Raw genomic sequence first — 57,671 nt, 5'->3', positions numbered from 1 at the left:
CTGCCTGGAAACATTTGCTGTCAGGTGAATATGCAGACGTATTTGTACCATCGATGGAAGAGACGACTGACAAGTCCATGGAGTTGAGTCTCGCTGCGAGATTGGGGATTTGGACCAGTGGTGCGGTAAACAGTTGGGGAGGTCGTTGCGCAAGAGACAATGCCAGCTATGATCGTGCACGGCAGCACTCGCACCAAATGTTGCCCAATCATTTTCTTCGTATGATGGTTTACGATATATCGCATGGGACGCAGTACCTCGACAATTTTTCCGTCGATCAGCAATACATGAGCCTACTGTGGGAACTGATTGCAAAAGGCGCGTTGTACGTGCCAAAGCGAGAAGAAATCGTTAGCTTTTCACCAGTTCATATCAGCATGAAAAAGCCTGACGAGACCTACATCGAACGAGGTAGTAACACCAAATGGTGTACGTTCTTTGATCAAGATTTTGAGGACAAAAACCCGATGGTGTTCGGGCGACTTAACGGATCATGGCCCGGTGCACCAAACACTCCCTGGGATTTTTCTCGCTATGCAGCAGGTGTCAAAGACCGTCGTCTGAATTTTTTGCCACCGTACGATCGAGGGTTGGTTCTGATCACGCCTCCGCAACAAGGTGTGTTTGCCGATTCCGATGCTCCGCGGGGACAGTTGAAGGACCATCTTCACCCGCTCTACAAAAACATTTTGAAAGAGTTCATCACCGATGGACGGCAATACTTTTCACCGAACGGAAAGAAACATTATGCGGCAAACGCTGTCTATCAAACGGTGGAAAGCGAAATTCGCAATCGATCGAAACTGCTTCCGCTGACGGTCACGGGTGACGTCGCTTGGGTCGTGGCGCAGTCCTCGCCGACTCATTTGCGTTTGACGCTCGTTGATAGCGGATACATTAATCCCAGTGGGAAGACCGCTTCCGTGAGTTTTCACAGCGTCAAACCGATGAAAATGACGGACGTGGTTTCAGGAGCTTCGATTGATATTTCCGACCCTTCATCGGTGAATGTAGATGTTCCTTGTGGGTTGTTTCGGTTCGTTGATGTCGAGTTGGTCGAGTCGCTCTGATGCAAGTGTTGGTTGTTTTTGGTCTTTTGCGGGCAACCGTATTCGGTTGAAAACCGGCTTGGGTTATGAATCCCCGTTTTTCGTTTGGAGTAAATGGATAGTGCATAGAACCATATGGGTAATCGTCGCAACGGCCTTCGTCCTGCATTTTTCTTCACGCGCCGGTTCGGCAGCCGAATTCTACGATGCGTCCGTGGAGACGAGAGCGGTTGTCAAGGACCTGGAATCGGATTACGGAGCTAGTGGGCTAGGGAAACAGGACGATAGCGCCAAGCTACAACAAGCCATTGACTTCGTATCGTCGCACGGTGGCGGCGTGGTGACCATTCCCAAGGGAAGATACCTCCTTGCCGATGTTCATGTGAAATCGAATGTGCATGTTGAGATCGACAAAGACGTGGTTATCACTCCGATGATCGTTCGCCTGAATAAGAGCGTGGCGATCTTTAAGCTAGGATCCGAGGACGAAGCGGTCAGGAATGTGAGCGTCAAAGGCGTCGGCGGAAAGTACACGGTCAATATGCCAAAACACGAACCGGGGGTAATGCTTGTTAGTTTTTCTAACGTTCGCAACTTCATGGTTTCCAATTGTCACGTCAACGATCAATTGACAAAGTTTGCTTCATTGCAATTCGGGCCGAGCGGTTTAAAGCGTGGCCAAAGAGCCGTTCCGACATCGGGTACCGTTCAAAATGTCAGCGTCGCGGGCGCCCACTATGGGTACGGTGTTGTTCAGGTTCAGGCTGCCAAGTCAGTTTTGTTTGAAAACCTGTCCGGCGTAGGCGGTGTGTCGTTGCGTCTCGAAAGCGGATACAGCTTAATGAACGATGTTCAATACGGTGGTATCGACAACATCGTCGGCCGAAACATTCAATGCACCGATGGAAACGCTGCGGTGATGATTTCACCACACTCCATGGAAAACGGTGTTTTTCACATGGATGGGATCACATCGAAGGGGTGCGGCATCGGGGTCCGCATCGAAGGTGGTTTTATCTCGAAAAAGCAAAAAGTGGATGGTTTGCCAATTGGGACATTTGCGAAGGGCTCGTCGGTAAAGAATGTATTCGCAACCTTTGGAACCAATGGACAATTGAAATCGAAGCACTTCAAGTACATGCCTGTTGAGTTGCTAGGTCAAGTCCAGCCACGGGAACAATCCGAGGATGGCGAAAGTGTCCGAGGCCCATCGATCGCCGCGGTTGTGTATGCTGCCAATTATGAAGTGCACATCGAAAACGTCACAGCGAAAGGGTTTCAACATGTGCCATCGGTTATGACTGAAAAGGACGCTCGGGAAGTCAGTGCTTCCAAGAAGCCAAAGAAAGGTGCTGCGAATAGGGGTAATGCGAACTAACGCAAGGCTGCAGCGAATTAGGCGATCCATGTCAGCATCAAAGCACTTAGAAAACTCAGGATTAGTTTCAATGAAATCAACGGTTCCCTTTTCGCTTCATTCGCGATGCGTTTCCTTTATCTTTACATGTCTCACATTGGTCTCTTTTGCATCCGCAGAAACACCCAATATCGTCTATATTTTGGCGGACGACTTGGGGTATGGAGATTTGAGTTGCTATGGGCAAACAAAGTATGAAACTCCCAATATCGACAAATTGGCTGAACGAGGCATGCGGTTTACGCAGCACTATTCGGGAAGCACCGTTTGCGCACCGTCGCGGTGTTCGTTGATGACCGGTTTGCACACTGGGCATACCGCAGTTCGAGGCAACGCAGAATATGCACCCGAGGGTCAAATGCCGATGCCGGCGGATACTTACACCATCGCCAAGCATTTGCAAACCGCAGGATACCAAACGGGTGTCTTCGGCAAATGGGGTTTAGGGTATCCCGGCAGCGATAGCGATCCTTTGAAAATGGGTTTTGATCGCTTCTATGGGTACAACTGCCAACGACTTGCACATTGTTACTATCCGGCGTGGCTTTGGAGTGATGACCAGCGAGAGTTTTTGTGGGGCAATGTTTCTTCGTTCTCAAAGGATTACGCTCCCGATTTTATTCACGCTCAAGCATTGGATTTTATCCGAAGCAACAAAGACCAGCCATTCTTCTGCTACTACGCGGCCGTGCAGCCTCATGCTGATATGATCGCACCGGAAGAGTACATGAACAAGTTTCGAGGCAAGTTTTTGCCTGAGTTGAACTATCCCGAGGACTACTACATCGGGCAGCCCGAAGGGCATGCGGCTTTCGCGGCGATGGTCAATGTGTTGGATGATTATGTTGGGGAAGTGGTGGCGGAATTGGAGTCGCTAGGCATCGCCGACAAAACATTGGTGATCTTTTCTTCTGACAATGGCCCCCATCTCGAAGGTGGTCACGACCCGGAGTATTTTAATTCGAACGGTCAATGTCGCGGCTACAAGCGTGACCTTTACGAAGGTGGCGTTCGCGTTCCGATGATCGCCGCATGGCCGCATCGGATCCAAGCAGGATCCGTTTCCGATCACATTTCGGCGTTCTGGGATATCATGCCGACGTTCGCTGATTTGGTGGGTAAACCGTTGCCTAGCGAAGGAGACGGTGTCTCGATGTTGCCAACGTTGTTGGGAAGTGACAATCAACAAAAGCATGACTTTCTCTATTGGGAATTCCCCGCAAAGAAAGGCCGTGTTGCGGTTCGGAAGGGCAATTGGAAAGCAGTCCGTTACAATACCTCCTCATCACGGTCGCTGCTGGAATTGTACGATTTGTCTACGGATCCGGGCGAAGAACACAATGTTGCTGACAAGCATCCTGAGTTGCAAACCGAAATCGAAGCCCTGATCCAACTGCAACATGCTCCTTGATTGCGTGTTCATCGCGTTGCACCCCCGTCCCTAAGAGAGACTCATAAGAGAAGCAAATATGAAACGATTCTTGGCAATGTTTTTGACGATGACGTTCGTGCTGTTGTTTACAGCGGAGGTTTTTGCGGAACGACCGAATATCCTTTGGATTGCGATTGAAGATTGGTCCCCCGATCTTTCTTGCTACGGAACCAAAGGGATTCATACGCCTCATGTGGACAAGCTTGCAGCCGAGGGCATTCGCTACACTGCGGCGTTCACGACTTCGCCCGTTTGCTCGACCTCACGCTCCGCCATGATGACCGGTTTTCACCAAAACTACATCGGTGCAAACCAGCATCGCGAATACAACAAGAAGCCGTTGCCACACGGGATCAAACCTATCCCGCATCTTTTTCAAGAGGCCGGGTATTATACCGCGTTGATGAGTTGGAAAACCGATTGTAACTTCACTCCTAACTCGAAATCGGATTTGTTTATGGGCGAAGATTGGAGCGGGCGAGAACCGGGACAACCCTTCTTTGCTCGGATCACCTTCGGCGGTACGCATCGTTCGTGGAATCGCGATCCGCTACGTCCCATTGATCCCAAGGATGTAGAGTTGCCGCCATACTATCCGGATACACCGTTTTGTCGACGCGATTGGGCAAACGGTCTCGAACAAATGCAATTGGTTGATCGCGAAGTCGGTCAGTTGCTGAAGCGTTTGGATGACGAGGGGCTCGCTGAGAACACGATTGTCTTCTTTATTGGAGATCATGGGCGTTGTCACATTCGAGGGAAACAGTTTCTCTACGATGGCGGACTACACATACCAATGATCATGCGTTGGCCAGGTCAAGTTGCCCCAGGGCAAGTCAATGGCGACATGGTAATGGCGATCGATATTTGTGCGACCGTTCTCGAGGCTGCCGAGATCACGCCTCCGGTTCCTTTGCATGGAAAGAGTTTGTTCAGCGACGATGTGAAGGACCGCCAGTATGTGTTCGCAGCACGCGATAAGATGGATGAAACACACGATTCGATGCGAGCGATTCGTTCGAAGAATTATAAGTTGATCTTGAATTTGATGCCGGAGCGTCCATGGTGCCAATACAATAATTACAAGGAAGGTGCGTATCCGGTGCTCGCAGAGATGAACGTCCTGAAGATGAAAGGCGAACTGACGCCCACGCAGGCTCGTTTCTTTGCCCCGTCTAAACCAAAGGTCGAGCTATTTGATTTGCGTCATGATCCGCACGAGGTAAATAACGTTGCGGACGATCCTAACTATGCGGATGTCAAAGCAGAGTTGCTTGCGGAGTTGGATCATTGGCGCAAAGGTGTGATTGATGATCAAGGCGTGTCGGATGAATTTCGTGCGAGCGATGCTTACCCCGCCGTTTGTCCTACGTCGACGGTCGATCAATGGGTGCATGAAAACGCTGACAACTATGACTACAACGTTCATGGCTGGCCCGCATGGTATCCGACGCGAACCTTAGAGGAATGGGAAGCAGCGGTTGCTCTTTGGGAGCCCTATGTTTTTCGAGGGCCAAGTGAAAGCGTTGCTCGCCCAGCGATGACTCTCTCAGCCAAATTGAAAATGAATAAGAAAAAGAAGAAACGCTAAATGGTTGGCAATTTCAGTGGATCCTACCAACGCAATCGATCGATTCGAACGAAAATCGTATTGATGACGATCTTGCTTTGTGTAGTGGCGAGCTTGGGGCAGGCCCAAGATGTCGTGAGTGCCCCGTGTGACCTAGTTACCCCCGTGATGACCACTGGCGATCCAAAACCGGGAAAACGTGTGCGCCAGGTTGCCCCGGAGTATGTCGGTACCAAGGTTCATCATGCATTGTACCTGCCTGTTGACTGGACACCGGGCGGTAAGTTTCCGGTCATCATTGAGTACACGGGGAATTATTGGCCTCCTAGCCATTCGACCGGAAAGGTGGAAGATGCCAATTTAGGATATGGTATGAGTGGAGGTCGTGGTTTTATTTGGGTAACGATGCCCTGTGTCGAAAAGAACCTGACAGAGAATGCCCTTACCAAATGGGGTGACCGCCAGGCAACGATCGATTATTGCAAGATCAATGTACCAAGGATTTGTGAACAATTCGGGGGCGACCCAGGCAATGTCCTTGTTTGCGGTTTCTCACGGGGTTCTATCGCGATTAGCTACATTGGACTTGCTGACAACGAGATTGCCGCACTTTGGAAAGGCTTTTTTACCCATGATCATTTCGACGGGGAAAGAGAATGGAACTATCCAGACTGTGATCGCGAATCCGCTCTGATCCGTCTGGCACGACTTGAGGGAAGACCCGTGTTGGTGTGCAGCACGCGCGCGTCCCAGTTGAGAGATCAGTACCTCGGCGACCATAGTGAGTTAGCCCGGTTTACGTTTCTCGATGTGCCGACAACGTGTATCTTTGACATTCCCGAGGGGAAGGTTATGCATCCCCACACGGATCTTTGGATGCACAAAGAAAGTGAGTACCGCAAACAAGCGAGGGATTGGATCGATAACGTGATCAACGGAGATGGCGACCAATAACGAAGGATTTGCTTGCGACCTGGTTTGCTGGCCAATGCAACCGAAACGGCAATACACTTTTTAGCATCGAAAACCGTTTTTCTGAGACAATGATCGTTCGATGATTGACGGCCCTTTATCCTTCCGGTCACTCGATCAGGTTGTTATGAACCAAAGTTTGAATGTGATCGGTAAGAGCGTCGAGTGAACGAAAGAGGTCCAATTGAGGACTTCCGCCGAGCGGACTTTTTGAATGGAAACTATTTATGATACTTCGAAATCAATTTCTAAGACTGTTTGCATTTTGTCTTCCGATGGTCTTTGCCTCGCTGCTAGCGTTTGTGTCAGAGGTCCAGGCTCGCCAAGTGATTGAGATCAAACCGGTTGCCGACGACATGACCCCGGTCGTGCGTGGGGCGATCGACGGTGTTTCCGGCCGTGATGTCAAGTTGGTCTTTTCCAAAGGCACCTATCGTTTTCGTCCAGACTATGCCACGGATAAGTACTGCACGATTACCAACCATGGAAATGGTCTCAAGAAGATTGCGTTCCTTTTTGAGGACTTCGACTCCGTTGAAATCGAGGGGAATGGCGCGGAGTTCATCTTTCATGGCCGAATGGCTCCGTTCCAATTCGAAAACTGTGACAAAGTGACGGTGAAGAACCTGACATTGGATTGGGACATCCCCTTCACTTTTCTGGGGACCGTCGTGGAGTGCAATTCTGATGAAGGGTGGCGAGACATTAAGCCGTTTACGGACGGTTTTTCATGGCGTCTGCATCAGCATCGATTGGAATTCCCTAACGTGGACGGGTTTAATTACTCCGAACTAGGAAGTACCCTCGCCTTCGAACCTGTGCTCAAGCGAGTGGTTCATGGTGCGTGGGATTTGCATAGTCAACCTCGGTGGGTCGAGCAAAGAGACGATGGCATCCTGCGGTTTCATGAACCACTTAGGCAATACCCGCCGGTTGGTTCGTTGCTCAGTTCCAAAGGGGATCGTGAGCATGATCGTTACGCGCCGGCGTTCCAAGTCAAGTTATGTGAGAATATTCGCTTTGAATCGGTGGTGATTCACCACGCATTGGGGATGGGGTTTTTGTTCGAAAGGTCCGAGCATGCGACGCTCGCAAATTGTGGGATCTATTTGCGAGAGGGGACCAACCGAGTTGTCTCCACAACAGCCGACGCCACCCACTTTTGCAATTGCCGAGGCGATTTGCTGATAGAAAAGTGTCGTTTCGAGAACATGCTTGACGATGGCACCAATGTGCATGGAACTTATGCCGAAGTGGATGAGGTGATCGATACCCACACCGTCCGCGTGCAGTTGAAGCACTTTGAACAGATGGGATTTGAGTTTGCTGGGGTAGGCGATGCGATTTGGTTCATTCACTGCCCAAGCCCTGCTCGAGCTGCGGCGAATGAAGTCATCTCGGTTGAGGTGGTTAACGAGCGTTTCGTCCAATTGCAATTCAAGAGCCCGTTGCCCGCTGATTTGGATGTTGGCGATCTACTTGAAAACAAGACGTGGAACCCTTCGTTTACGATGCGCGGTTGTACAATTCAAAATCATCGTGCACGCAACGTGGTGCTAAAGACGCCACAAAAAATTGTCATCGAGGACAACGACTTCTCATCGATGATGTCGTCGATCTTCTTTCGTGGCGAGTCGTTTTTCTGGTTCGAATCTGGCTCTGTTGAGGACGTTGTCATTCGAAACAATCGCTTCAAGCATTGTGCTTATAGCGGGATGGAGCATGCTATACTCTGGATCACTCCAAGGCTTGGGAAAGCATTCCATCAAGACGAGTTGTACGATCGTAATATCCGGTTCGAAAACAACGCCATTGAAACCTTCGACAACCGTATTGTGTGGGCGGACCGAGTAGATGGTTTGGTTATTGCGGGGAACACGATCAAACAGACCACTGATGCCCAGCCACTGCACCCCGATGCGCACCGCTTCGATTTGATAAACTGCCGCAATGTTGAGATCACGAATAACCAATACGAAGGCACAAGCACGAAGTCGGTCCAAGCGGATGAGGCGACACGCAGAACCCTTCGAGTCGAAGGTAATCATGGCTTTTGATCATTCAATTTAGTTTTACCTTTTGCTGTGCGAAGTTGAATGACTTGGTTTTTTCGCTAAGCGAAGGACGACGATCATCCTTTTAACGATTCCAAACAAATAAGGCACTCCTATGAGAAGAGCATCCTCGCTAACTGTTGTTGTCGCTGTGACTCTGCTTTCGTTGCTTTTGGCGAAAGGGGGCGAAGCGGCGGAGCGACCGAACATTATCATCATCTATGGCGATGACATTGGCTTTGGCGATTTCAGTTGCTACGGCGGAGTCGGTGTTGACACGGCAAATATTGACTCGCTTGCCAAAAGTGGTGTTCGTTTTCTGTCAGCGTATTGTAGTGCCGCAACATGTACGCCATCGCGTTATTCGCTGCTGACCGGCGAATATGCGTTTCGCAACCAATCCGCTCAGATCCTGCCGGGCAACGCTCCATTGATTATTGATCCATCACGCCCCACTATCGCAACTTTTCTTCGAGATAACGGCTACTCCACTGCGCTCGTTGGGAAATGGCACTTAGGGCTTGGGTCGGCTGAGGAACCGCTTGATTGGAACGCTCAAATTGAGCCTGGTCCGAAAGAAGTGGGTTTCGATTATTCGTTCAATATGGCTGCAACTGCCGACCGTGTTCCCTCGGTCTATATCGAGAATGGACGGATCGTCAACTTGGATCCGAACGATCCAGTGCAAGTCAACTATGAGGAAATGGTCGGTAACGAACCAACGGGTATATCCCATCCTGAACTCTTAAAGGTTCAAGCGGATGAGCAGCACTCCGGGACGATCGTCAACGGTGTTAGCCGTATCGGATTCATGACCGGTGGAAAGAAGGCTCGCTTTACTGATGAGAACATGGCTGACGACTATCTTGGCAAAGCCATCGAGTTCGTTGACCAGAAAAGGGAACAACCGTTCTTCCTCTACTATGCACCGAATGAGAACCATGTTCCTCGCGTCGTGCATCGTCGGTTTCAAGGTTCAACCAGTCTTGGTCCTCGCGGTGATGCGTTGGCGCTGTTTGATTGGTGTATTGGACGCCTTGTAGAGTCGCTTAAAGCGAACGGGCAATACGATAACACGCTGATCATTATTTCATCTGATAACGGCCCCGTTCAATTCGATGGCTATTGGGAAGGCGCGATTGAGAACCAGGGCGAGCACAAAGCGGCCGGTCCTTGGCGAGGCGGGAAATACAGTCGTTGGGAAGGAGGCACGCGGATGCCGTTGATCGTGTCGTGGCCCGGCAATGTTACCCCCGGCATTTCAGATGCGCTTGTTAGTCAAGTCGATATCTATGCGTCGGTCGCGGCGTTGATTGGGCAACCGATGCTGGAAGGTGCGGGTGCCGATGGCGAGAATCTTCTACCCGCGTTGTTGGGCAAATCACAACAGGGACGCGACTTTGTGATCCAAGAAGCGCTTACTCAAATCGCGGTGCGCAAAGGAAACTGGAAATACATTCCGCCGGGCAATATCACCGAGCGTGGAGGTATTGGCGAGTGGATCCGAACGACGGTCGATGAACCTGGACTGCTCTTCCACCTTTCCGAAGACCCAGGCGAAACCAAAGACCTTGCGGCAGATTATCCGCAGCAGGTTGCTGAATTCCAAGCGATCATTCATCGTGTTGCTCCTGAAAAAGCAAGCGGAGAGACAACGGTCGATAAGAAACAACTTGGTTTTTAGTTGACTGCCGCCAACGATTTGATGCTCAATGACAAATGCGGAAACGAAAGCTTGTCAGGAGGATTCGTTGATTGCAGTACTCGCTTTCCGAGTGGGCTACATCAGAAAGGGTTGGTGCTCCACCGGAAACCGGATTGTGCCGGATAGTTGTTATTTCAAATTCAGCACGGGGTCGATCACAACAACGTGATCGAAACCGTTGAAAGTATCAAAGTCAGTAGAGACGAAGGTCAGAAAGCGGTCCTCGTCGGTTAGCTTGACCGATATCGTCATCTCGCCATCAGCGCGGGAAAAATCGAGTCGACTGGCTCGAAGCTCTCCATCTACAAACACTCGAAAATCGGCACTGAAATGTTTCTTCTTGAGCCAATTGGGATCGGGGGTGGCACGCCTAAGCTCGGAGTTGTCAAGATTGCTGAGGATACCAGAGAACTCCGTTGGTGAACCAGCGTGGCGTCGTACAGCATCGAGGTCAAATGTGACTCCGGCGTTGGAGTGAATGCCGATCATCCCGGTGTTGCAATGATCCAGCCGTTTGATGACGTGTTCGAGAGTCTCCGTGCCCCAGTAGTCATCTAGCACTACCATTGCGGACGGTCCGTTGATTTTCCGACGCGACCATATTGGCCCCCACGTTTGCCCCGAGGAATTTGGCAAATTCACTTGATGGTTCAACGAGTCCAGCTGCGTGTTAGTGCCGCTTTCCGTTGGGATGAACACACCATCGACATAGGGGTGCCAGAAAGTCCGTTGATAATCCCGGCTCAAACTGTTTCCGGGCCCGTCGTTCTTCAGCCAAGGGTTTTGGTCCGGGGCACCCGTGTCGGCTGCGATGACCCCAGCCAATCGAAAGTGATTTTCCGACGTGGCGCTCAAGAGATCCACAAGGCTAATTTGGCTAGCGTCCCTCGAAAGCGTCCCTGGAAACTCACGGGTGAACTGTTTCGTATCGACGGCCAAAGCTTGGTTGATGTCTCCTTCGTGGTCAACTCTTGCTGACATGCCTTCGGTCAAAGAGACCGGGCGTCGCGACTCACTTCCCGCGAGATCCGAAAGGACTTCCACCTCGCCATCAAACACACAAACGTCGGTCCCGTTGGCGTCGTTCACAGCCACGCCGAATTCCGTCCCTAAGTCGAGGACTCTTGCCGAAGGAGTGGTTAGTAAAAAATCACCGCCTTCCACCTTGCCCGTTACTTGGCCTCGTTCAAGTCTTCCCGAGTGTATGCCGGTGGTGACGAAGGTCGAAGGGCCGTTAATGATCAGCTTTGCACCGGAGAAGTATTCCACATGAACCAAGCCGGTTTCGATCTCCAAACGATCGCCTCTGCGGACCCGCAATAGAAAGTCGGCGGCGGCCGTGCCTTTTCCCCATACGACGTCGGTTGTCACGCTTGTGATTTGGGCGACATACAAGGGTTCTGAGTCTACAGCATCGTCCGTCGTCGGGGCGTTTTTGACAGCAGGCACAATCTCCGTCACTGACTTGTTCTCTGCGGTCGTCTGCATTAGCGGTAACCAATACCAACCAAGTGTGACTCCGATGAGCAGTGTTGCTGCAACAACCGAAAGCCAAGTAATGGAAGAGAACGGACGCGTTCGTGAGGCGGAGTCGGATGCTGAATTCAACAATCTCTTTGGCTGCGTCATCTTTGGCAGCGTCGGTGCGTCGTCTATGGCTCGGTTGTGTGCAATTTCCTCCAAGCTTTCACTCAAATTCACCACTCGAAGATACTCAACACATACTTCTTGGTCGTTCTCGATTGCATCCTGAAGACGTTCAAAGTCATCGGCCGAGATTTTCTCGTCAATTGCTTGAAATATCAGATCCCCAATATCCTGGTTCATCTCAGCATCCTTTCGTCATTGTTTGTTTTATGCATTCGAGCAATCGCGTTCCAAGGAAGTTGAGTCTGCTTTTGCCAATTCAGTGCAGGGCAAGCTCCAGATTCGATTTTGTGCAGTCAGAGGAGAGTCATTCAACGGACCGATTAAACCACGCCTTTCGAGGGATGTGTTATTTGTGCCACAGGTGAACTCTCACCACTTTGTCATTCCACGAAATTCGAGTCTTACCCATCTTTTTCCGTGGATACGGACAATATGACAGGTTTTCCAAGGCGGATGTTCAACGGTACTTATGCACTACCGGTTGCCCTCTTCTTAATCGAATCGGTCTCTAGTCGGGCGACGGATCAGGGAGAGGTGTTCGGAAAAACACCTTTGGCGGTCTTTAGGTCCGCTATCTATCCCAAAATAAGCCAGAGAAGGGAAGGTTTCGAGAATTATTCTGAAATCGCTGGGTTTTTCTCGTAATTCCGGATGGATGTGGAATTTCAGGCATTAGAGGGGGGCTTTCACCATCACCCAATTTTTTTCAGGTGGTGGTTGAGAGATATCCCGATGGTATTCACCAAACTTTTCTTGTTTTTTTGGAGATGACGAAAATGCGTTCACATTTCAAAAGCCGTCTTGGCTTTACCCTCGTCGAACTTTTGGTGGTGATTGCCATCATCGGGGTATTGGTTGGCTTGCTACTGCCCGCCGTTCAAGCTGCTCGTGAGGCAGCTCGCCGCATGAGCTGCAGCAATAATTTCAAACAGATTGGACTTGGGATTCACAACTATCACTCAGCGTACAACCAGTTGCCCAAGCATGGTGGTGGTTCGTCGGCGCTGAATGACAACCTCGCTCACAATCGGAACTGCTCTTATTCCAACCGAGATTCGTTGAGCATGCTTGTGGGGATTCTTCCGTTCATTGAGCAACAGGCTATCTGGGAAGTCATTTCCAACCCGTTCGAGCATGACGGAGCGCCGGGATTGACTTACTTGATCCCTGGTCATGCTTGGAATTCACAAGTCGCAGATTACCCGCCGATGGGACCGGCACCGCGTCACGTCGAGTACGACCCATGGGTGACGACCCTCCCAACGCTGCGCTGCCCAAGTGACCCCGGGCAGGGTTTGCCCGCGATGGGCCGAACCAACTATGTCGCGTGTTTGGGCGATAGCCTGTACGCGGTCAACCACGGCGTGTTTGATGCAAAAAACAATGATGTTGGCAGCAGTGGCGGCAACTGGCAGGGTTCACGTGAAGACGCTCGGGCTGGTAACCGTGGTTTCTTCGTGACCCACGCAAAGATGAGGTTCCGCGACATGCTTGATGGTTTGTCCAATACGATCGCGATGGGAGAGATCGCTACCGATCTTGGTGACAACGACAATCGCACGGTTGCAGCGAATGGTGGCACTCCAAGCAACAACCAGATGCGTAATAATCCGAGCTATTGCCGAGACCAAGCTGGATGGATCGATCCTTTACGTCCGCAATTCTGGACCGGCACACCAGCCCAAATCACTTATGGCCGTGGGTATCGTTGGGCAGATTACCATGACTTTTATGGCATTATGCAGACGGTCTTACCACCAAACAGTGAAGTCTGTTTTGCAGGCATCTCTACTGGTAATTATCCGGCTTCAAGCCGTCATCAAGGTGGTTGCCATGTCTTGATGGGCGATGGTGCGGTGAAGTTCATCACTGACTCGATCGAAGCAGGAAACTCACGTGCCGGTGCCGTTTGGTTGAAGGGGACCGGATCTCGGGCACCTGGAAGTATCAGTCCGTATGGATTGTGGGGAGCCTTGGGTAGCCGCGCTAGCAAGGAAACGATTGACGATCAGTTCTAGGCGAAACCGTTCCAGGTGAAGTTTGGAAAGAATGTTTGGTGGCGCGGACACGCGATTCCGTACGATCGCGCCACCATTTTTTGTTTCAGGCGAAGTAACTCGATCGTAGTACGATGGTGGTTCACGAGGGTTCTCTAATGACAATCACCGTGCCACCAAATGGTCGAACAAAATAAAAATGTTGAATCCCCCCTCGAAGGAAAATATAACGATGAGAAAAGCAATTTTTGTTGGCATGTTGTTTGTTGCTGCTGGCTTAACAGGTTGTGGTGGTAGCTCCGAACCAACGGTACTCGAACCGGACGAACGTCAATCGTTAGGGGAACTGATGGCTAAGGAGTCGGCTGCCATGGCGGAACTCGAAGAGGAAAACCCAGAGTGACGCTTTGATGCTTGCGATGTCCTGAAAGCCATCGATTTCAGAGGATGTGATTGCAATCAGCGGCAACTGTCGTTGGCAACCGATCCTCGTCGGAATCCGCTATACGATCAAGCATCGACGGCAAAACAATGGAAGGCTTACGCTGCGCGTTCCTATAAAGGGGCGCCATTGCAAAGGGCGGATGACCTAGCCACTGCCTTTGCGCCGCTGCCACTGCGCCGATGATTCCAAGGCAACCGCTCGATATCGAAATTACCGATGCTGATGGAGCGAAGGCCTATGGAGTCTTCATGAGCCTATCCGCTGACCTGAAAACCGGGGTTTGGACTTTGGGGGTTGATGCTCAACAACCTCAGAAAAGACCAGCGGGCGATTCATTTCTAGTTGCGTCCGGGGCAGCGCGATGAGTTTTTGGGCTGATCACACCACAGCCAGAGCAAACACCGTTTATGATGGCACCATGCAAGGTGCGACTAATCACAGGTGCGATCAATCACAAATGTCAAATAGGAATCGAAGCCAACGATGAAACTACTCTACCTAGCGGTCTTTTTTTCGCTGTTCCTCACCGTCGTGTCTGCTCAAGACCCGTCTTCCCCATCCGCAACGAAACCGAACATTGTCCTGTTCTTTGTGGATGATCTTGGTTGGTCCGACTTGGGATACCGTAATCCCGTGTTCGAGTCGCCAAACATTGACTCGCTTGTCGCCGAAGGCATGGATTTCCAACAGGCTTACATTGCCTGTCCGACCTGCAGCCCCAGCCGCGCGACACTGCTGACCGGAAAGCATCCAGCCCGGCTAAGCTTGGTACGGCATATTCCAAACGATATCGCGCATGGTTTTGATAAGTACGGTCGGACGGATGAAAAGTACAATTTGTGGAAAACGGACCCTGCGCAATTTCCCTGTGTCAACTGGTTGGATCTCGAGTACACCACTTATGCCGAGGTGCTAAAAGATCTTGGTTACTACAATCTGTTTGTGGGGAAATGGCACCTCGGGCATGAAGATTATCATCCGATCCACCAGGGATTTGATCAGCAGATAGGTACCTCGAACGCTGGGCACCCTCGCTCTTATCACCCACCGTATTTCAAAAACTCGGAGGTTCTAGCGGATGAGAAAGAACGCTATCTGACTGACAAGCTGACTGACGGGGCCGTCGACTTCATTGACCAGTACGATGGTGAAAAACCGTTGATGCTCTCGATGTGGTACTACTCGGTGCATGGCCCCCATGACGGTCGAGAAGATTTGGTGAAGCACTTTGAGGAAAAGGGGCTAACGGGCAAGTACGCCCATTACGCCGCGATGGTCAAGGCCGTTGATGAATCGGTGGGCCGTGTCCGAGCTTCGATCAAGAAAAAGGGGATGGACCGAGATACGATCGTCATCTTTCTTTCCGACCAAGGTGGTGCATTTGAGAATGCTCCGTTCCACGGTGGCAAGAAACTAGACACGCTTTATGAAGGGGGGGCACGCGTTCCGTTGATCGTTCATTGGCCAGGAGTGACAAAGCCCGGTGCGAAGAACAACAGCGTCGTCCAATCAACGGACCTCTTTCCCACGATCGTGGAGATCGCCGGCGGTGATGCGTCGCAGTACGGGAAACTCGACGGTATTTCGCTGGTTCCCACGATCAAGGACAACAAAACAATGACGCGGAGCGATCCGATCTATGGCTATCGGGCATATGAAGATCTCTATGCCTCGGTGCGCAGGGGCGATTGGAAATTGCTTGCTTACCGAAGCGGCACAGTGAAGCTTTACAACATTGCCAAAGACATCAAGGAAGCAAACGATATCGCCGAAGCTAACCCCGAGAAACAAAAGGAACTTCTTACGAAGCTCGTTGAATGGGAAAAGGAAATGGGCGTCGAGAAGTTCTCCGGCGTGCAATAGGCCCGTATGCAATAGGCCCGTATGCGGTGCGGTTGACTCAACGCCCATTTCCAGCCGAGCACGAAGTATAATGCAGCGCTAGGGGTGTCCCCGCGCAGCGGAAAATGATTGTTTATCCTGTAATTGATAAGACAATGCTAACTCAAATGAAATCACTACTAATTGTCACTATTGTTGTCGCCTTGGCAGGCAATGCGTTTTGCGAGGATCAACCTGCGAATGTTTTGATCATTCAAACCGATGAGCATAACTTTCGTACGCTAGGTTGCTACCGTGAAACGCTGGCACCAGAGCAGGCATTTGCATGGGGGAATGATGCGTTTGTTGAAACATCTGCAATCGATTCGCTTGCCAAACGTGGAGCGATTTGCACGTCTTTTTATGCGACTTCGCCCGTTTGCACGCCATCACGTGCCGCCTTCTTTTCAGGCAAGTATCCACACCACACCGGCAGCCATACCAATGATCAACCGCTAAACAATGACATCGTTACATTTGCGGAAGTGTTGCGTCGTGACGGGTATGCGACAGGTTACGCGGGGAAATGGCATCTTGATGGCCCCGGCAAACCGCAGTGGGAACCGAAACGAAAATTTGGTTTTACAGACAACCGATTCATGTTCAATCGTGGTCATTGGAAGAACTTTCAGCTTTCTGAGGACGGGCCAAGAGTTGGTTCCACCGACAAAAAGGGGCAACCCAGTTATTCCGTCGGTGACGCGGACGAGAAGACGTTTTCAACGGATTGGCTCGCGGATCGGGCGATCGACTTTATCCGGCAACATGCTGACGAGCCGTTCTGTTATCACCTCAGTATTCCTGACCCTCATGGTCCCAATACGGTTCGCGCTCCCTACGACACGATGTTTGCTGGCATGGTGATTCGGCCACCCATGACGTTTTCGATGACAAAAGAGAATCCTAAATGGGCATCGGCGAGCGGTAGGAATAGCGTGGGCAAATTCAATCCGTCTTTGATGGCGATGTATTTCGGAATGGTGCGTTGTATTGACGACAATGTTGCCAAGATATTGAATGTGCTTGACGAGCTTGATTTGACGGAAAATACGATCGTTGTTTTTACTTCGGATCACGGTGACCTTTGTTTCGAGCACGGTCGGTTAAATAAAGGCAATCCTTACGAGGGGAGCGCAAAAATACCAATGATTATTGCCGCACCCGGTAGCATTCCTTCTGGAACGCAAGTCGACGAAGCCCTCAGCACTGTTGATTTTGCGCCAACGCTTTTGTCGATGCTTGGTAAGGAAGCGCCGGTCGAGACAGAAGGACGAGATGCATCGGCGTTGCTTACCGGGAAAGGGGATGCTCAGTGGAAGGATGTAGCAATCATCCAGTCCTCCGGGTTGAAGCCGTCTTGGGTTGCCGCTGTCAGTGATCGCTTCAAGCTTGTGCTTTCAACTTCCGAGCGTCCGTGGTTTTTTGATCTTCAGCAAGATCCCAACGAACTCAAAAATCTGATCAATAATCCAGAGAGCCGGTCGACCGTCCGCACCCTGGCTCGTGAATTGATTGACCACGTCGGTAAGGCGGAAGACCCGCAGTGCATCAACACGAAGTTGGCAGAACAATTGGCCGAATTGTCAGCGGATTGATTTCTTCGGCATGCATTGTATCCGTTTTTTTGTTTTCGCCTTCGCTCTCTCACCCCCACCAATTTCATGCACCGCTTACTTTTGCTCGCTTCGATTGTTTGCATTAACGGAATTTTGTCAGCCGCCGAGCGGCCGAACATTTTGTTTATCATCGCGGACGATGCCTCACGCGACAGTTTTGGTGTTTACGGAAGCAGCTATGTGAAGACTCCCGGTTTTGACCGGATCGCCCGAGAAGGTGTGCTCTTTACTCAGGCCTACAACTGCAATCCTAAATGTGCACCAGCGCGAGCTTGTCTTCTAACCGGTCGCTATTCTTGGCAACTCGAAGAAGCATGTAACCATAATCCGTTTCTGTCAGAAAAATGGAAGTTCTACCCCTACTTGCTTGAAGAGCAGGGCTATCAGATCGGTTACACCGGTAAAGGTTGGGGACCAGGGATTTGGAAGAATACCGACGCCAGTCGTGATGCGAAATCGGATAATCCGGCGGGGCACCAATACAACGATTTGAAGTCGAAGCCTCCGTATGCAGGTATCAGTAACATCGATTATGCGGCGAATTTTGAGGCGTTTCTTCAAGCGACCGCTGGTGGTGATGCTCCCTTTTGTTTTTGGTTTGGTACGAAAGAACCTCACCGAGGCTACGGGCTCGACAATTGGAAGCTCGACGGGCGTGATCTTGCCGACGTGAAGGTGCCAGCATACTTTCCTGATAACGCTACGATCCGTGGTGATTTGGCTGATTACGCGATCGAAGTTGAATGGTTCGACGAGCATATTCAGCGAGCTATCGGTCATCTTGCCGATAGTGGCAAGCTCGATAACACACTGATCATTGCCACCTCGGACCACGGGATGCCATTTCCTAGAGTGAAAGGCCAAATCTATGACGACGGATTTCACATTCCCTTGGTAGTACGTTGGGGCGATAAGATCAAACCCGGTCGAAACGTGACCGACTTTATTACGTTTCCAGACCTAGCACCGACGTTGATGGAAGTGGCTGGTGTCGAAAGCCATCCACAGATGACTGGTAAGAGCTTCCTACCACAATTGTTGTCCGAAAAATCGGGTCGCCTCGACGCAACCCGCAATCACACGTTGCTTGGCAAAGAACGCCACGACATCGGTCGCACCGACGGAGAGTTGCTTTCGGTCGCGTATCCGGCTCGCGCGATCCGCACCGACCGGTTTCTTTATGTGCGAAATTTTAAACCAGACCGTTGGCCCGTTGGCAATCCCGAACTGGGCCTACTAAATTGTGACGGCTCTCCGACCAAGAGTTATCTCACGAAACTCGCCTCCGACTCGGTTGAGTATGTCTATTACGAAATGAGTTTCGGCAAACGACCTGCGGAGGAGCTTTACGACATCGAGGCGGACCCCGATTGTGTGAAGAATCTTGCAACTGCCCCCGAATACGCTGTTGTCATGGCCAAGCTGTGGACACAGCTTCAAACGGAGCTTGAAGAACAGGGCGACCCACGCATCCTCGGTCAAGGTGACATCTTTGACTTTTATCCCTACAGTAAAATCGACCGGCAACAAAAACTCTACGAAAAGCCAGATTACGATCCTGTTCGCATTTTCGAGAGTAAATTCGCAGAGTAGTTAACACGATCATTCGCATGTGAGTTTTGGGAGCGAAATGGCGTGGTCCTGCTATCGGTTCCCGTTCGGCAAATTAGTGCCTCACTAGTGCCTCAATCGTCATCGCATTCACTTTCAATCCTATTGGCATCTCAACCTCGATGCCGATGCATTGAGGTTGCCCGTTGCCAAAGCCAAGTGAATCAGAAGACGCCTCGGCTTCGCTTCTCGGATTCTCAAGGGGGAGTCCCGAGAGCTTTGCGGTTATCGGCGTTAATTCGTGCACGCTGTTTTTTGTTCAAACCCTGTTTGAAATAGACTTCTGGCCGATGCCAAACACCTGTGTTTTTAAACGTTGGGTCGTCTACATCGAGACTCAGGTCGCAATCGAACCTCGCCATGATTGAGTGTTGTTTGTCTCGCGTCCCGGCATTGGTGAAATGACAGAGCCCCCAAGTGATTCCTCGTCCATTACCGCTATTGGTAAAAGCATCTGGAGCAAATGGGGCCGCTGCTATCGGTGTTAGCTCAACCACTGATGCGATCTCGAAATTCACACCGTCTTTCGCGTACTGTATGGTGCAGCGTTCATTACCGTCCTTGATGGCCAACGTTGCAATGCCCTCTTTGAAAGGGAAGTAGGTTGTCTCGTGACCCGAGTTCAGTACCGGGTTAAGTGAGTGCTTTAGAAACGGGCCAAGTGGATCGTCCGCAATGGCCAAGCCATGAGCAACTGCGTATTTATCACGAATGTCCGGCCACTTGTTGTAGGCTGCTTTGTAGTACGTATAGATCTTTCCTTTGTAGACAACCGGATGTGGATCGTGAATGGCATCCTGATCCCAATCTCCCTTTTTGCCTGTATGAATAATCGTCTTGTTGGTCGATGTCCACGGTCCATCCGGCGAATTAGCGTAGGATGCAGAAACAGGACACCAATCGCCTTTTAATCCGCTTGCTTCAACGAACGCCTGATAATAGAGGTAGTATTTGCCCTTCCACACAAGAATGTCTGGCGTAGCGACCGACCTCCATCCGGGAATCGGCTTTGCTGGGCGCGGTACGGCGATCCCTTGCTCTTCCCATGTAAATCCATCTTGGCTCGTCGCATACCAAATCTCACACAGATCCCAATCGGTGGATGGGATTACATCGGTTGCTTCGTTTGCATGCGCGCTTCCGATCGGAGGCACCGGTGTATGACGCCGGGTATACCAAACATAGTATTTTCCATCGACTAAAATTGGCCTCGAAGGATCACGGCGAGAAATTGTCCCGTCACCGCCGTTGTAGTCGAAACCTTCTAATGGGGTGTACTTAAACTGCGAGAAGAGTTCATTGTCCTGGGCACGTGGCGCCGGGTATCGAAACATCCGCTCCATCGCGGAACTCATCTCAATATCGGGTTTGCTCTCGGGCATCTTGTGCGGAAACACTCCATCCTCGCCCTGGCAAGAGCCCGAAACGGCAACCACGAAAACTGCGTATGAAAGTAAGCTTGCTTTCGTTCTCATATTAAGTCCTATTGGTAATGACTCATTTGGCCCTGTGCAAGAAACAACAGCCATTTCTCGCTCGATACTTGGTGGTGTTCTATCTTTATTCGTCCTGGCTGCTGAAAGGATTGCAAGCATCATCCATGCAAACGCGATTTTCCAATGCAACTCTTCCAATCCTATTCGTCCTCTATTTCACGCTATCTATAAATTTCACGTTACTATCCCTTGGGATTGAGATTGGGAAGTTCTAGTATTCCATCATCTGCGCCGGGTGCAAAGTTGCTCACAAACACTGGGTCGCCTCCGGCCTTGCTCCACGGCACTTCCACCCGGCCGTCACCGAGCACGATGCTTTGCAGTTTTGTTCGCATGGCGTTGATGACATTGATGTAGTAAGGATCAAAAGCGAGGTTGTTGCGCTCGGACGGATCCGAACGCAAATCAAAGAACACCGGTTCGATATCTTTTAAGTTGGCCTGGAGTGCCCAATCCATCTCTTTGCCCGGCTTGTTTGAAGGGCGGACCTTCATCGAAAATTTGTAATCCCTTGTGCGGATAACCGCGCGCGGGCCGGTTACATGTGTTGGCTCTGCGATAATGTAATCGCGTGGCGGAACCTTCCCGTTGGCCACCTTTGCCAAATCGCGGCCATCAAGGTATTGGTAGTCCGGTTGATCAAGATTGATCCCTGCTGCGGAAAGAAACGTCGGGGCAATATCGACGAAGCAGGTGAAATCTCTCACTGTCTTGCCTGCCGGGAACATGTTCTTGTCGGATGACGCAACAATAATCGGGTTATGTAGATCGGTATCGAAGTGCGCGAACTTGCTGACCATACCGTGTTCATTCAACCGCCAGCCGTTATCACCGCAAACATAGAGCACGAGCCACGGACGTTTTTGTGTTTCAGAGAAATGAATGAACCCGTCCACAACCTTCCCCACTAGCGAATCACCGTAGGCACAAAAGGCGAAGTAGTCAGCGATCATCAGATGTTTCTCTTCATCGGTGAAGTGATCGCTTTGGCTGTTTTTGTAAAGTTTTTGGATCTGGGGCGGAAAACTGGCCAATTCTTCGGGCGTGAAGTTCGGGATCTCATAGCGGAATTCACGGAACTTGTTTCTCCACGACTGCGGCGGAAGTACCGGAGTGTGGGGGAATTCAAAACCGCAATAGGCGAACAGCGGGTGGCTGCTATCGGGGCCCTGTTGATTGATTCCCAGTTTCGTGACGTAGGTTTCGTCGGGATGATCCAGATGGTCTAAAATCGCTGTCGTAAAACTGCCGTCTCGCGTTTTGTCAGGTGACTGTGGATTCACGCCTGCAAGAATCAGACCTGCATTGGAGGCGTTGGATTCGCCGGGAGCGTAGTGGCGGAACAGGCGGCACCGATCGCGTATTTCTTTTCGGTTGTCGGGATCAGAGCTTTCCGCGGTTACCGACAACTTTCGACCGTCGGGTAGAAAAAAGAACTCCGTTCGAGCCCCTTTTTTTCCGCCTTTCCATTTGGTTTCGGGATGCCAGTCGACTAACCCCTTTGCCGCGAACTCGTTCCGATAACCAAAGTTGACTTGGTACAACGGGGGCGCCGTGCCACCTCTTTTTCCCTTAAAATGCTGGGCATACAAACCATTTTTTCCCACGGCAACGGTTTGGTATCCGGCCACATCACGAAGGGTCTCTGGTGCCATCGGTCGCCAATGCGCCTGCCCAGTGGGGTTGTAATATTCAAATCCGTAAACGCCGGTTCGGTGCGAGTAACGACCTGTATTCATTACCGCTCGCGATGGCGCACAACTGGGATTTTGGTTGTAGGTATTGAGGAACGTCGTCCCCATCGCTGCCAACCGGTCGACATTGGGAGACATTACTTTCCCAAGCCGACTGTTGTCTTGTTCAAAACGCATCCTGTTGAATGCATTGATAGAATCAGCGCGTTGGTCGTCGGTTACGACCCACAACATGTTGGGTTGAAGAACGTCGTCCACCGCATGCAGTCGTGTGATCAGTGTGAGGCCGAGGAGTGAAATGCAAATGGCGAATTTCATCGAGGTGTCTTCTATTTGCTGTTCTGGGATCGTAGCGGAATGTGGACATTGAACGAGTGCGTCTTCGCATCGGTTTCTTCCGCGGCGCAAAAAAGTACCGCAGGGACTCCGTGATCGAACCATAGTTGCGGTCGTTCAAGCCGATGGAACGATTGAACGGAGCCATCGGCCCAGGTCACTTCTCGTCGCGTTACCAAAGGCGAAGCGGCAACATCCCAGTTCAGTCCGTCTGTCGATGTGAACAACGCCAACGAATCGGTGTTGGTTTTGTTGAAGGTTCCTTTGTGATCGTTCACGATCGCCCAGCAACGATCGCCTTGCGACCAAATGTACGGGTCTTCAGCGGGAAACTTGACGCCGGGGGCGGTAAACAACGGTTGCATCTGTTTAGCGAACGGGCCTACGGGGGATTGCGACGTGGCAGCCAAATGGACCACAGGGCCGCCAAATGGCAAGGGAGCTTTTTTTCCAACGGCTTTGTAAATCAATACAAACGTGCCGTCGGCGCGGCGGCAAATCGAAGGGTTGCTAACCATCAATGCGTCGTGCGAGTCCGAAGCTTCGCTGATGTCAATCAGCGGTTGATCGAGACGTTTCCATGGCCCATTGGGATGTTCCGCGACCGCGACGCCGATTCGTTGGTTGTTGCGATGAATCGGATTCAGTTTCTTGGTCGCGTTGCCGTCGCCGGTGTTACCCATGTAGTAAAGATAATACTTGCCGTCAAATTCATGGACCGTCGGATTGTGGGTGCACAGTCCATCCCAATACGCTTCGCCTCGCACGGGAAGGGCGACATCAACGAATCGGTACGGGCCAAGTGGGCTATCAGCAACCGCATGAGCAATTTCCGAATGAGTGACCCACGCGTTGTGTCCCAAATTGCGAGGCCAACGGCTGTAGAGCAAGTGGCACTTGTCATCGGCGTCACGCACCATGCTAGCGCCCCAGATGAAGTAATCTTCGTCGATGAATTTGGCTGTTAGGGGAACGGGGGAAAGCATCGCGTGGAAATTAAAGTCCACCACCTCAGACTGCTCTTTGGGGGGCATCTCGCGAATACGCACATTGCGAAACCAAACTTGGCTCCCGTGATCTTGAAAAACGATAGGGCTTTCGACGTCACCAAAGTCTTCGTAGCCATATTTAACGTACTTGCTGTTGTTGTAGCGGTCGTCCCATTCCTTGCCGCTCAATTCGGCTTCAAGAACTTTGCTTTCGTTCAACCAATGCTCAACGTGATTGCCGTTGGCGACAATCCTTGCAGTATTCCACTGACCAGCGGGCTTGTAAGGTTTGCCAGCCATCGGCGGTACCAAGTCGTAGAGAGCGCCAGAGGACCCGATGGGGTCTTTGCCGCGAATGTGTCGCTCGTCATCGAGCACTTGATATTCAAATCCACGACCTTTCTGGGCCCGATAGATGACGCCACTGTTTCCACCTTCGGAGACTTTCCAATCAAACCGAAGTTCGAAGTCTTTGTATTTCTTGCGCGACATCAAGCTTCCAGCCTTCTTCTCGTACAGATGCACGACGCCGTCTTCGATACTCCATCCCGTGCCCTTTTTTCCGACTCGCCATTGGCTGAAATCACCAGATGCGAACAAGTCGATAAAGGGAGCTTCGGCGCGTAGCGTTGGAACCGTCGTGATGACCAGGAGCACGACGAGAGGAAGGATTCTTTTCATAGTTGCGAATGATGATTACGAGAAAATGACGGAAGACTGCTAGCGTTGAGGGTGTGTGTGTGTCGGACCCGCTAAAGTGTGTAGAACTCTTCCCAGCCCTTACGCGGTTCGGGGTCCAGTAGAGTACAAGCGAAGTCGTTGTTCGTAATTTTGTTCGTCGTTCGGTCAAAAGCAATTTCGCCACCGAGTCGCTGGGCGATGACGCCAAGGTTAAAGACCTGTGTCAGCGGCCCACTCACGCGGAACGGAGAACGAGTCTCTTCTTCGCCCTTACAGCTGAGCAGGAAATTTTCCCAGTGATTGGAGTTGCTCTTGGAGTACTCGGGAAACGACTCGATTACTTCCGCATGCTTTTCATTCGGAAGCACTTGCAAGACATCGCCATGCGAGTCGCCTTGCAAGACAATGTCTTTGGCATAAATGATTTTGCCAGGCTTCTTGGCTGCGGCTTTGTCCCTAATGATGTCACCGAATTCCGGTTCCAGCTCTGGAATGTTATCAACGCCGTCATACCAAGTCACGTCGCAAGCGGGCATGTTTTCCCGTGCAGGAAACGCAAAGCTAATTGTTGAGGCTTGTGGGAAAACAAACTCGTTCGCCCCGTCGCGTTTGACCGCGATGATCTTTTCGGGCAGTCCGAGTTTCAAGAAACGATGGCAAGTATCCAGGATGTGTGGTCCCCAATCGCCGAACGCGCCGCTGCCGTAATCAAACCAACTGCGCCAGTTGCCCGGATGAAGTCTCTTGCTGTATGGGTGTGCGGGTGATGGGTTGATCCAAGTGTCCCAGTCCATGCCGTCCGGCAATTGCTCGATAGGGTATTCGGCGACCGACTCGCCCCAGCCATGCCAACGGCGATACTTATTCATGTACGCAGTGATTTTGGTCACGTCCTTGATGACGCCCGCTTCGGTCCAAGCTTTGAACTGAAAATAGTTTCCGCCCGAGTGACCTTGATTCCCCATTTGTGTGACGACGCCGCTGCGGGCGGCTAAATCGATCATCCGTTCGACTTGCCCGAACGTATGAGCAAGCGGCTTTTCAACCCAAACGTGTTTTCCCATCGACATCGCTAACATGCCAGCAGCAAAGTGAGCGTGATCGGGGGTTGAAACCATCACCGCATCGATTTGGCTGCCCATCTGATCCATCATCTTGCGGAAATCAGTGAAGGTCGGCGCGGTGGGATGTGCTTTTTGTGCATCCTGTGTGTGCTTACCCTTTAAGTCCACATCACACAAAGCGACAATGTTACATAGTCCTGTATCGAGCATCGCTAAACGGTTTCGATTGCCCTTGCCACCACTGCCAACGAGCGCCAAATTCACGCGTTCGCTCGGTGCTCGTGTTTTGGTGTTGGCTTGATCGCCCAATGCGACGCAGGACGGCAGGATGGTAAACGCGCCGACTGCGGAGGACTTTTTGATGAAACTGCGGCGAGTTGAATGAGGCATTCCGTTTTCTCCTAGAGAGACTAAGTGTTGGAAATTAATGGTTGCGATGCTGCTGCCATCGCGATGGATATCGTCCGCGTATTACCGCTCGCCACGCGACGCTGCTTCAACGGTTTTTCGTCGTGATGCTTCTTCGCTGCGAACGTTGGTGCCGTGAGGATCGATCCACTTTGGCGGTACATTCTTTTCGTCCCAAGTTTTTATCAGCTTGCTCAAGCGGGCGACTGTCTGTGGTTGTTCGTCGGCCAAGTCATCCCGTTCCCAGGGATCGCGGGCAAGATTGAATAGAAGTGAGCGACCCTTGTAACCGCTTTGCACCAGCTTCATGTCGCCTTCGCGGACAGCGTACCCGAATTCGTTTTCGCCCATGGCATATCGCCAGAAGAACGTCCGTGTTTCAACTCGCGATTTCGGTTTTTGGAGCCTCGGTATCAGATTGATTCCATCTAGCTTTTTCGCATCATCCATGTTCGCCCCCGTTGCTGCGAGCACCGTTGGGAAAATGTCCAATGCGGTGATGGGTGAAGTGTTCGTCGTGCCTTTGGGAAATTGCTGCGGCCAAGCCATCAAGAATGGAACTCGAATGCCACCCTCGAATAACATGCCCTTATGTCCCCGATAAGGAAAGTTGACCGCATGTTCTCTGCGTCCGCCATTGTCACTGTAGAAAATGACCAACGTGTTTTCGTCAACGCCGACCTCTTTTAGCTTCGCCATCACTCGGCCAATCCCTTCGTCCATCCCTGCGACCATCGCGCCGTAGACGGCTCGGCCGCCGTATTCAATGTGTTCGGTTTTCGCCAAGTGATGTTTCGTCGCTTGATCGGGAGCGTGCGGTGCGTTGTAGGCCAGATAGAGGAAGAACGGTTCGGCTTGATGTCGCTGGACAAACGCAACTGCCTCGTTCGAAAAGTCATCTGTCAGGTAGGTCAATGTCTTCGGGTCGACCGGATCGTCGCCACGATGGACGCCTAGTGCAGCGGGCTTCTTTCCGACATCACCCCAGTAGCTTAAGCCGCCGGCGCTGAATCCAAACCATTCATCGAAACCGCGTCGGTTGGGCCAATATTGCTGAGCATCGCCCAAATGCCATTTTCCAATCGCACCGGTGACGTAGCCCGCGTTGTTCAAGGCGTCTGCCAACGTGGTTTCCGATAACGGTAATCCTGGGGCTGAATCGCTCATCGAACGCGCGTCAGGTTCTGGATTGCATTCGTGGCCGAAACGCTGTTGATATCGACCCGTTAACAGGCCTGCGCGGCTGGGGCTACAGTACGGATGCGACGCATAACCGCACTGGAAAACGACACCCGTCGCGGCCAATGCGTCGAGGTTTGGCGTCGGGATTTCTTTACACCCGTTGAAGCCAACATCGCTATAGCCCAAGTCGTCCGCGACGATAAGCACAATATTGGGACGTTCGGCCGCGATGCAAAGCGAGGACAGGTGAACTAGTGAAATTCCGATCGCGATGGCGAGATAAATGGGACGCGTCATTTTTAGTTCAGTGAGTAAAGGAGTGAAGGATATTGTTGAAGCCAATCGAAGGGGAAGCGGTTAGCCCGGCTTGGCTCCACTGTCGGCAGTGTAACGGAGCACCTTCGGCGTGCCCGTTCCCCTCGCTTCGGTCAGCTTCTGCTTCCAAGCTGCCTTGAGCCGCTTCAGAATATCGGAGTGTTGAGTCTGGTCAATCAAGTTGTTTAACTCAGCCGGATCATTCTCAATATCGTACAGCTCTTCGAAGACGGGCGGTTCACCGGCCAACGATGACTCGGCGTAGTGACGGTAGACGGCAATCCCATCGTCATGCACGTTGTACAGCATTTTGTTGACAGGCACGTTCAATTCCTTCGCCACCCGAACCTTTTCGGATGCAGGGAAGTTGTTGTTTTTGTAGTAGCGAATGTACTTCCATCGTTTGTCTTGAACTGCCTCGATACGAGGATTTCCAAAGTGCGTGGACCACAGATTTTCAGTGAAGATGTAGTCGTGTATCTCGTCGCCGTCGCCGTCGATTAAGCGTCGCAGACTTTTTCCCTGGAAGGTGTTAGGCGGTGTGACGCCAGCGTAGTCGAGCATCGTGGGGGCGATGTCGATGCTTTGGGCCAAGCGATTGCTTCGTCGGCCGAGTGATTCGGGCTGAGCCATTGGGTTGTAAACGATCAGCGGCACATGCGTGGTTTGTTCGTAGCAAAGCGCCTTGCCACCCAAGCCCTGTTGGCCCATGAACAGGCCATGGTCGGACGTGAAAATGATGATCGTGTTTTTGCCGAGCCCTTTTGCTAGTAGCTTCTTGCGGACGTTACCGACAAAGCGGTCGATCCCCGTCATCGCTTGCATTTGCCGCGTCATGCGTTCAATCACGGCTATTGGCTCATCCACATAGTTGTATCCCACTTGGCGTTCTTCTGTTTTAAGGACATCTGGCGGCAATTTTGGAGTCGTGATCTCTTTCTTGGCAACGTAATGCTCGGGCAGCTGTAGGTCGATGTCGCGATAGAGCGTCTTGTAAATCTCGTCGTCACTTTCACGCATTTGCATCGTGCTGGTACCTGCGCCATGAGGCAGATTCAGGCAAACGCTAAGGCAAAACGGTTTGTCTTCGGGGCGCGATTCGAGAAAGCGGATCGCGCCTTCGAGTCGATGTTCATTGGATAAAAAGTCAACGGCACTTTCAGCAACGATCTCGATTTGCGTGTCCGCCTTGGCTCCCTTGAAAATGTCGTGCACATCCTTGGGGTAAAATTTAATGTGCCCATGGCCTGCGTAGAAATAGTCGAACGACTTTTCCATCAGCCCGCTATCGTAGCCACCGTCGCCGATTGGAGCATGGTTCTTGCCGACATAACCTGTGTAATAGCCGTTCTCACGCATTACAATTGGATAAGACTGGGCCCAAGCCTCGGGGGCAACACTGGTTCCGGAATTAAAATTGACGCCATGCTTCCGTTCGTATTGACTCAGCAAAATTGAAATCCGACTCGGCGTGCAAATTGCGCTGGTGACATAGGCACGATCAAAGAAGACGCCGTCGGTTGCCAATTGGTCAATGTTCGGTGTTTGCGTCAATTCGTTTCCGTCACAACCCATCATTCCATAGGATTGATCGTCGGTGAGGATGAAAACAAAGTTTGGTCGTTCGCTTGCCAAAGACAAAGAAGCCGGTGTCAGCAAGATGATTGCCAACGCCAATGCAAAGAGTCTCGTATTCAAAGGGGGCTCCTAGATAGACAGTGGAAAGGTGGAATGGGGCATGCGATATTCTATATTCGGATCAACGAGAATGCATCGAGTTCGATTGGGTTTTCTAAGCCGATGGTAAATCATGAACGCACAACGGGGGTTGTTCGTACGCCACTTTCACGGATCCGAATGTACTCTTCACGCATTTCCTTGACTTGCTGGGCGTGCTCGGGATTGTTGACTTTGTTTTGCTCCTCATGCTCCGTCGGATTGTCGTTCAGATTGAAGAGTGCGACCGGCTTGTACTCGGTAAGTTTGTGATTGCTTTTCAGAGTCAACTTCCAGCCGTCTTTGCGGAACATCACTTCATTCTTACTGCCAGCCTGCATCATGATGAACTCGCGACGCTGAAAACCTTTTTCACCAGTCAGCAGAGGTAACAAATTGAGTGAGTCCATGGCTTGGTCGGCGGGAACTTTTACTTTCAATAGAGACGCCATCGTTGCCAGCATGTCTTGGTTGATGACCGGTTCGTTACTGACGCTGCCCTTCGCGATTTTTCCATTCCAGACGGCCACAAACGGAACGCGGTGTCCGCCTTCATGTGGTGCATTCTTGAAACCTCGCCACTCGCCGCTCGAATCATGTCCCGCCTTCTCGGTGTCTTTGTCGACGTTCAAGCCCCCATTGTCGGATGTGAATACGATTAGCGTGTTGTCGTAGACACCGTTGGCTTTGAGCGCTTTGACGATTCGAGCGAGTTGCTGATCGAGATCACGCAGCGTATCAAGGTGTTTTGAAGGTGTGGTTCCGGCGATTTTTAGTCCATCGAATTCGTCCGTCGGGCAATGCGGCAAATGAACTTGGGGGCTCCAGTAACACAAAAAGAACGGATCCTTGCCGGAGTGCTCGTCGATGAAGTCGACCGCTTTGGCCGAAAGCAGTTTTCCAATCTCACGCGTGTCCCAGTTTGAATCACCAAGTCCCGGGCCTTTGTCGGAAACAAAAGCCGGGTCGATGGCTGATTTTTCATCGACGAAGATGATTTTTGAATCTTGTTTCAGCGGAAACCAAGTGCCATTTTCATACACGCAGTAAGATGGCCCCTGGATTCCGCAGGGCAGGGTCAGGCTGTAATCAAAGCCGATCGACGGTGGACCACCACCGACCATGTTGGTCATGTCAACCGTTACGTCCGGATTGTTGCGTTCGTTTTCACGGTAAACCTCACCTGTTTTTGAATCCAGGAAATCGCCGCCAAGATGCCACTTGCCAATAAATCCCGTCGCGTAAGCAGCCGCTTTCGCGACGCGTCCAAGTGTTGCTTCTTCCGCGCGGAAAGGGCTAGGACGAAACGTGCCCCAGACGCCCCAAGGAGCATAGCTGCGGTAGTTCATGTTGCCGCTCATCACACAGTAACGCGTGGGGGAACAAAGCGCCGTCGCGGAATGGGCATCGGTGAACCACATACCATCTCGCGCGAGTGCATCCATCGCGGGTGTGGGTACCAGCGATTTCTGTGCTTGGAATTTCTCGTGGTAATAGTTGACGTCACCGAGACCGAGGTCATCGGCCATAATCAGCACGATGTTGGGACGTTCGGCGGCCTTGCAAAAGGAGCTGAATCCCATCAGACAAACGGCGAATAGAAAAGCCAACCGGTGCTTGGGTAAAGGACTTCTCATGGAATCACGTTTGAGTACGAGTTTTGGACAGGAGAGGTTTACGGCTAGATTCGTTACTGAATCGGAGTTTAGCTTGCCCGCTAATTTGACCTGATCTGAGCGAATGACAAGTCTTCGGCCGGGCAAACATACTCGATTGCGTCGTCCGTACCTCTTTTACCGCAGGCACGGGGGTTTTACTGCAGGCACGGGGGTTTTACTGCAGGCACGGGGGTTTTACTGCAGGCACGGGGGTTTTACTGCAGGCACGGGGATCGGGGGCAAATCACTAGACTTCGATCTCGTAGCCTTCTCGGTAGGGTCGGCTCATCATACTGGCTGCAAGTTCATCGCCGGTGATTTGTTCGGTGGCTTGGTCCCAATGGATCGTACGGCCAAGGCGGCAACAGATTCCGGCAAGGTGGCATACGTTCAACATTTTCATATGCGAATGAACGTCCGAGATCGGCAGCGTGCGATGTTCGATCGAATGGATGAAGTTAGCCCAATGAGCCGGTCGGTCGTTTCCAATGATCGGCATGCCACGATAGACTTTGGCGATTGCTTCTTCGGGCAGTGGTTTGGACGCTAGGTATTCAACTGGCTTACCAACAAGTTTGCCCCGGTTGACAAAAATCCGTCCGAGTTCGCCTTCGAACAAAATGCCGTTGTCGACGTCATGGCGGATATTCATCACAACGTCACCGTCAATAAAGTCAACATCCAGATTGAACGCCCGAGCGGTGTTGTAACGGTTGTTAAGCATGGGGATTCCGTCTTTGAACTCAACATCGTGTTCTGCGGATCCGGCTACCGATACCGGGTCGTTGTTTTGTCCAGCCGCGGCGATCCCAAGCATTGCGATGTCGATGTGGTGAGCACCCCAATCGGTCAGCTTGCCACCGGAATGTTCATACCACCAGCGAAAATGAGTGTGGCAGTTGGTGTAAAATTTGTCCCTATTGGCATCCTTCAAGAAACGATAATCCATTGGCGGCGACGGTCCGAGCCAGCGATCCCAATCAAGTCCTTTGGGAACATCCGCGATCGGAATCTCAGGACTCCATCCGCCAGCATCAATCCCCACGGTGATCTGTTTGAGTTTCCCGAGGCGTCCGTCAGCGATTATTGCCAAAGCTTTGTTGAACCGATTGAAACTGCTTCGCTGTTGAGTCCCAACCTGGACGACACGACCCGTTTCCTTTTGCACTTTTCGAATCAACTTGCCTTCGTCAATGGTCAGCGTTAGCGGCTTTTCACAGTAAGCATCTTTGCCCGCCAGCATCGCTTCGATCAGAATCTTGGTATGCCAGTGATCGGGCGTCGAAATTTGCACAACGTCGATGTCTTCGCGTGCGAGCACTTCGCGGTAGTCGGCATAGAGGTCCGCTTCCCCGTCACACAGTAACTGATTTCCGTGGCTGAGATGACGGGCATCCACGTCGCACAACGCAACCAAGTCGGCATACTCTTTGCCAACCGGTGCCGTCCGCGTTCCGTTTCCTCCCACACCAATCAATGCGAATCGCAAACGTTCGCTTTTTGATTGGGCAGCCACTCGTGACGCAGTGAATGTGTAGGGAACCATTGCGGCGGTTGTCAACGCAGCGGCTTGGTTAAGGAACCTTCGTCGCGAGGAAGCTAAGGTGGGCGTGTTCTTCATTGGGTTAGGTTTGTAAGATCGGGGGGAGTCAAGGCGAAATGAGCGTGAACGGAAGGTAATCGCATGGGGGCCCCCATTTTGAACCTTTTTAGAATTAAAATTTTGCCAGTTCCGAGAACTTTTGGGATTTCGCTCGAGAAAAAACTCCAAAAAACGTAGACGCACGCGGTCTTCTATCTGCCCCCGACGATCAACGGAGTCACGTCTCCAGATTTTGGAACCTGTTGAATGAACGGCAAAGTAACCGGGAGAACGAAATGACGGATGAACAGGAACCAGCGGTGGATATCGCGAAGGAAGAGGCCTTCATGCGGCTGTTTCTGCAATCAGAACGGCGGATCCTTGGTTTCGTCTTGTCCCTGGTTCCAAACATGGCCGATGCCGAAGACCTGCTGCAAGAAACCTGTACGACGATGTGGCGGAAGTACGACGCATTCGAGCCTGGGACGAATTTTGCGGCTTGGGGGATTACGATCGCTCGATATCAAGTGCTTCGTTATCGTCGAAAGAAACAGACTTCCAAGGTGCTTTTCAGCGAGCCCACCATGTTGATGATCGCAGAGGCCGCTGGGCAATTGTCGTCTCAAAGTGACGTGCGTGCTGAGGCCCTGCAGTCCTGTTTGTCGGAGCTGCGTGAGAAGGATCACCAGCTAATTCAATTGAAGTACTTTGCTGAGAATTCGACCAAGGAGGTTTCGGCGCAAGTCGGTCGCAGCGTTGAGTCGGTTTACAAGTCGCTCAATCGAATACACGACCGTTTGCTCTATTGCATTCGGCAATCGCTGCGGGCAGAGAGGGCCAACTGATGGATACACCCCAGGAACACAACCGTTTGATGGAGCTGGTGGGTTTGTTGCGTGAAGGTGAGCTCGACGCAGAATCGATGCGAGAGCTCGAAGCGATCATGCAAAACGATCCCGCCGCCTTGGATTATTACGTCGAGTCGGTAGACCTATATTCCATGCTTCATCGACAACATGGCGATGTGAAGGAATCGGTGGATTCGGTTCCGCCAAACCCGCAGGCTCCGGTTGATCGCGTTGGAAAACGGCGTTCGCTTGGAACGGCGGCTTGGCTCGCAATGGCGATGAGCGTCAGCCTCATTGTGGGAGCTGGCATCGACCATTGGTTCTGGGGGAATCGCACGACATCGAAGTCGGATGCGACGGAGGTGGCTCGCCGCTACGATCCCGAATCACAGGAAATCGCAACGCTCAGGTATGCATCGGGGTGTCGATGGGCCGCGGCCAGCGCGTTGCGATATGAGGGGCAGCGGCTTTCGAGCGAATCGCTGCAGCTCGAAACCGGAATCGCTGTGGTTCAGTTTGATTGCGATGTGAGTTTGGTCATCGAGGGGCCGACTCGGCTTGATTTGGTAGCCGTTGATGAAGCTCTGTTGGTCAAAGGCAAGGCTGTTTTTCGTGGGCTCACAGATTTAGATTGCTTCACGCTAAGAACTCCTTTTTCAAAGATATTAGATGAAGGCACCGAGTATGCCGTGTCAGTGGATTCGTCGGGCGATGTCATGGAGATCCATGTTTTCGATGGGCGTGTTCACTATGAATCCAATGACACATTGACCGAGGCTGTGCATCTGGACGCTGGTCAAGCACGCCGCGTCGAGGCGTGCGGAAATCAGAAGAAGATCCCGCTTGCATCTGCTGACTTTGCCCGAGGGCCCGCCGCTCATGCGAAGCAAGACAATGCGTTGATCCTCTCGGAGTCTTTCTCTTATGGAGGCGAAAAACTCGTTGGTCAGGATGGCGGTAAGGGTTGGAATGGCGGCTGGAAACGATCCAACAAACGCGTTCAAGCCGACGTCGCGGAAGTTGTTTCTTCACACGCCATTGCATGGCCTGGTGCGACGACGGCGTCCGATCGTGGAAGTGTGCTGCTAAGCGGAACCACGTCATTGACCCGGTCCTTAGAAAAGCCTATTCGTATGGACCGGGACGTTGCATACTACGTCAGCTTTTTGGTTCGAAAACCTGATCTTCAACGGAGTAAACCTTCGTCGGGTTGGGCTTTCATTACCTTGCACGACCCGACAGGAAACAAAATCGCAATCAGCCCATGCGGAAGGATGGGGACGCCGAAGTTGATTCACAACGGACGAACCGCAAAAACAACGAAAAGCCTCCGTGAATCCGATTCGCAGCTGATTGTTTGCAAGATATCTGCGCATCGCAAAAAGGTCGACCAAGTATTTGCTCGTGTCTACGAATTCGGCACTGCTGTGGATTCTGTCGAGCCGCTAGCGTGGAGTATGGGGACGCGTCCCATTCTCGACAACAGCGTGTTTGATGAGATCCGACTTGTCTCGAATGAATCCGATCCCGTGCAGATTGGCGATATCCGTATCGGAAAGACTTGGGGCTCGGTTACATCCGGCTATATTGAGTGAGACGTACGGGACGAGAAACTTAGAGCATTTGAAGTTGGATGAAGGCGAGGACCGGTCCTGGCATTGCGGCGCCAGGTGAGGTCGTGGCCAATGAAATCCTGGCCTACAACGATCCTGCCTACAACGATCCTGCCTACAACGATCCTGGCCTACAACGATCCCTCGTCAATGATGAAAATGATCTCGATTGCGACTCGCCGCTCTCGGAAGCGAAGTCTCGGCAATCCCCCGACTCTTATCCCCCGACTCTTACCCGCGATTAGACTCATGTACCGACTCGTCTTGCTTGGTTTTGTTTTTTGCACCAGCGGAATCGTCTCCGCTGCGGACCAACCCAATATCGTCTTGTTCGTCTCTGATGATCATGGGATGGATGCACTTGGTTGTTACGGCAATCCAATCATCAAGACGCCGCACTTGGATCAGTTGGCAAAAGAAGGTGTTCGTTTTACGCAGGCTTATTGCACCAGTGCTAGTTGTGCCGCGAGTCGCTCTGTCATTCTGACCGGAAAATTCGGACACGCCACCGGTTCCTATGGGCATGTGCATGACTATCACCATTTCAGCACCTTCGAGTCGGTCAAGTCTTTGCCCGTCTTGCTTAACAAGGCCGGTTATACGACGGCACGCGTTGGAAAGTACCATTTGGCTCCAGAGTCAGTTTACAAATTTGATAGGGTCTTAAGTGCCGACCCTCGCAACACCGTTGAAATGGCGACGGCATGTGAAGGGGTGATCAATCAAGAACGTCCTTTCTTTCTCTATTTTTGTACCGATGATCCTCATCGAGACGCACCGTTTCAACCCGAACCGTGGGACGCCCCCAATTCATTTGGTAATCGTGAGCAAGGTTTTCCAGGAGTCGACACCGTCAAATACAAACCGGCCGATGTGATTGTCCCTCCGTTCTTGCCAGACACACAACCATGTCGCGAAGAATTGGCGGAGTACTACCAATCGGTGTCTCGAATTGACCAGGGGTTCGGAAAGCTGGTGGAGTCGCTTAGGAAGGCGGGCAAATCGGACAACACGATTGTGATCTACATTTCAGACAACGGGATTGCCTTTCCCGGTGCGAAAACAACTGTCTATGAACCTGGCGTGAAGTTGCCTTGCATCGTCAAGGATCCACGCATGAAGAACCAAGGTATCGTCAATAACGCCATGATCACCTGGGCTGATTTGACACCCACTATTCTAAGTTTTGCAGGCGTCAAGTATTCAGCTTCTGACTTTCACGGTCGCAATTTCACAACAATACTTGGCGAGACAAGCCCAAAGGGTTGGAATGAAATCTATGCGTCGCATAACTTTCATGAACTGACGATGTACTACCCGATGCGCGTTGTTCGTGAAGGCAAATTCAAGTTGATTTGGAACATTGCCTGGCGGCTGGAATACCCATTTGCGTCCGACCTTTGGGCTGCCTCAACATGGCAAAGTGTTTACCGCTCTGGTGGCGAGACTTTTGGAAAACGCAAGGTGAAGGATTATCTATTTCGGGCTGAGTTCGAACTCTATGACCTTTCCAAGGATGTCGACGAAATTCAAAATCTTGCCACAGACGAAGACCATGCTGACGTCTTGAAAAGGCTGAAGGGAAAGCTAAAAGCATTCCAATTGAAGACCAAGGATCCTTGGGTGATCTTGTGGGACCACGACGACAGTATGCAAGGAACGGGTGTTGGATTGTAGAAACCGAAGCGACGAATATTGCAAATGATCTTCGAAGCTTACCGCGAATTGCTTCCATTTTACGGTTCGTTAGCGTCAGTTGCTCAATCGAAAACCGCCCGATTTGACGCCGCTCCCTCCTGCGGAGGGGGGCGTGTGGGCTGGAGCCGAGAATTATAAAAAGGAGTGGCGGAATCGGTAGACGGAAGAGTATTGTCCTACTATAACAATTATTGAGGTGGTCTATTCGCCTTTGTTTTAGGCCTTTTTCAGATTCTGCTTTTCTTGGAGGTGTTTTCATGCGTTCCCGTTTCAAATCCCAGCGAGCTTTTACGTTAGTGGAACTCCTTGTGGTGATCGCCATTATTGGTGTTCTGGTTGGTTTATTGCTGCCTGCGGTTCAGGCAGCCCGCGAAGCAGCACGTCGGATGAGCTGCAGTAATAATTTCAAGCAAATTGGCTTGGGGTTGCATAACTATCACTCTGCCTACAACCAGCTTCCGCGGCAGTATGGTGGAACACGAACTCCCACGAACAGGCTGTGGTATGCCGGTGGTGACGGTGCCCAGTCTGCCAATGGGACTTTGCTAAGTTTCTTGGTTGGGTTGACCCCCTTCGTCGAGCAGCAGGCATTATGGGAGCAAATCTCCAATCCGAATAATTCCTACTGGAACGGTTCAGCCGTGGTGACTCCAATGCCCATCAGTCCCTGGAATGCCATGGGCCCTTCGCCGCATGAATCAAGGTATGTTCCATGGCGTACGGAGGTACCAACATTTCGCTGTCCTAGTGATCCTGGTAAGGGTGAGCCATCTTATGGACGAACGAATTATGCGGCCTGTCTTGGTGACGGGATTAGCTACACCAGTTCCGGTGTGGGGTCTTACAATGGTGGCAACCAGGTTTGGCTTGATGAAGCATCCGTTGGATCAAACCTGTGGCAGACGCCATCGGGTCGAGCGCAGTATACGCGAGCGGGGTGTCGTGGCATTTTCGTTCCCAGGCAAGATACATCGTTTCGTGATATTCTCGATGGTCTATCCAATACGATTATGTGTGGCGAAATTGCAACCGATCTTGGGGACATGGATAAGCGAACGATCCCGATGCGAACCGGTAGCCACAACAGTGCAACCACTGGGCCACTTCGCGAACCCGATGCTTGTACTGACTTAGGTTACATTGATCCTCTGCGTCCGCAGTTCTGGTACCCTGCTGGGCGAAACAATGGTAGTGCTCCATCAAACGGAATGGTCGAGCGACCACAATTTGGGCGTGGTTATCGCTGGGCGGTTGCCACCCCGGTTCAAACAGGCGTGTTGACGATCCTGGCCCCCAACCGAGAAGTCTGCAATGCGTACTCGCACAATTCGGAGTCAACTGCGCCGCCTAGTAGTCGCCACCAAGGCGGAGTTCATGTTCTAATGGGCGATGGTGCAGTCAGGTTCATCACCGATTCGATCGAAGCAGGTGACTCAAGTGCTGACGGCAGATTTCTCAACAACCGGCCGGGCGGCCAGAGTCCCTACGGGCTTTGGGGGGCACTTGGCTCTCGTAGTGCTAAAGAAGTCATTGACGAAGATTTCTAAACGATTTCTAATTCGTGCAAACTTTGCGTTCATAACGTTGGGTGCATTCGAGGCATCCAACGTTGTTCCATTTTATGTTCCCTCTTTTGAGAGATCCCAGTCATGTTGCAAGCACGTTACGTGTTCTTGTTGTTGTCTTCGCTGTTTGTCTTTTCGCTTGGTTGTGGTGGGGATAAGGCCCCTGAGATCATTGAAGGGCCAGTGATGGACAATGGCGGAATGTCCGAAGAGGAAGTGAATTTCTCGCAGCCAGCTGAGGAAACCGCTGGCGGCTATTAAGTCAAAAAGTCGGCGAGATTTGTAACCAAACGGGTGAGTCATTCACGGTTACAAGGTGGGGTTGATCCGGTTGGGTGTTTGTTTTCAACCGATCATGTGCCGCAGCCTTTGTTACGATCTTGTTAGATTCAAAGATGGGCTTTCTCGCAGCTTTTTATTTGAACATGTAAGTGGTTAGCCGAAGACGCAGGCGATTCGCTCTCCAGCGTCAGCGGTTAGCCGTTGCATAATGTTCATTCGCTTGATGCACAATTCGCACGCCGCTCACCACGGGGCAACGCTTGTATCCAATGCAGGCAGTTTCCTTTCCAATCGTGGTTGTTTGTCTTTTCTTATTCACGGTGGTGCATACACGCTTTCTGTTGTGTTTTCAACCGAATCGGTTCGTTCCATGCGACCCCTGAGCTTCTATCAAAAGAAAGCGTCACGCCCGATACGAACGAGGTCCGCGTAAAGATTCCGAAGGTGGAAGGCTTCGAACAATCGGGATATGTTAGTGGAGACTCGCTGATGTTTGTGGGCGGATGAGATGGGTGTTGGTTGTGGGTGGCAAATCTGGGAACGACCTGATGGTGCCCTTCGATCGAAACGGCAACGGGCGAAATGGCAACGGGCGAAATGGCAACGGGCGAAATGGCAACGGGCGAAATGGCAACGGGCGAAAGGGCAACGGGTTCACGCCTGGTGAATTTGCCAGCAAGCTACTGGATCACACCCGCGCTGGTAAGCTGTTTAATGGATGGTCTCGAACTACTGCTCGTTAACAACTAGGTAAATCATATGACATTGCGGATTTTCGTGCTCTTGCTGGTAGTGGTTGGAAGTACATGGAATGCAACGGCGCAAACCAATCCTCTTCCCAACGTGGTTCTGATTTTTGCCGATGACCTCGGGCCTGGGATGCTTGGTTGCTATGGACAACAAGTGGTGACGACGCCGAATATTGACCAGTTAGCCGCAGACGGTATCAAGTTCAATAACTATTATGGGGCCGTTTTTTGTGCGCCATCGCGTTGGACGTTGCTGTCGGGAATGCACGATGGGCGAAGAGGAGGTTGGGCGCATACCAGGGCTGGTTTGCCAATCCAACGAGATGATGGCCGAATCACGGAGGCGGAGTATCAAGATAGATTGGTTCAGTTAAAAGCGAATGCCAATCCGATTGCACCTGAGGAGGTTTTTCTCGGCCAAGTGGCTCAGGCGGCTGGCTACAAAACCTCGCAGTTTGGCAAACTCGATCGCGGATTCCTGACATGGCATGAACGGGTGAAACGATTCGGTTGGGATTTCTACGAGGGGTATTTCGACCACGCTCGCTGCCATGGTTTCTATCCGCCTTATCTGTGGCGCAACGGCGAGCGGTTTGAGTTGGAAGGGAACCACATGGCCAATTGTGGCAAGACCAGTGAGATCGGCAATGAACCGATCGGATACGGCGGGGCAACCTATTCGCAAAACGTCTTTATTGAAGGCATCCTGAAATACATTCGTGATCATAAGGACGAACGTTTCTTCTTGTATCATCCGACTCAGTTGCCTCATGGACCCGTGGCTATTCCAAGCCTGCATCCGGATTTCGCGGAGCATCCGACAATGAGTTTGGCGGAGAAGAAGTATGCTTCGATGATTAAGATGTTGGACGATCATGTGGGGCTGATTATGACTGAGCTAAAAACACAGGGCCTCGACGAGAATACCGTCGTGCTGTTCAGTTCAGACAACGGTCATGAGTTGTATTACGGGCCGAAACCGAGCTACAAGAAACAAATTTTGCCGAGTGGTGAAAAAGCCAATCTGGACGACAAAAAATGGCGCACCTCCGAGTGCGGCGACGTGTTCAATGGCGCAGGCGGTCGTGCTGGGTTGAAACGCTCGGGCTATCAGGGCGGAATGCAGTGTCCATTGATCGTGCGTTGGCCCGGGCGTATCGCACCAGGTACCGAAACGGATTTACTAAGTGCCCACTACGATTTCATGGCGACATTGGCTGATATCGGCGGAGCGGAGGTTCCAATTGGCAAAGATAGTATCTCTTACCTGCCGACGCTGCTTGGGCAACCTCAGACGCAAACGCATGAATATGTGATCGTCAATAATCACAACCGCGTGATGGGGTCGACGGCGTTGATTTCCCGCGATGGTTGGAAATTGGTTGAAATGAACCGCGCGAAAGACGAATTCCAGCTTTACAACATCAATGACGATAACGAAGAGCGTCACAATCTCGCCATGCAATATCCGGAAAAAGTGGCTGCCTTGAAGGCCATCCTCCTGAGCGAACTTGACTCTGAACGCCCGGATTTAAATTAGTGGAAAGGGGACATGTTCATTGACGCTGCGCCCTGTGACCAACGTGCTGTCGATTTTTGTGGTGACGGTAAAGACAACGTTTCAGCAGACGCCGATGGCAGTCTTTCTTTAGCGAATTTTCAGTGTTTCCAATGTTTGTCGAGGCCTTTGTCGCTTCGGAATGAATGCCAAGGTAAAATCAGTCTTCTTGCAGAATCGTTTTGTGGAACGGAGGGAGCTATATGAATCAATCATCACAAGAAGCTCGCTATAGCCGTTTTGTTGTTTTGCTGGCACGCAATGACCATTCGATCCGGCGTTTCGTGCGTTCGCTATTACCGTCGCGCGATGGCGTTGATGATGTGGTTCAAGATGTCGCGTTGGAATGTTGGAGGAAGTTTGCAGATTTTGAAGGGGATGAGGATGATGTTGAAAAAGAACCTGATGAATTCATCCGCTGGGCTTGTGTGATCGCTCGCTATAAAGTGCTCAGCCACCAACGGGATCGGGCTCGGGATCGATTGGTATTCCGCGAAAGCGTTTTGCACCAACTCGCGACGACTGCATTGGATCGATTCGATGAACAAAATGCGGAGCGACAGTCGATTGACAATTGCCTTGATAAGATGAACGACGATTCGAGGCGACTGATATTGAGTGTTTACGAGCCGGGCGACTCCGTGACTCGAATCGCCAATGAGACCGGTCAGAAGGCCCGCCGTCTGTACACCAAGGTCAATGCTTTGCGACGCATGTTGTTGGATTGTCTCAAGCAACAAAAAACGAACGAATGTTGAGTGAATAGGACTCCCAATGGACCAATCACTCCGACGTGTCTCGATGAAGATTTTGTTCGTTTCCACGATGCAATTTAGAGCGATGAAAAGGTTCGTGCCAAGTGTTCATGAATGCTAGGTGCAGGGGCGGCTACTTGCATGCTGGCTTTCAAAAAGAGGGGAATCGACCGAGGGATCTCGGACGAGAAAAAAAATTGTCCCTCATCGGTGTGACGAAGGACCGGGAACGCCTTTGCATCTCAATTTTGTATGAAAGCGTGTCATGAGAGAGAGTCCGCAGCGTGCTGTTTGGACCATGCTCTCGTTTGCTTTACTGTTTTCGAGCAACGCTTTGCATCGACACACGTCTCATCCTTGGGCCTTTGCCCGGGAAATCGGATCGCCGAAAACACACCAACGTTGTTTGAGGCTGCTCGCAAATCGCGTGATTGTCGTGTTAAACGCGGTGCGACTGCTTCACCGGAATACCAGGGTGCGCTGCGTGAGTGATGTGCAGCTACACATGTCTGGTCGACGTTGATGCGGCCTACAAGCACTTACGTCACATTTTGTGTAACAGTTCTTGGCCTAATCTGTTCGCCGTCGGCGAGCGTGGGCGTGAACGAAAAATGTTCGAAACGGACGTCAACTTTGGTTCCACCTCAGCGATCGCAGAGATGCTGGCACAGAGTCATGCTAGATCCATCCCTCTGTTGCCCGCTCTGCCGACAGCCTTGCCCGATGGCAGCGTGAAAGGCTTGCGAGCACGAGGTGGCGTTGCGGTTGACATCGAATGGGCGAATGGGCAGATGAAAACTGCTACAATCAAGTCGATCAATGGCAGTCCGTGCAAACTGAAATACGGAAAGGTATTGATTGAGTTCGAAACGGTCTCCGGTCAGGAGTATCGAATCGACTCGTTACTAAAGCGAATTTGATTCGATGGGAGCGTACCTGAATTATTTCGTTTATCGGAGTGGTAGACGAGGGAACTGGTTTTACGAAAGGCGACCACTTCAACGCACTTTGGGATAGGCCCATTCACGAAGAGTAAAAAGCTTGGCGGCGAAAAGGAATCAAGCGTCCAGAAAAGATAATGTTGATCGAATATATACGTCTAAGAAAGAGGATAGATGAAGACCAAATTGATGCGAATGTTTATTCTTGCGTGCTGCATGCCCTTGGCCTCAACGGCATTGGCGGATGCGAGTCCCAATATCGTACTGATCCTGACGGATGACCAGGGATGGAGCCAACGCTCAGGGGCCATGCGTCCGGATGTTTCCGACTCGTATTCCGACTACCTCTGGACGCCGAACATGGATCGCATTGCCGCCGAGGGTATGCGTTTTACCAGCGGATATTCTCCCGCGCCACTCTGTACGCCAACACGTCGCAGTATCCTCTGTGGATCCAGTGCAGCACGTAGTGGCACCGAGTTTAAAAGCAGTTGGGTGCCATCAGACCACATGACGATTCCGAAGGCGATGAAGCTGGCAAACCCAGCCTATCGATGTGCCCATTTCGGCAAGTGGGGCGAACTGATGATCTCCTCGCCCGAAGAGTGTGGCTATGACGTCAGCGATGGACACACCGGAAACGTCACTGGCGGAATGGAAGATAAAATGCAACCGTTCCACATTGCAGAGGATCCCAAGCGGACAGGTTCAGTAACCGATCGAGCGGTTCAGTTCATGACCGAACAGGTTGACGCAGGGCAGCCCTTTTATGCCCAAGTTAGCTACTATGCGGTCCATTTGCGAATTGAACTGCTGGAGGCCACGCTCAAAAAATACCAGCAGAAAGGCGCGCCTGACCGCGCTTATCCGCATGGCTGGGCGGGCATGCTAGAAGAGTTGGATGCAGGGATTGGCAACTTATTAAACGCATTGGATGAGCTCGGCGTCTCCGAGAACACTTATGTCGTTTTCATGAGTGACAACGGCGGGCGTGGAACGGTGCCCGGAGGAAACAGTAAGAGCCTTCCCCCGAATGCTCCTTTGTCGGGCGCAAAGCATTCTCTGCTGGAAGGTGGCATCCGCGTGCCGTTCATGGTGCGTGGTCCGTCGATTCAGCCGGGATCTATCTGTCGAGTTCCGGTTGTCGGCTATGACCTGCTGCCAACCTTCTATGCACTGGCCGGCGGCAAGGACACGCTCGGCAACGAAATCGACGGCGGGAACATTGCCTCGTTATTTGCGAATCCGAAAGTGGCGGCGGTAGACCGTCCATTGGATGCGTTGATATTTCACCGCCCGAACAGAGGCATGTCTGCTGCACGGCAGGGGGAATTCAAACTGTTTGCCAAAGTGAATCCGCAAGGCAAAATCAAATCCAGCCAGCTTTTTAATGTTGAATTGGATTACAAAGAAGAACAGGATCTATCGGGCGAGATGCCGGAATTGGCTGATCGTTTGAAATCGCTGCTGACTGATTTTGTTGCGAAGGTCGTGGTGGATGAACCCGTGAAAGAAAAGCTTAATCGAAAGAAGAAGAGGCAACCGTGAAATCATTTACGCTAAGTACAATCGTTTGCAGTCTGTTCTTCCTCAGCGGCACGGTCGTGACGGGTGAAGATAGGCTGCATGTGGAACGCCCGTCCAAACCAAACGTCCTTTTCATCATATCGGACGACCTGAACACGTCGCTGAGCGGGTTCGGTCATCCGCAATGTAAGACGCCCAACCTCGATAAACTCGCCGCGCGAGGTGTTCGATTTGCGAATATGCACTGCCAATACCCGGTTTGTGGTGCGTCGCGCGCATCGATCATGTCGGGGCAGTATCCCTACACGACACGAACGTTGGGCAACGCAGGAACGCTTCGCGGCAATATGCCAAATGTAGTAACGATGTCGCAATTGTTCCGCAATCATGGTTATTACGCAGCCCGCGTGAGTAAGATTTATCACATGCGAATTCCCATGGATATCGTGGATGGGACAACAAGCCATGACGATCCCATGTCATGGGATGAAGCAATCAATGTCCAGGCACTCGAGCATAATGCTCCGGGCGAGCTAACTAACTGGTCGCCAAAAGACAAGGGAACGCAGGCGTTCCGCGGTGTGGTTGCTGAAGGCGGTGATTCCGACCACGCCGATGGTATGGCGGCGGATCGAGCCATCGAGCTTTTGGATAAACTGAAAGACCGCCCGTTCTTCCTGGCAGTCGGTTTTGTACGGCCCCATGTCCCGCTTGTTGCGCCGGCTAAATACTTCAAACTCTATCATCGTGATGAGATGGTTGCGCCGCTGGTTTCAGAGGATGACTTGGACGATGTTCCGACGATTATTCGCGATTACAAGGAAAACAGCAAAACCTACGGCGTCACTCCACAACTCCACAAAGGGCTGTTGCAGGCATACTATTCCAGTATTTCCTATATGGATGCGCAGGTGGGGCGAGTGCTCGGCGCGCTCGAAGAACGTGGGCTCGCGGATAATACGATCGTTGTCTTTACCAGTGACCATGGTTACCTACTTGGGCATCACAATAAGTTCCAAAAACAGCATCTGTTCGAGGAAGCAACGCAAGTTCCTTTCATTGTAAGCGTTCCTTGGAAAGACAATCGGCATGGATCAGAGACGACTAAGGTTACCGAGCTGATTGACCTCTATCCGACTCTTGCTGAGTTGGCCGGTTTACCGGGCCCCGATTCCCTTCAAGGAACGAGCATGATGCCGTTGCTTGACGATCCTGCGTCGCCGCATTGGCAAAAAAACGAAGCGTTTACTATCAGTCGCAGCGGCGGCGAATCGTTGCGCAACGAAAACTGGCGATTTACACAGTGGGGCTTTGGAGACGCGGGCTTTGAGCTGTACGACTTGAAAAATGATCCGGGTGAATTCACAAACTTGGCGGCGGATCCCAAGTACGCAAACGTCGTAGATGCGTTGCGGAAACGGATTGCGGAAAAACGCATCGAAGCTGGTTATCGAGCGGGCCTATTCAAGAAAGATGTTTCCAAAAAACGTCCGGCAAAAAATTCTAATCAGAGTAAGAAATGAGACGATGAGAACGGTTTTCCTATTGATGGTATCCATGGTGGTTTGTGATGCGGCAATGGCGGCAAAGCCACCGAATGTGATTCTCGTGATGACCGACGACCTGGGCTATGGCGACGTGGCAGCCCATGGCAATCCCATTATCCGTACGCCATGCATTGATGAACTGTTTCGTCAATCGATCCGGCTAACCGACTTTCATGTGGACCCGACGTGTGCGCCGACACGCGCCGCGCTGATGACGGGTAAGTACGCGCATCGCGCTCGGGTGTGGCATACCGTTCGAGGCGGCAATCACCTGCGAGCTTCTGAAACCACGATGGCCGACATCTTTAAACATAACGGTTACGATACGGCCATCTTTGGAAAGTGGCATCTTGGGGCAAACTACCCCTACCGCCCAATGGATCGTGGCTTTGACGAGTGGTTAGGCCTGGGCGACGGAGGTACCAATACGAGTGATTGCTATTTCTGGAATGACCGCGTCAATGATACGTATTGGCATAACGGCGAGCGCGAATACCGCGAAGGATTCAATCCCGATACGTTCTTCAACGCTGCGAAAGACTTCTTGGAAAACCACGAAGGTGATAATCCGTTCTTCATCTACCTGCCGACGTATGTGCCCCATAAACCTTATACGTTCCCCAATGCCGAATTCCACAAATACTATATGGAGCAGGGAGTTGAAAAGGAATTGGCAGCCTTCTTTGCGTCGATTGAGCGGGTTGACTGGAATCTTGGTCAGCTTCGACAGGTGCTCAAGGATGCGGGCCTAGCAGAGAATACGATCCTGATCTTCATGACGGATAACGGAAGCTCGCACGGAAGGGAATCGTTCAACGCCGGCATGTCAGGCGGCAAAGGTAGCACCAATGAGGGCGGTCACCGAGTCCCCTGTTTCATTCATTGGCCCGCGGGTGAACTTGGCGCTCCACGCGATATCCCGACGCTGACGGCACATATTGACTTGCTGCCAACACTGGCGGATTTGTGTGGAATGAAACTTCCGAAGCCGATCGATTTCGATGGGCGTAGTCTAGTGCCGCTGGTCCGAGGTGATACTGGAAATTGGCCTGCTCGAACCTTGGTTGTCGAGAAGCAAAGACAAGTTGAGTACAACCGGGTTTACAATGCGATCATGACTCAGCAGTGGCGGCTTCTCGGGCACAACAAACTTTATGACATTCAAAAAGATCCAGGCCAGAAAACGAATGTCGCCAAAGACCATCTGGAAGTAGTCGAGCGATTAATCAAGGACTTTGACCACTACTGGGAACGAGTCACCCCAGACGACCGCAGTTTTCCGACGCCGATCGCCGGAACACCTCACGACACAGAACTGCTGTTGAGCTTTTCTGAGCTTCGAGATGGTGAAGGCTATTCGCACGGTTACGCTGCCGAAGGTCACGAAGTGAAAGGTGTCTGGCATTTGGAGGCAGCCCAAGCAGGAACTTATCAATTCGAGGTGCGCCGTTGGCCCGTCGAGGCAACGGCACCGCTGCGAGGTGTTCCCGAAGTGACCAAGACCGTGGATGCGTGGTCAACGCGTGGTCCGAAAGAGACGTTACTCACAAAAGGAATCATCACGCCACTTCCTGTTGCATCGGTGTCGCTAAGGGTGGGGGAGTTTTGTGAAGAACGGCAGGTCGCCGATGCAGACGAATCACTGCTGTTTGAAGTTCCGCTTCCGAAAGGAAAAACGACCATTGAAGCAACCTTTTTTGACCAAGACGGCAATCGGATGACAAATGCCTACTACGTCTACGTTCGGAAGAAATAGCCATGTTTGTGTGCTGGCGCAAATTCGCAATGCACGTCCTGAGTACACAGAGGCAATGGAACCGGCTGGAAACTAAAAAGAAGACACGCAATTGTTTTTTTAATCACCACCCCCAAGAATAAATGCTATGGAAATGTCTTCGACCGAAACCTTGCCTGGACCTAAATGAACTATCGTGTGTATCCGGACGACACAGGTCGATGAAATAAAATGGATGTAAACTCGAAGCCGCTTGCAAAAATAACCGGGTCTGAATCCCCGAAAGAGAATAGACAAATCATGAATATCAAATCAGCTTTGATTGCGGGATTCGTTGTTGCCTCAATGGCGGCTTCAGCGGTTTCGCAAGACCGGCCGAATATCATCCTGATGATGTGCGACGATATGGGATGGGGCGACACTGGTTTCAACGGAAATGCGATTATCGAGACGCCGCATTTGGATACGATAGCCAAGGAGGGGGCGATCCTGAACCATTTCTATTCGGTTGGCCCCGTCTGCTCGCCGACACGGGCCTCCTTCCTGACCGGACGTCATTACTTCCGAATGGGTGTCTGGACGGCCAATAAAGGGCATCTTCCAAAAGAGGAATATACGGTTGCTAGGATGCTCAAGGCGGAAGGTTATACCACCGGCCATTTTGGAAAGTGGCATCTCGGAACACTGGATAAAGTGATCTCATCCAAAGGAAAAGGACGTAGGCCGGAAGCGAACTATGCTCCGCCGTGGGAACGCGACTATGACGTTTCGTTCGTAACCGAATCGGCTGTTTGTACATGGGACCCAGGGATTGGTTCTCGAGCAAAAAACAACCCGTATTATGAAAACGGCGTGCCCACACATGAAAATGTTTTAGGATGCGATTCGCGAGTGTTGATGGATCGGGTGATCCCATTCATTCAAAACGCCGCGCACAGCGATACTCCGTTTCTAGCGGTGGTTTGGTTCCATGCTCCGCACGAAAATATTCAGGCCGGGCCGGAGTACTTGAAGATGTATGAAGGTCACGGTGAAGCGGCACATTACTACGGCTGCATTACGGCGGTGGATGACCAGGTTGGTCGTTTGCGTGCCGAGCTAGAAAAACTAGGTGTGGCTGACAACACCGCGTTGTTTTTCTGCAGCGACAATGGCCCAGAAGGAGCCGTTCCGAAAGACCGATCCAAAACGCGACGGGCCGGAAGTGCAGGCGAGTTTACCGGACGAAAACGCGATGTGACCGATGGCGGCGTGCGCGTTCCGGCATTGGCACTGTGGCTAGGCCGGATCCAACCTGGCTCGTTCATTGATGTCCCGATGTCGGTACTGGACTACCTTCCCACCGTTCGTGCGATGACTGATGCCTCGCTTCCCGATGGGCGAAAACTTGATGGCGAGAATATCCTGCCGATCCTGTGCGGTGACTCGAAAGAGCATCGAACCGCGATTCCGTTTCGCTACCAGAAGCACGCCTGTCTTGTGAAAGGCAAATATAAGCTGATCATCGAGTCCCCCGACGATAATGCGCTCGATCGTTTGTTCGATCTTTCTAAAGACGTTGCTGAGTCGAATAATATCCTGGCTCAGTACCCCGAAATCGCGCAACAAATGAGGGCCGAAATTCTCGCATTTCTCGCCTCAGCGAAGGCAAGCCATAACGGCAGCGACTACGGCGTGTCTAGCTACACACCAGTCGATCCTTGGGAAGAGCTCGGCAAGCAAACGGCAAAGAGGAAGAAGAAAACAGACAAGCAAGCCGTACGGTGAATTTCCCGACGCCTTGCTTGCCGATGGGAAAAATTCAGACACAGTTCATTAACCTCTTCATTCCAACTGATCGCAAAGGCTTCCATGAAAATACAACTATTCTTACTTCTGTTCTTTTCAAGTTTCGTGGTTGTTCACGAATCGACGGCACAAACACCGGACACCCAACAAGGTTTCCTCGGCAATTGGGGGCTCGTGATGCCCGGTGGAACCGCCGGTTGGTTGACCATCAACCAAGTCGACGGCGAGTTCAACGGAGAATTGTGGACGGTGGGCATGGGACGAAATACTCGTGACATGGTGCTTGCCAACGACACGCTGACGTTCTTGCGTCGCATCCCGGTTGGTGAGCCCGAATACGATGGCGGGCCACCCACGGGAGCAAAGATTGACGTCAAGCATCGCGCCACCGTCGATGGCGACCGCATCACATTGGTGATGGAATGTCCGTTGGATGACGGTGAAGTTGAAGAGTTGATCTTTCACGGCAAACGGTTGTCGCCATTGCCACCGAAACCGGATTTAGACCAGATCAAATTTGGCGATCCCGTCGAACTGTTCAATGGCAAGGACTTGGCCGGATGGCGGCTTACCAATCCAAAGCAGATCAACGGTTGGACGGCGGAAAACAGTGAGCTTGTGAACACGACACCGAAACTCAGTTTCAATCCGTTCTCACACTATGGCAATCTTCGGACCGATCAGGAGTTCTTGGATTTCAATCTGCGACTTGAGTTTAATGTGCCATCGGGGGGCAATAGCGGCGTCTATCTTCGTGGTCGGTATGAGGCGCAAGTGGTCGACCGTGACAGCCGGATGCAAGGCATTCAAGGCGTTGGCGCGATCTTCAGCCGAATTCCTCCAACCAGCAAGGCTGGCAAATCCGGCGGCGAATGGCAAACGTATGATATTACTCTGGTCGATCGTCACGCCACCGTCATTCTGAATGGCACGAAAGTGATCGACAACGAACCGATCATCGGCTGTACAAACGGGGCGCTCAGTGCCGATGACGACGCTCCGGGACCGATCTACCTGCAAGGCGATCACACCGCAGTACGCTATCGCAACATTGTGCTGCGACCGGTCATTAATGATGATGTAAAAAAAGGGCAGAAGCCTGCAAATAATTCGAAAATCAAGAAAGGTAACAAGGTTCAACTCCCCGATGGTGTGTCGATTCATCGAGATATTCCCTACACCAACAGTGGTCACGAGCGACATACGTTAGATCTTTATTTACCAGCAGGCGATGAAAACGCTGGGTCACGTCCACTCGTCGTTTGGATCCATGGTGGCGGTTGGTGGAAAGGCAGTAAGGACTCAATTGTCAAGCAGTCCTTTGTTTTACGGGAAGGGTTTGCTTTGGCGTCGATCAACTATCGTCTGTCCAGCGATGCGATCTTTCCCGCGCAAATACATGACTGCAAAGCTGCGATACGGTTCCTGCGAAAAAACGCAGAGCAGTACAACATCGACTCCAATCGCATCGGTGTTTGGGGATCGTCTGCGGGTGGCCATTTGGTCGCCCTGCTTGGGACAAGCGGTGACGTCGCCGAATTGGAGGGCGATCTTGGCGAAACCGGAGTATCAAGTCGAGTCCAGGCAGTATGCGATTGGTTTGGGCCAACTGATTTTCTGAAGAGGAATAATCGCTCGAACAACCCCACATTGAAAAATCGCGACATTTCCAAGCATCCATTGCCTATGCTTCTCGGTGGCTTGATCCAGGACAGGCAAGACGAAGCGCGTGCAGCTAGTCCGGTGAGTTACATTTCCGCAGACGACCCGCCCTTTCTGATTATGCACGGTGACAGCGATCTGCTGGTTAAGCTGGAGCAAAGTACAAGATTTCACCATCGACTGCGGGACACAGGTATTCCGTCAACATTGATTATCTATCCCGGCCATGGACACAGTTTTTTCAAAGAGCCAGAGCAACATCAACAAGTCATTGACTTTTTTTCAAAGCACTTGCTTGGTGAAAAGGATTCTCTCCTGGATCAGTAGGACCTCTTTGCTTGCTGTGAGAGTCTCGACGCTTAGCAAATTCGAAGTTGCTGCCATTGAGTGCAGTCGTACCTTTGAAATCAACATCAGGACTTTCTGAACGAACAAAAGGTAACGGCATTCAAAGAGAGGCCGTGCAAGCGAAAAAATGTGCGAAGCAACGGGTCGTATCCCGGCGTCAATTGAAAACGGTACTTCCCTCTGCTATCGAGCGATTTGATACAAGAAGCCAACTGCCATCGATCGGGGGCAATGGGGAAAAGCTGCTCGCTCAGCAGGGATGACTGCGGTTCTTGCGACGAAGCATCATGATGGTTTCTGCCTTTGGAACACGAAGGTGACCGACTATCGCATCGCCAGCAGTTTTATGAGCGAGATCGAATCAAAGCGAATTCGGATGCCTTCCGAGAAGGCTTTTTAGACGGCTTGGGATGCTGCTAGTTCGATGTCGTTTCGTCCGCGACAGCTCTTGATAACGCTCGGCTCAAATCGTTTGCGTGATGGTAGCCAAGGCGATAGGCGGCTTGTTTGACCTGCCAGCCTTCTTCTTCAATCAGACGTTGCGCCTCTTGAACACGGAGGCGTCGATGTACAGCGCCGGGCGCCATTGAGTAGTGGTCGCGAAACAGCCGGTGAAGTGTGCTTTGAGAAATCTGCAAATAGTCGCATAGCGACCGAACCGGGTCATTGAGTTCCAAATTGTTGAGCATCCAATCATAGGCCAGTGTCAGACGGCGGTCCTGGACCGATTCTTTCCGCGGTCCGTGAAGCGAACGCATGATTTGAATGTCCAAAAGTTCGCGAATGTGTATTACCGAGGGCTCAAAGAAATCCCGGACTCGACTGATTTCTTCTCGCGTTTGCGCGTGTAGATTCTCTACGAAACGTCGCGTTTCAGTATCCAATGTAACGGTCTGGAATAAATCGGTTCCCAATCCCAATGGGGAGTGGTTGGGAGCAGAACGAAATATCCAAACCAGCAGTTCACATCGCTCGCCTTTCGCATGACGTAGTCCGTAACTACATCCTGGGCCAGCCAGAAGGCACTCGGATGAACCAAGCGACCGTTCCTTGGGACCCTGGGAAATACGCACCGTACCGCTGCAAATAACCACGTAGCTCCAGCCGGGGTTGTGATGTTCTGGGATGGGGGATTTCGAAAAATCACGCGATCCCCAACTTAAATAGACGAGTTCACTGCGTGTCGACGGGGCGACCCAGCGTGGTCGACCGGGGCCAGGTGTAACGATTCGAGAGTGGTTAGACATGGTAGCACTTTAAGTCATTTGGCTCGCAGTGCTAGTGCGGTGCTGTGAAAAAGCTAGGCCTGAGGGGCATTGTTGGAGTCATCTCTGATTGACCGCAGGAGCAAATCGTTCGCAATCGAGGGTCTGTTATTCAGGTGATTCCGTATTTCTCACCAGACTTCTTCGTCGTCGCAAAGAACGAGAGTTAGATCTGAACTAGGTGGGCGATTGTTGGTCATACGGATCGATTCATCCGCTTTACAATGGGGACCCAGATCGCTTCGTGGAAAAACGGTTTGGTCCGTATGTCGCGATTCGAATTACGCATTAGGAAAGACAATGAACAAGCGAACGTTGGCACTCTGTTTTGGGCTGTGTCTAATTAGTCACCTTTATCGAATCAATCAAGCGTGCAATGCAAACAAGCCGAATGTTGTTTTTTTGATGGCGGACGATCATCAGGCGATGGCGATGGGTTGTATGGGTAACGCAGAGATCGAAACGCCGAATCTTGACGAGCTTGCCGCTCGCGGGATTCTTTTCGAACGTTGTTATGCAACCAGTCCGCTTTGCATGGCGTCACGGGCCACTGTGATGAGCGGCATGTATGAATATAAAACGGGCTGCAATTTCTTAACGGGCGACCTGTCTTCGGAAGTATGGAAGAACCAGTCCTATCCCGTGTTGTTAAAGCAGGCGGGTTATCGAACCGCTTTCGCAGGCAAATGGGGCTTTAGTATATCGGACCCGGAATCGGCTGGAAAAAGCGTCTATGATGCGTCGCGTGATTTTGATCACTGGGGGGCGCTCCAAGGTGGTCAGGGTTATTATGCGACTGGCAAAAACCCAAACATGGTGAACTATGCCAAACGATACCCACACGTGACGCGGGCTTTGGGGGCATTCGGGAGGGACTTTATCAAAGAGTCCGCTGGATTGGATCAGCCGTTCTGTCTGTCGCTCAGTTTCAAAGCACCTCACAAGCCTCACAACGAAATTGATCCCCAAGACCAGAAGCATTATGCCAGCGTTACCTTTGCCAAACCGCCGGGATTTGATCAAGAGGGACTGTCGCTGCTTCCGGTGCAGGCGAAAACCGGTCGTCAATTTGTGCAACGCAGTGAGTGGGACAAAGAGCATTATCAGGATCATTTAAAAGCCTACTATCAACTGATTTCCGGTGTGGACTCCGCAGTCGGAATGGTGGTGGACGCCCTGAAGGAGCGAGGCGTTGCGAATAATACGGTGATTATTTACACCGCCGACAATGGCTATTTTTGTGGCGCTCACGGATTGCAGGGCAAAGTGTTGCCGTATGAGCATGCATCCCGCATCCCGCTGATTATTTTTGATCCTCGTACTTCCAATGGAAGCCGAGGCGTTACAACCAAGGCCATCATTGGCAACATTGATTTCGCGCCGACAATGCTCGATCTCGCCGGTGTGCCGATTCCCGCGCAGATGGACGGAAAGAGCTTGGTGCCAATTGTTCGGAATCCAAATCGACGCGTTCGATCGGAGTTGGGCATTGTTCAGAACTGGGACTGGGCGAACCGAGATTTGCCCAAGGCACTGTCGGTGGTGAGTGAGGATTGGAAGTATATCTTGTGGTGTTATGCGGATGAAGCTACGCCGGTTGCGGAAGAGCTCTTTGATCTCAGCGGCGATCCAAGTGAACTGAACAATGTTGCTGCCAATCCAGAAAAGCGGGAGACGCTCGAAACGATGCGCAATAATTACGACGCCTTTCACAAGCACTGGGTAAACAACTGTGTGAATGTGCCCAGCTATCAACGCTTCGAGCAGATTTTTGACCGGAAAATACCGTGGCAGGAAAAGAACTTCCGTACTTTCAATCCGCAATTCCGAGCATCGCAGCAGCAGCGGTTGGAGGAGATCTATGAAGACCTTACTGGTGCGAAATACCCCAAACGGCAGCGGTAAATGAGAGAAATGATCATGGTTGGTGAAGGCCGTTCATCGCAGGCAAAGACTTTGCTGATTCCGCTCTACACATAGCAGAACAAAGGATGAGGTATCCACGGGTGGGCTTCGCAAAAATGTTTGCGGGCTGATACAGGTGGGCTTTGCGGAGGGTTCAAGCTGCCCCCATCATGTCGGAACACGCAGCACGCCATATCGGTAACTGATAGACTATTCCCCTGCCAAAAAAGCTTAGACTCGAAGCATCCACCAGCGGACGATGCAGAAATGCAGCGAGGTTGTTTTCGGCAACGGCACAAAACCGATCGGGCTTCAGCAATTTAATCAATTTGATATGACGCCAAGGATTCCAGGCAAGAGCTAAGAAAATGAAATACATCATTGTTATCGCGATACTCTCGCAAATGTTAGTTCGCTCAGCAGACGCGGGTAGGCCAAACGTGATTCTGTTTCTGGCTGACGATATCTCGCAAGAGGATCTTGGATGCTATGGAAACGAGTCGATGCAAACGCCAAATATCGATCGATTGGCGGCCAATGGTCTTCGTTTTGACAATGCCTTCCTGACCATCAGCAGTTGCAGTCCGAGTCGCTGCAGCATCATTACCGGCAGGTATCCTCACAACACCGGCGCCGCGGAACTGCACACGACCTTGCCGAAGGGATCGGTTCTATTTCCTGAGTTTTTGAAGGATGCTGGTTACTACACTGTGCTCTCGGGAAAAGATCACATGGGCAGCGAGGCGCATCGAGGATTTACAAAGGTGTCCAAGGGCGTGGGGCCGGGGAAAGAGGGGGACTGGGTGGAGATTCTTCATGGTCGACCAAAGGATCAGCCGTTCTTCTTCTGGTTTGCATCGACCGACGCGCACCGTGGTTGGACCCTTAATGATGATGCGCCGCAGTACAGCCCTGAGGATGTCGTGGTCCCACCCTACTTGGTTGACGGCCCGAAGACTCGCGAGGATTTGACCGGATACTACCACGAAGTCAGCCGTTTCGATCACTACATTGGGTTGGTGGTCGAGGAGTTAGAGCAACAGGGCGTATTAGATCAAACCGTAATCATCGTGATGGCGGACAACGGTCGTCCGTTCCCACGCTGTAAAACACGGTTGTATGACAGCGGCATCAAAACACCGTTTATCGTGCATTACCCCGACGGCGCCGTTGTGGGGTCGACGGAGAGTATGATTAGTTCGATCGACGTTGCTGCGACGGTGCTCGACTTGGCTAAAATAGAAAAGGTCGAGCGTATCCAAGGGATTAGCTTCCATTCAATTCTTTCCAATTCGAAAGCCACCACCCGCGACGTTGTTTTTGCTGAGCACAATTGGCACGTCTTTCGGAACCACGAACGCCTCGTGCGAACCGGAGATTGGCTTTACATTCGCAACAACTTACCCGAACAACAGAACCTCTGTGTTGAAGCGTACATGGGCGGTGCGGGCGATGAGCTATGGGACAATCAAAAGCTTGGCACTCTGTCGGATGCTCAGCAAAACGTCTTTTGGAATCCGTGCCCCGAAGAAGAGCTTTATCATGTGAGTAAGGACGTGCATCAGTTGTCCAACGTTGCTTCCAACCCTGAAAACAAACCGGTTCTTGAAACGATGCGAGGTCTGTTGTCGGAGTGGACCGAACAGACCGGCGACACCCTTCCTGAAAATCTTTCGCCGGATCGTGAGGCTCGTCCTGGGAAGCCCAAGAAAGATCGGAAAAATTTTTCGTACGGAGAAATGCCCGGGAAGGCAGCCGGTTCTGAGAAGATCAATCACCCAGGGCCCCTGCATTTGCAGTAACACATTGCTTTCGGGTGCAACGATTTGCTTATGGTCGGTCTGGTTAGTGCGACGCAGACCAATCCGATCACGTGCTACGAGATTCGCGGCAATCGATCGTTCGACGCTCAAATTCAACGAGCCCGGCGTCGGTTGATGTTCCTAAGCGGTTTTGATTTCGTAGCCGGTTCGCTGTTTTCGACTCAGCATTGCGTTTGCTTCGTCATCGCTCTCAAATCGTTCGGAGGCCGGATCCCAGACGAGTTTACGTCCGAGACGCAGTCCGATGTTAGCCAAGTGGCATGAAATGGTGCTATTGCCGACGGTCACCACATCGGAGATCGGTTTCGCTCCTGCTTTAATACACTTGAAAAGATTTCCCATATGCGACTGCTTGACGCCTTCCCAGTTCGAATCGTCAAACTCGCCAAAGTTGTCGTAGTTTTCGAGCACTTTTTCGGGCAGTCCATAGGGGCCTTGGTAGAGTTCACCAGCAGCGTCTCGGATTCTAGCATTCCACTTTGAGTCCGCGGTGATCTTATTGACCATGTTGCCAACTAGCTTGCCTCGATTGACGAAAATTCGTTCTCGATCGCCTTGTAGCAAGATCCCGTTTGTTTCCTTGCCGCCATCTTCGAAGATCAGCTTTGTGCCGTTTGCGAACTTGAGTGTTCCGCGGAAAGTTTGTGCTGTGTTGAAACAATTTTCCCGTGAATCGTGAACACCAATTCCTTCGATTTCAACCGGTCCTGAGTCGATCGCTCCCAATGCCCACTGGGCGATGTCAATATGATGCGCGCCCCAGTCAGTCAGTTTGCCGCCGGAGTATTCATACCACCATCGAAACGCATGATGGCATCGCTGAGGCATGTAGGGTACCAATGGAGTTTGCCCTAACCAGCGATCCCAATCCAAACTATCTGGTACAGGCTTGGCTTTGAATGGGCCCCCCTTTTGGCCTTTCCCAAGGTAGCATGTTGCAGTCAGGTTCTCACCAAGAATACCGCTTTGGGCAATGGCGATCGCTTCGCGGAACCATTGACAACTTCTTTGTTGATTACCGACCTGCAATGTGCCCTTCGATTCGGCAACCACTTTGCGAAGCACTTTCACTTCATCAATCGTCAACGTCATTGGTTTTTCGCCATAGACGTGTTTCCCCGCACGCAACGCATCGACATAAATCGGTGTATGCCAATGGTCGGGGGTGGCACAGATGACCACATCAATGTCATCTCTGGCCAGCAATTCGCGATGGTCGGCGTAGATATCGAGCTTGCGTTTTTCGTCACCATTGAGCTCTCGATTGGTTGCATAACGCTCAGCCTGTTTGCGATCGACATCGCAAACCGCAACAAAGTCGCCGTGCATCGAAGCCAACCTTGAATCATCGCGTCCCTTCCCGCCACAACCGATCATTCCTAGACGCAAGCGACTGTTCTTGTCCTCTGCATTGGCCTTCGAGCTTGTCCAGAAATACGGCGTGACAGCGAGTGCAGTCGCCGTGGTTCGAAGAAAACATCTTCTTGAAAGGGTCATCGTAGGAAACGCCTTTGGAAATCTCGTTTGCGAATACTAGATCGA

The 57,671-nt window shown here is 51.6% G+C and carries 42 protein-coding genes (1 of these 42 only partly in view); 31 read left to right on the top strand and 11 right to left on the bottom strand.

The window, feature by feature from the left end; all coding sequences use genetic code 11:
• The 7 genes from CA13_RS34985 to CA13_RS10160 all read left to right on the top strand — a co-directional run.
• Window positions 1–1,070, top strand: partial view of a PQQ-binding-like beta-propeller repeat protein gene (locus tag CA13_RS34985; protein ID WP_419194152.1) — the 3' portion only. Its footprint begins 1,753 nt before the window's first position; the window shows 1,070 of its 2,823 coding nt (coding positions 1,754–2,823); the start codon falls outside the window, past its left edge; the stop codon is at window positions 1,068–1,070.
• Between the two features lie 100 nt (window positions 1,071–1,170).
• Window positions 1,171–2,427 carry a pectate lyase family protein gene (locus CA13_RS10185; RefSeq protein WP_419194151.1) on the top strand — a complete coding sequence of 419 codons (1,257 nt, stop codon included), beginning with the start codon at window positions 1,171–1,173 and terminating at the stop codon, window positions 2,425–2,427.
• 70 nt (window positions 2,428–2,497) lie between these two features.
• Complete coding sequence (locus CA13_RS10180; RefSeq protein WP_146396039.1) at window positions 2,498–3,877, top strand: arylsulfatase; 1,380 nt, start codon at window positions 2,498–2,500, stop codon at window positions 3,875–3,877.
• Window positions 3,878–3,935: 58 nt separating this feature from the next.
• Window positions 3,936–5,489, top strand: a complete 1,554-nt coding sequence (locus CA13_RS10175; RefSeq protein WP_146396037.1) for a sulfatase family protein — start codon at window positions 3,936–3,938, stop codon at window positions 5,487–5,489.
• 63 nt (window positions 5,490–5,552) lie between these two features.
• The gene (locus CA13_RS10170) at window positions 5,553–6,422 is read left to right on the top strand and encodes a hypothetical protein (RefSeq protein WP_419194150.1); all 870 of its coding nucleotides are present in this window, start codon (window positions 5,553–5,555) and stop codon (window positions 6,420–6,422) included.
• Between the two features lie 245 nt (window positions 6,423–6,667).
• Window positions 6,668–8,497 (top strand): right-handed parallel beta-helix repeat-containing protein, encoded by a 1,830-nt coding sequence (locus tag CA13_RS10165; protein WP_419194149.1) that lies wholly within the window; start codon window positions 6,668–6,670, stop codon window positions 8,495–8,497.
• Window positions 8,498–8,609: 112 nt separating this feature from the next.
• Entirely contained in the window at window positions 8,610–10,178 is a 1,569-nt protein-coding gene (locus CA13_RS10160) for a sulfatase family protein (protein WP_146396034.1), read from the top strand.
• Window positions 10,179–10,328: 150 nt separating this feature from the next.
• Here the strand turns inward: CA13_RS10160 and CA13_RS10155 are convergent, their stop codons facing one another.
• Window positions 10,329–12,026 carry a FecR family protein gene (locus CA13_RS10155; protein ID WP_146396032.1) on the bottom strand — a complete coding sequence of 566 codons (1,698 nt, stop codon included), beginning with the start codon at window positions 12,024–12,026 and terminating at the stop codon, window positions 10,329–10,331.
• 599 nt (window positions 12,027–12,625) lie between these two features.
• Between CA13_RS10155 and CA13_RS10150 the strand changes: the two genes are divergently transcribed.
• The 6 genes from CA13_RS10150 (at window position 12,626) to CA13_RS10135 (ending at window position 19,381) form a co-directional block, all read left to right on the top strand.
• A complete protein-coding gene (locus tag CA13_RS10150) occupies window positions 12,626–13,867 on the top strand; it encodes a DUF1559 domain-containing protein (protein ID WP_146396031.1) in 1,242 nt (413 codons plus the stop codon).
• Between the two features lie 211 nt (window positions 13,868–14,078).
• Window positions 14,079–14,249, top strand: a complete 171-nt coding sequence (locus tag CA13_RS34980) for a hypothetical protein (protein ID WP_419194148.1) — start codon at window positions 14,079–14,081, stop codon at window positions 14,247–14,249.
• Window positions 14,250–14,470: 221 nt separating this feature from the next.
• Window positions 14,471–14,656 (top strand): hypothetical protein, encoded by a 186-nt coding sequence (locus CA13_RS34975; protein ID WP_419194147.1) that lies wholly within the window; start codon window positions 14,471–14,473, stop codon window positions 14,654–14,656.
• A 118-nt stretch (window positions 14,657–14,774) separates the two neighbouring features.
• On the top strand, window positions 14,775–16,154 hold the full coding sequence (locus CA13_RS10145) for a sulfatase (RefSeq protein WP_146396029.1): 1,380 nt from the start codon (window positions 14,775–14,777) through the stop codon (window positions 16,152–16,154).
• A gap of 146 nt (window positions 16,155–16,300) precedes the next feature.
• Window positions 16,301–17,767 (top strand): sulfatase family protein, encoded by a 1,467-nt coding sequence (locus CA13_RS10140; protein WP_146396027.1) that lies wholly within the window; start codon window positions 16,301–16,303, stop codon window positions 17,765–17,767.
• 66 nt (window positions 17,768–17,833) lie between these two features.
• Window positions 17,834–19,381 carry a sulfatase family protein gene (locus CA13_RS10135; RefSeq protein WP_146396026.1) on the top strand — a complete coding sequence of 516 codons (1,548 nt, stop codon included), beginning with the start codon at window positions 17,834–17,836 and terminating at the stop codon, window positions 19,379–19,381.
• Window positions 19,382–19,596: 215 nt separating this feature from the next.
• Here the strand turns inward: CA13_RS10135 and CA13_RS10130 are convergent, their stop codons facing one another.
• The 8 genes from CA13_RS10130 to CA13_RS10095 all read right to left on the bottom strand — a co-directional run bounded on the left by CA13_RS10130 (window position 19,597) and on the right by CA13_RS10095 (window position 32,484).
• On the bottom strand, window positions 19,597–20,874 hold the full coding sequence (locus CA13_RS10130) for a glycoside hydrolase family 117 protein (RefSeq protein WP_146396024.1): 1,278 nt from the start codon (window positions 20,872–20,874) through the stop codon (window positions 19,597–19,599).
• A gap of 203 nt (window positions 20,875–21,077) precedes the next feature.
• The gene (locus CA13_RS10125) at window positions 21,078–22,907 is read right to left on the bottom strand and encodes a sulfatase-like hydrolase/transferase (RefSeq protein WP_146396022.1); all 1,830 of its coding nucleotides are present in this window, start codon (window positions 22,905–22,907) and stop codon (window positions 21,078–21,080) included.
• Window positions 22,908–22,918: 11 nt separating this feature from the next.
• On the bottom strand, window positions 22,919–24,595 hold the full coding sequence (locus CA13_RS10120; RefSeq protein ID WP_146396021.1) for a 3-keto-alpha-glucoside-1,2-lyase-like domain-containing protein: 1,677 nt from the start codon (window positions 24,593–24,595) through the stop codon (window positions 22,919–22,921).
• Between the two features lie 71 nt (window positions 24,596–24,666).
• Window positions 24,667–26,049: a Gfo/Idh/MocA family protein gene (locus tag CA13_RS10115; RefSeq protein ID WP_146396019.1), complete on the bottom strand. Its 1,383-nt coding sequence runs from the start codon at window positions 26,047–26,049 to the stop codon at window positions 24,667–24,669.
• A gap of 81 nt (window positions 26,050–26,130) precedes the next feature.
• Window positions 26,131–27,546 (bottom strand): sulfatase, encoded by a 1,416-nt coding sequence (locus tag CA13_RS10110; protein ID WP_146396017.1) that lies wholly within the window; start codon window positions 27,544–27,546, stop codon window positions 26,131–26,133.
• A gap of 60 nt (window positions 27,547–27,606) precedes the next feature.
• Window positions 27,607–29,241, bottom strand: coding sequence for a sulfatase-like hydrolase/transferase (locus CA13_RS10105; protein WP_146403574.1), 1,635 nt, complete (start codon window positions 29,239–29,241; stop codon window positions 27,607–27,609).
• 131 nt (window positions 29,242–29,372) lie between these two features.
• Window positions 29,373–30,917, bottom strand: coding sequence for a sulfatase family protein (locus CA13_RS10100; RefSeq protein WP_419194146.1), 1,545 nt, complete (start codon window positions 30,915–30,917; stop codon window positions 29,373–29,375).
• A gap of 268 nt (window positions 30,918–31,185) precedes the next feature.
• The gene (locus CA13_RS10095) at window positions 31,186–32,484 is read right to left on the bottom strand and encodes a Gfo/Idh/MocA family protein (RefSeq protein WP_419195105.1); all 1,299 of its coding nucleotides are present in this window, start codon (window positions 32,482–32,484) and stop codon (window positions 31,186–31,188) included.
• 332 nt (window positions 32,485–32,816) lie between these two features.
• Between CA13_RS10095 and CA13_RS10090 the strand changes: the two genes are divergently transcribed.
• The 16 genes from CA13_RS10090 (at window position 32,817) to CA13_RS10020 (ending at window position 51,536) form a co-directional block, all read left to right on the top strand.
• Window positions 32,817–33,365: a sigma-70 family RNA polymerase sigma factor gene (locus tag CA13_RS10090; protein WP_146396014.1), complete on the top strand. Its 549-nt coding sequence runs from the start codon at window positions 32,817–32,819 to the stop codon at window positions 33,363–33,365.
• Window positions 33,365–34,963 (top strand): hypothetical protein, encoded by a 1,599-nt coding sequence (locus CA13_RS10085; RefSeq protein ID WP_146396012.1) that lies wholly within the window; start codon window positions 33,365–33,367, stop codon window positions 34,961–34,963. The genes CA13_RS10090 and CA13_RS10085 overlap by 1 nt, the downstream gene beginning before the upstream one ends.
• 38 nt (window positions 34,964–35,001) lie before the next feature.
• Window positions 35,002–35,226, top strand: a complete 225-nt coding sequence (locus CA13_RS10080) for a hypothetical protein (RefSeq protein WP_146396010.1) — start codon at window positions 35,002–35,004, stop codon at window positions 35,224–35,226.
• A 4-nt stretch (window positions 35,227–35,230) separates the two neighbouring features.
• Complete coding sequence (locus tag CA13_RS10075) at window positions 35,231–36,658, top strand: sulfatase family protein (RefSeq protein WP_146396008.1); 1,428 nt, start codon at window positions 35,231–35,233, stop codon at window positions 36,656–36,658.
• A gap of 278 nt (window positions 36,659–36,936) precedes the next feature.
• The gene (locus CA13_RS10070) at window positions 36,937–38,226 is read left to right on the top strand and encodes a DUF1559 domain-containing protein (protein ID WP_146396006.1); all 1,290 of its coding nucleotides are present in this window, start codon (window positions 36,937–36,939) and stop codon (window positions 38,224–38,226) included.
• Window positions 38,227–38,328: 102 nt separating this feature from the next.
• The gene (locus CA13_RS34970; protein ID WP_419194145.1) at window positions 38,329–38,505 is read left to right on the top strand and encodes a hypothetical protein; all 177 of its coding nucleotides are present in this window, start codon (window positions 38,329–38,331) and stop codon (window positions 38,503–38,505) included.
• A gap of 603 nt (window positions 38,506–39,108) precedes the next feature.
• Window positions 39,109–39,276 carry a hypothetical protein gene (locus CA13_RS10065; RefSeq protein ID WP_419194144.1) on the top strand — a complete coding sequence of 56 codons (168 nt, stop codon included), beginning with the start codon at window positions 39,109–39,111 and terminating at the stop codon, window positions 39,274–39,276.
• Window positions 39,277–39,285: 9 nt separating this feature from the next.
• Window positions 39,286–40,815 carry an arylsulfatase gene (locus tag CA13_RS10060; RefSeq protein ID WP_146396003.1) on the top strand — a complete coding sequence of 510 codons (1,530 nt, stop codon included), beginning with the start codon at window positions 39,286–39,288 and terminating at the stop codon, window positions 40,813–40,815.
• A 221-nt stretch (window positions 40,816–41,036) separates the two neighbouring features.
• Window positions 41,037–41,591, top strand: coding sequence for a sigma-70 family RNA polymerase sigma factor (locus tag CA13_RS10055; RefSeq protein ID WP_146396002.1), 555 nt, complete (start codon window positions 41,037–41,039; stop codon window positions 41,589–41,591).
• Between the two features lie 488 nt (window positions 41,592–42,079).
• Window positions 42,080–42,508: a glycoside hydrolase family 95-like protein gene (locus tag CA13_RS10050; protein WP_146396000.1), complete on the top strand. Its 429-nt coding sequence runs from the start codon at window positions 42,080–42,082 to the stop codon at window positions 42,506–42,508.
• A 195-nt stretch (window positions 42,509–42,703) separates the two neighbouring features.
• Window positions 42,704–44,077, top strand: coding sequence for a sulfatase-like hydrolase/transferase (locus CA13_RS10045; protein ID WP_419194143.1), 1,374 nt, complete (start codon window positions 42,704–42,706; stop codon window positions 44,075–44,077).
• Window positions 44,074–45,579 (top strand): sulfatase, encoded by a 1,506-nt coding sequence (locus CA13_RS10040; protein ID WP_146395998.1) that lies wholly within the window; start codon window positions 44,074–44,076, stop codon window positions 45,577–45,579. Before CA13_RS10045 ends, CA13_RS10040 begins: the two co-directional genes overlap by 4 nt.
• Before the next feature lie 4 nt (window positions 45,580–45,583).
• Window positions 45,584–47,359, top strand: coding sequence for an arylsulfatase (locus CA13_RS10035; RefSeq protein WP_419194142.1), 1,776 nt, complete (start codon window positions 45,584–45,586; stop codon window positions 47,357–47,359).
• Window positions 47,360–47,638: 279 nt separating this feature from the next.
• Window positions 47,639–49,105, top strand: a complete 1,467-nt coding sequence (locus tag CA13_RS10030; RefSeq protein ID WP_146395996.1) for a sulfatase family protein — start codon at window positions 47,639–47,641, stop codon at window positions 49,103–49,105.
• An 84-nt stretch (window positions 49,106–49,189) separates the two neighbouring features.
• Complete coding sequence (locus tag CA13_RS10025) at window positions 49,190–51,115, top strand: 3-keto-alpha-glucoside-1,2-lyase-like domain-containing protein (RefSeq protein ID WP_146395995.1); 1,926 nt, start codon at window positions 49,190–49,192, stop codon at window positions 51,113–51,115.
• Between the two features lie 238 nt (window positions 51,116–51,353).
• On the top strand, window positions 51,354–51,536 hold the full coding sequence (locus tag CA13_RS10020; RefSeq protein ID WP_146403570.1) for an alpha-L-fucosidase: 183 nt from the start codon (window positions 51,354–51,356) through the stop codon (window positions 51,534–51,536).
• A gap of 16 nt (window positions 51,537–51,552) precedes the next feature.
• On the opposite strand, the gene CA13_RS10015 is transcribed toward CA13_RS10020, so the two are convergent.
• Window positions 51,553–52,383, bottom strand: coding sequence for a helix-turn-helix domain-containing protein (locus tag CA13_RS10015; RefSeq protein ID WP_146395993.1), 831 nt, complete (start codon window positions 52,381–52,383; stop codon window positions 51,553–51,555).
• A 318-nt stretch (window positions 52,384–52,701) separates the two neighbouring features.
• Between CA13_RS10015 and CA13_RS10010 the strand changes: the two genes are divergently transcribed.
• Both CA13_RS10010 and CA13_RS10005 read left to right on the top strand, forming a co-directional pair.
• On the top strand, window positions 52,702–54,306 hold the full coding sequence (locus CA13_RS10010; RefSeq protein WP_146395991.1) for a sulfatase family protein: 1,605 nt from the start codon (window positions 52,702–52,704) through the stop codon (window positions 54,304–54,306).
• 368 nt (window positions 54,307–54,674) lie between these two features.
• Window positions 54,675–56,108, top strand: coding sequence for a sulfatase family protein (locus tag CA13_RS10005; protein ID WP_146395990.1), 1,434 nt, complete (start codon window positions 54,675–54,677; stop codon window positions 56,106–56,108).
• 141 nt (window positions 56,109–56,249) lie between these two features.
• Here CA13_RS10005 and CA13_RS10000 read toward each other — a convergent pair whose 3' ends face one another.
• Window positions 56,250–57,626, bottom strand: coding sequence for a Gfo/Idh/MocA family protein (locus CA13_RS10000; RefSeq protein WP_146395988.1), 1,377 nt, complete (start codon window positions 57,624–57,626; stop codon window positions 56,250–56,252).
• Window positions 57,627–57,671: the final 45 nt, after the last annotated feature.

This window comes from Novipirellula herctigrandis (genome assembly GCA_007859835.1).
GTDB lineage: Bacteria > Planctomycetota > Planctomycetia > Pirellulales > Pirellulaceae > Novipirellula_A > Novipirellula_A herctigrandis.
This window is presented reverse-complemented; position numbering and strand designations above follow the sequence as displayed.

Coding starts and splice junctions, on each gene's coding strand:
- CA13_RS10180 (WP_146396039.1), top strand. CDS start 2,498: ATGAAATCAACGGTTCCCTTTTCGCTTCATTCGCGATGCGTTTCCTTT.
- CA13_RS10175 (WP_146396037.1), top strand. CDS start 3,936: ATGAAACGATTCTTGGCAATGTTTTTGACGATGACGTTCGTGCTGTTG.
- CA13_RS10170 (WP_419194150.1), top strand. CDS start 5,553: ATGACGATCTTGCTTTGTGTAGTGGCGAGCTTGGGGCAGGCCCAAGAT.
- CA13_RS10165 (WP_419194149.1), top strand. CDS start 6,668: ATGATACTTCGAAATCAATTTCTAAGACTGTTTGCATTTTGTCTTCCG.
- CA13_RS10160 (WP_146396034.1), top strand. CDS start 8,610: ATGAGAAGAGCATCCTCGCTAACTGTTGTTGTCGCTGTGACTCTGCTT.
- CA13_RS10155 (WP_146396032.1), bottom strand. CDS start 12,026: ATGAACCAGGATATTGGGGATCTGATATTTCAAGCAATTGACGAGAAA.
- CA13_RS10150 (WP_146396031.1), top strand. CDS start 12,626: ATGCGTTCACATTTCAAAAGCCGTCTTGGCTTTACCCTCGTCGAACTT.
- CA13_RS34980 (WP_419194148.1), top strand. CDS start 14,079: ATGAGAAAAGCAATTTTTGTTGGCATGTTGTTTGTTGCTGCTGGCTTA.
- CA13_RS34975 (WP_419194147.1), top strand. CDS start 14,471: ATGATTCCAAGGCAACCGCTCGATATCGAAATTACCGATGCTGATGGA.
- CA13_RS10145 (WP_146396029.1), top strand. CDS start 14,775: ATGAAACTACTCTACCTAGCGGTCTTTTTTTCGCTGTTCCTCACCGTC.
- CA13_RS10140 (WP_146396027.1), top strand. CDS start 16,301: ATGAAATCACTACTAATTGTCACTATTGTTGTCGCCTTGGCAGGCAAT.
- CA13_RS10135 (WP_146396026.1), top strand. CDS start 17,834: ATGCACCGCTTACTTTTGCTCGCTTCGATTGTTTGCATTAACGGAATT.
- CA13_RS10130 (WP_146396024.1), bottom strand. CDS start 20,874: ATGAGAACGAAAGCAAGCTTACTTTCATACGCAGTTTTCGTGGTTGCC.
- CA13_RS10125 (WP_146396022.1), bottom strand. CDS start 22,907: ATGAAATTCGCCATTTGCATTTCACTCCTCGGCCTCACACTGATCACA.
- CA13_RS10120 (WP_146396021.1), bottom strand. CDS start 24,595: ATGAAAAGAATCCTTCCTCTCGTCGTGCTCCTGGTCATCACGACGGTT.
- CA13_RS10115 (WP_146396019.1), bottom strand. CDS start 26,049: ATGCCTCATTCAACTCGCCGCAGTTTCATCAAAAAGTCCTCCGCAGTC.
- CA13_RS10110 (WP_146396017.1), bottom strand. CDS start 27,546: ATGACGCGTCCCATTTATCTCGCCATCGCGATCGGAATTTCACTAGTT.
- CA13_RS10100 (WP_419194146.1), bottom strand. CDS start 30,917: ATGAGAAGTCCTTTACCCAAGCACCGGTTGGCTTTTCTATTCGCCGTT.
- CA13_RS10095 (WP_419195105.1), bottom strand. CDS start 32,484: ATGGTTCCCTACACATTCACTGCGTCACGAGTGGCTGCCCAATCAAAA.
- CA13_RS10090 (WP_146396014.1), top strand. CDS start 32,817: ATGACGGATGAACAGGAACCAGCGGTGGATATCGCGAAGGAAGAGGCC.
- CA13_RS10085 (WP_146396012.1), top strand. CDS start 33,365: ATGGATACACCCCAGGAACACAACCGTTTGATGGAGCTGGTGGGTTTG.
- CA13_RS10080 (WP_146396010.1), top strand. CDS start 35,002: ATGAAGGCGAGGACCGGTCCTGGCATTGCGGCGCCAGGTGAGGTCGTG.
- CA13_RS10075 (WP_146396008.1), top strand. CDS start 35,231: ATGTACCGACTCGTCTTGCTTGGTTTTGTTTTTTGCACCAGCGGAATC.
- CA13_RS10070 (WP_146396006.1), top strand. CDS start 36,937: ATGCGTTCCCGTTTCAAATCCCAGCGAGCTTTTACGTTAGTGGAACTC.
- CA13_RS34970 (WP_419194145.1), top strand. CDS start 38,329: ATGTTGCAAGCACGTTACGTGTTCTTGTTGTTGTCTTCGCTGTTTGTC.
- CA13_RS10065 (WP_419194144.1), top strand. CDS start 39,109: ATGGCAACGGGCGAAATGGCAACGGGCGAAATGGCAACGGGCGAAATG.
- CA13_RS10060 (WP_146396003.1), top strand. CDS start 39,286: ATGACATTGCGGATTTTCGTGCTCTTGCTGGTAGTGGTTGGAAGTACA.
- CA13_RS10055 (WP_146396002.1), top strand. CDS start 41,037: ATGAATCAATCATCACAAGAAGCTCGCTATAGCCGTTTTGTTGTTTTG.
- CA13_RS10050 (WP_146396000.1), top strand. CDS start 42,080: ATGTGCAGCTACACATGTCTGGTCGACGTTGATGCGGCCTACAAGCAC.
- CA13_RS10045 (WP_419194143.1), top strand. CDS start 42,704: ATGAAGACCAAATTGATGCGAATGTTTATTCTTGCGTGCTGCATGCCC.
- CA13_RS10035 (WP_419194142.1), top strand. CDS start 45,584: ATGAGAACGGTTTTCCTATTGATGGTATCCATGGTGGTTTGTGATGCG.
- CA13_RS10030 (WP_146395996.1), top strand. CDS start 47,639: ATGAATATCAAATCAGCTTTGATTGCGGGATTCGTTGTTGCCTCAATG.
- CA13_RS10025 (WP_146395995.1), top strand. CDS start 49,190: ATGAAAATACAACTATTCTTACTTCTGTTCTTTTCAAGTTTCGTGGTT.
- CA13_RS10015 (WP_146395993.1), bottom strand. CDS start 52,383: ATGTCTAACCACTCTCGAATCGTTACACCTGGCCCCGGTCGACCACGC.
- CA13_RS10010 (WP_146395991.1), top strand. CDS start 52,702: ATGAACAAGCGAACGTTGGCACTCTGTTTTGGGCTGTGTCTAATTAGT.
- CA13_RS10005 (WP_146395990.1), top strand. CDS start 54,675: ATGAAATACATCATTGTTATCGCGATACTCTCGCAAATGTTAGTTCGC.
- CA13_RS10000 (WP_146395988.1), bottom strand. CDS start 57,626: ATGACCCTTTCAAGAAGATGTTTTCTTCGAACCACGGCGACTGCACTC.